The 54,641-nt window shown below is 58.5% G+C and carries 62 protein-coding genes (2 of these 62 only partly in view); 27 read left to right on the top strand and 35 right to left on the bottom strand.

Features of this window, described 5'->3' with window-relative positions:
• Together ACRZ96_RS01710 and ACRZ96_RS01705 are read left to right on the top strand one after the other, a co-directional pair.
• On the top strand, positions 1-735 hold the 3' portion of the coding sequence (locus tag ACRZ96_RS01710; RefSeq protein ID WP_480613397.1) for an MlaE family ABC transporter permease. It extends 48 nt beyond the left edge of the window; the window shows 735 of its 783 coding nt (coding positions 49-783); the start codon falls outside the window, past its left edge; the stop codon is at positions 733-735.
• Complete coding sequence (locus ACRZ96_RS01705) at positions 732-1,478, top strand: ABC transporter ATP-binding protein (RefSeq protein ID WP_480590171.1); 747 nt, start codon at positions 732-734, stop codon at positions 1,476-1,478. The genes ACRZ96_RS01710 and ACRZ96_RS01705 overlap by 4 nt, the downstream gene beginning before the upstream one ends.
• Here ACRZ96_RS01705 and ACRZ96_RS01700 read toward each other — a convergent pair.
• Complete coding sequence (locus ACRZ96_RS01700; protein WP_170470693.1) at positions 1,475-1,903, bottom strand: thioesterase family protein; 429 nt, start codon at positions 1,901-1,903, stop codon at positions 1,475-1,477. The genes ACRZ96_RS01705 and ACRZ96_RS01700 overlap by 4 nt on opposite strands.
• Before the next feature lie 103 nt (positions 1,904-2,006).
• On the opposite strand from ACRZ96_RS01700, the gene ACRZ96_RS01695 reads away from it, so the two are divergent.
• From ACRZ96_RS01695 to ACRZ96_RS01660, 8 genes are all read left to right on the top strand, one after another.
• Positions 2,007-2,459, top strand: a complete 453-nt coding sequence (locus ACRZ96_RS01695) for a paraquat-inducible protein A (RefSeq protein ID WP_170396825.1) — start codon at positions 2,007-2,009, stop codon at positions 2,457-2,459.
• Positions 2,460-2,607: 148 nt separating this feature from the next.
• Positions 2,608-3,384, top strand: a complete 777-nt coding sequence (locus ACRZ96_RS01690; protein ID WP_170421961.1) for a DNA repair protein — start codon at positions 2,608-2,610, stop codon at positions 3,382-3,384.
• 121 nt (positions 3,385-3,505) lie between these two features.
• Entirely contained in the window at positions 3,506-4,870 is a 1,365-nt protein-coding gene (radA, locus tag ACRZ96_RS01685; RefSeq protein WP_480771482.1) for a DNA repair protein RadA, read from the top strand.
• Between the two features lie 40 nt (positions 4,871-4,910).
• Positions 4,911-5,483 (top strand): CvpA family protein, encoded by a 573-nt coding sequence (locus ACRZ96_RS01680; RefSeq protein WP_170595435.1) that lies wholly within the window; start codon positions 4,911-4,913, stop codon positions 5,481-5,483.
• Positions 5,484-5,954: 471 nt separating this feature from the next.
• The gene (locus tag ACRZ96_RS01675) at positions 5,955-6,110 is read left to right on the top strand and encodes a hypothetical protein (protein WP_480771483.1); all 156 of its coding nucleotides are present in this window, start codon (positions 5,955-5,957) and stop codon (positions 6,108-6,110) included.
• Between the two features lie 16 nt (positions 6,111-6,126).
• Positions 6,127-7,647 (top strand): amidophosphoribosyltransferase, encoded by a 1,521-nt coding sequence (gene purF, locus ACRZ96_RS01670; protein WP_480814175.1) that lies wholly within the window; start codon positions 6,127-6,129, stop codon positions 7,645-7,647.
• Between the two features lie 238 nt (positions 7,648-7,885).
• On the top strand, positions 7,886-8,134 hold the full coding sequence (locus ACRZ96_RS01665) for a hypothetical protein (protein ID WP_170396813.1): 249 nt from the start codon (positions 7,886-7,888) through the stop codon (positions 8,132-8,134).
• Between the two features lie 42 nt (positions 8,135-8,176).
• Positions 8,177-8,821 (top strand): SDR family NAD(P)-dependent oxidoreductase, encoded by a 645-nt coding sequence (locus ACRZ96_RS01660; RefSeq protein WP_480704984.1) that lies wholly within the window; start codon positions 8,177-8,179, stop codon positions 8,819-8,821.
• A gap of 61 nt (positions 8,822-8,882) precedes the next feature.
• Here the strand turns inward: ACRZ96_RS01660 and ACRZ96_RS01655 are convergent, their stop codons facing one another.
• The 4 genes from ACRZ96_RS01655 to ACRZ96_RS01640 form a co-directional block, all read right to left on the bottom strand.
• The gene (locus ACRZ96_RS01655) at positions 8,883-9,725 is read right to left on the bottom strand and encodes an ATP-binding protein (RefSeq protein ID WP_170422448.1); all 843 of its coding nucleotides are present in this window, start codon (positions 9,723-9,725) and stop codon (positions 8,883-8,885) included.
• A 115-nt stretch (positions 9,726-9,840) separates the two neighbouring features.
• Positions 9,841-10,719, bottom strand: a complete 879-nt coding sequence (gene tatC, locus ACRZ96_RS01650) for a twin-arginine translocase subunit TatC (RefSeq protein WP_170396809.1) — start codon at positions 10,717-10,719, stop codon at positions 9,841-9,843.
• A complete protein-coding gene (gene tatB, locus ACRZ96_RS01645) occupies positions 10,716-11,174 on the bottom strand; it encodes a Sec-independent protein translocase protein TatB (protein ID WP_170396807.1) in 459 nt (152 codons plus the stop codon). Before tatB ends, tatC begins: the two co-directional genes overlap by 4 nt.
• Before the next feature lie 6 nt (positions 11,175-11,180).
• Positions 11,181-11,396 carry a twin-arginine translocase TatA/TatE family subunit gene (locus ACRZ96_RS01640; protein ID WP_010440381.1) on the bottom strand — a complete coding sequence of 72 codons (216 nt, stop codon included), beginning with the start codon at positions 11,394-11,396 and terminating at the stop codon, positions 11,181-11,183.
• Between the two features lie 218 nt (positions 11,397-11,614).
• Between ACRZ96_RS01640 and ACRZ96_RS01635 the strand changes: the two genes are divergently transcribed.
• Positions 11,615-11,920 (top strand): hypothetical protein, encoded by a 306-nt coding sequence (locus ACRZ96_RS01635; protein ID WP_170406158.1) that lies wholly within the window; start codon positions 11,615-11,617, stop codon positions 11,918-11,920.
• A gap of 21 nt (positions 11,921-11,941) precedes the next feature.
• Entirely contained in the window at positions 11,942-12,613 is a 672-nt protein-coding gene (locus tag ACRZ96_RS01630) for a helix-turn-helix transcriptional regulator (RefSeq protein WP_170509576.1), read from the top strand.
• Between the two features lie 63 nt (positions 12,614-12,676).
• On the opposite strand, the gene ACRZ96_RS01625 is transcribed toward ACRZ96_RS01630, so the two are convergent.
• From ACRZ96_RS01625 to ACRZ96_RS01590, 8 genes are all read right to left on the bottom strand, one after another.
• Entirely contained in the window at positions 12,677-13,840 is a 1,164-nt protein-coding gene (locus ACRZ96_RS01625) for a peptidoglycan DD-metalloendopeptidase family protein (RefSeq protein WP_170406164.1), read from the bottom strand.
• 58 nt (positions 13,841-13,898) lie between these two features.
• On the bottom strand, positions 13,899-14,549 hold the full coding sequence (locus tag ACRZ96_RS01620) for a protein-L-isoaspartate(D-aspartate) O-methyltransferase (protein ID WP_170509978.1): 651 nt from the start codon (positions 14,547-14,549) through the stop codon (positions 13,899-13,901).
• Positions 14,546-15,328, bottom strand: a complete 783-nt coding sequence (gene surE, locus ACRZ96_RS01615; RefSeq protein ID WP_170610958.1) for a 5'/3'-nucleotidase SurE — start codon at positions 15,326-15,328, stop codon at positions 14,546-14,548. Before surE ends, ACRZ96_RS01620 begins: the two co-directional genes overlap by 4 nt.
• Positions 15,329-15,446: 118 nt before the next feature.
• The gene (locus ACRZ96_RS01610; protein WP_170396795.1) at positions 15,447-16,532 is read right to left on the bottom strand and encodes an ABC transporter ATP-binding protein; all 1,086 of its coding nucleotides are present in this window, start codon (positions 16,530-16,532) and stop codon (positions 15,447-15,449) included.
• 80 nt (positions 16,533-16,612) lie between these two features.
• On the bottom strand, positions 16,613-17,659 hold the full coding sequence (locus tag ACRZ96_RS01605; protein ID WP_480704990.1) for a methyltransferase domain-containing protein: 1,047 nt from the start codon (positions 17,657-17,659) through the stop codon (positions 16,613-16,615).
• A gap of 96 nt (positions 17,660-17,755) precedes the next feature.
• Positions 17,756-18,868 (bottom strand): hypothetical protein, encoded by a 1,113-nt coding sequence (locus ACRZ96_RS01600; RefSeq protein ID WP_480814174.1) that lies wholly within the window; start codon positions 18,866-18,868, stop codon positions 17,756-17,758.
• Positions 18,869-18,870: 2 nt separating this feature from the next.
• Positions 18,871-19,650: an SDR family oxidoreductase gene (locus ACRZ96_RS01595; protein ID WP_170396789.1), complete on the bottom strand. Its 780-nt coding sequence runs from the start codon at positions 19,648-19,650 to the stop codon at positions 18,871-18,873.
• Between the two features lie 72 nt (positions 19,651-19,722).
• Entirely contained in the window at positions 19,723-20,085 is a 363-nt protein-coding gene (locus ACRZ96_RS01590; RefSeq protein ID WP_170396787.1) for a SnoaL-like domain-containing protein, read from the bottom strand.
• A gap of 108 nt (positions 20,086-20,193) precedes the next feature.
• On the opposite strand from ACRZ96_RS01590, the gene ACRZ96_RS01585 reads away from it, so the two are divergent.
• From ACRZ96_RS01585 to ACRZ96_RS01575, 3 genes are all read left to right on the top strand, one after another.
• Positions 20,194-21,798 (top strand): peptide chain release factor 3, encoded by a 1,605-nt coding sequence (locus tag ACRZ96_RS01585; protein ID WP_170396785.1) that lies wholly within the window; start codon positions 20,194-20,196, stop codon positions 21,796-21,798.
• 23 nt (positions 21,799-21,821) lie between these two features.
• Entirely contained in the window at positions 21,822-22,745 is a 924-nt protein-coding gene (locus ACRZ96_RS01580) for a glycosyltransferase family 2 protein (protein WP_480814173.1), read from the top strand.
• 183 nt (positions 22,746-22,928) lie between these two features.
• A complete protein-coding gene (locus ACRZ96_RS01575; RefSeq protein WP_170732369.1) occupies positions 22,929-24,281 on the top strand; it encodes a DEAD/DEAH box helicase in 1,353 nt (450 codons plus the stop codon).
• Here ACRZ96_RS01575 and ACRZ96_RS01570 read toward each other — a convergent pair.
• From ACRZ96_RS01570 to ACRZ96_RS01560, 3 genes are read right to left on the bottom strand one after another with little or no spacing between them, the layout of a single operon-like run.
• Positions 24,278-25,180 (bottom strand): EamA family transporter, encoded by a 903-nt coding sequence (locus ACRZ96_RS01570; RefSeq protein ID WP_480704995.1) that lies wholly within the window; start codon positions 25,178-25,180, stop codon positions 24,278-24,280. The genes ACRZ96_RS01575 and ACRZ96_RS01570 overlap by 4 nt on opposite strands.
• A 21-nt stretch (positions 25,181-25,201) precedes the next feature.
• On the bottom strand, positions 25,202-26,104 hold the full coding sequence (locus ACRZ96_RS01565; protein ID WP_480704997.1) for a fatty acid desaturase: 903 nt from the start codon (positions 26,102-26,104) through the stop codon (positions 25,202-25,204).
• Complete coding sequence (locus ACRZ96_RS01560; protein WP_039535902.1) at positions 26,097-26,300, bottom strand: DUF2061 domain-containing protein; 204 nt, start codon at positions 26,298-26,300, stop codon at positions 26,097-26,099. The genes ACRZ96_RS01565 and ACRZ96_RS01560 overlap by 8 nt, the downstream gene beginning before the upstream one ends.
• Positions 26,301-26,408: 108 nt before the next feature.
• Here ACRZ96_RS01560 and ACRZ96_RS01555 point away from each other — a divergent pair, with 108 nt between their 5' ends.
• Positions 26,409-27,275: a helix-turn-helix domain-containing protein gene (locus ACRZ96_RS01555; RefSeq protein ID WP_170396773.1), complete on the top strand. Its 867-nt coding sequence runs from the start codon at positions 26,409-26,411 to the stop codon at positions 27,273-27,275.
• Positions 27,276-27,351: 76 nt separating this feature from the next.
• Positions 27,352-27,534 (top strand): hypothetical protein, encoded by a 183-nt coding sequence (locus ACRZ96_RS01550; protein WP_480814172.1) that lies wholly within the window; start codon positions 27,352-27,354, stop codon positions 27,532-27,534.
• 1 nt (position 27,535) lies between these two features.
• Here ACRZ96_RS01550 and ACRZ96_RS01545 read toward each other — a convergent pair whose 3' ends face one another.
• From ACRZ96_RS01545 to bcoG, 3 genes are all read right to left on the bottom strand, one after another.
• Complete coding sequence (locus tag ACRZ96_RS01545; protein ID WP_170396769.1) at positions 27,536-28,297, bottom strand: SDR family oxidoreductase; 762 nt, start codon at positions 28,295-28,297, stop codon at positions 27,536-27,538.
• Positions 28,294-29,775 (bottom strand): carnitine 3-dehydrogenase, encoded by a 1,482-nt coding sequence (locus ACRZ96_RS01540; protein WP_480814171.1) that lies wholly within the window; start codon positions 29,773-29,775, stop codon positions 28,294-28,296. The genes ACRZ96_RS01545 and ACRZ96_RS01540 overlap by 4 nt, the downstream gene beginning before the upstream one ends.
• Positions 29,776-29,838: 63 nt before the next feature.
• Entirely contained in the window at positions 29,839-30,756 is a 918-nt protein-coding gene (gene bcoG, locus ACRZ96_RS01535; RefSeq protein WP_170800613.1) for a 3-dehydrocarnitine:acetyl-CoA trimethylamine transferase BcoG, read from the bottom strand.
• Between the two features lie 132 nt (positions 30,757-30,888).
• Here bcoG and ACRZ96_RS01530 point away from each other — a divergent pair, with 132 nt between their 5' ends.
• Entirely contained in the window at positions 30,889-31,875 is a 987-nt protein-coding gene (locus ACRZ96_RS01530) for a GlxA family transcriptional regulator (protein WP_480705003.1), read from the top strand.
• A gap of 75 nt (positions 31,876-31,950) precedes the next feature.
• On the opposite strand, the gene ACRZ96_RS01525 is transcribed toward ACRZ96_RS01530, so the two are convergent.
• From ACRZ96_RS01525 to ACRZ96_RS01515, 3 genes are read right to left on the bottom strand one after another with little or no spacing between them, the layout of a single operon-like run.
• A complete protein-coding gene (locus ACRZ96_RS01525) occupies positions 31,951-32,997 on the bottom strand; it encodes an aldo/keto reductase (protein WP_480436753.1) in 1,047 nt (348 codons plus the stop codon).
• A gap of 31 nt (positions 32,998-33,028) precedes the next feature.
• Positions 33,029-33,487 (bottom strand): DNA polymerase III subunit chi, encoded by a 459-nt coding sequence (locus ACRZ96_RS01520; protein WP_170567077.1) that lies wholly within the window; start codon positions 33,485-33,487, stop codon positions 33,029-33,031.
• Positions 33,488-33,491: 4 nt separating this feature from the next.
• Positions 33,492-34,958: a leucyl aminopeptidase gene (locus ACRZ96_RS01515; RefSeq protein ID WP_480771489.1), complete on the bottom strand. Its 1,467-nt coding sequence runs from the start codon at positions 34,956-34,958 to the stop codon at positions 33,492-33,494.
• 219 nt (positions 34,959-35,177) lie between these two features.
• On the opposite strand from ACRZ96_RS01515, the gene lptG reads away from it, so the two are divergent.
• The 5 genes from lptG (at position 35,178) to rsmA (ending at position 41,574) form a co-directional block, all read left to right on the top strand.
• Positions 35,178-36,278 carry an LPS export ABC transporter permease LptG gene (gene lptG / locus ACRZ96_RS01510; protein ID WP_170646596.1) on the top strand — a complete coding sequence of 367 codons (1,101 nt, stop codon included), beginning with the start codon at positions 35,178-35,180 and terminating at the stop codon, positions 36,276-36,278.
• On the top strand, positions 36,278-38,443 hold the full coding sequence (locus ACRZ96_RS01505) for an LPS assembly protein LptD (protein ID WP_170422029.1): 2,166 nt from the start codon (positions 36,278-36,280) through the stop codon (positions 38,441-38,443). Before lptG ends, ACRZ96_RS01505 begins: the two co-directional genes overlap by 1 nt.
• Positions 38,434-39,687: a peptidylprolyl isomerase gene (locus ACRZ96_RS01500; RefSeq protein WP_480814170.1), complete on the top strand. Its 1,254-nt coding sequence runs from the start codon at positions 38,434-38,436 to the stop codon at positions 39,685-39,687. Before ACRZ96_RS01505 ends, ACRZ96_RS01500 begins: the two co-directional genes overlap by 10 nt.
• Positions 39,684-40,649, top strand: coding sequence for a 4-hydroxythreonine-4-phosphate dehydrogenase PdxA (gene pdxA, locus ACRZ96_RS01495; protein WP_480814169.1), 966 nt, complete (start codon positions 39,684-39,686; stop codon positions 40,647-40,649). The genes ACRZ96_RS01500 and pdxA overlap by 4 nt, the downstream gene beginning before the upstream one ends.
• Positions 40,650-40,731: 82 nt before the next feature.
• A complete protein-coding gene (gene rsmA / locus ACRZ96_RS01490) occupies positions 40,732-41,574 on the top strand; it encodes a 16S rRNA (adenine(1518)-N(6)/adenine(1519)-N(6))-dimethyltransferase RsmA (RefSeq protein ID WP_480814168.1) in 843 nt (280 codons plus the stop codon).
• Between the two features lie 58 nt (positions 41,575-41,632).
• Here the strand turns inward: rsmA and ACRZ96_RS01485 are convergent, their stop codons facing one another.
• The 3 genes from ACRZ96_RS01485 to prfA form a co-directional block, all read right to left on the bottom strand.
• Positions 41,633-42,214, bottom strand: a complete 582-nt coding sequence (locus tag ACRZ96_RS01485; protein ID WP_170396747.1) for a DUF4167 domain-containing protein — start codon at positions 42,212-42,214, stop codon at positions 41,633-41,635.
• Positions 42,215-42,441: 227 nt separating this feature from the next.
• Positions 42,442-43,299 (bottom strand): peptide chain release factor N(5)-glutamine methyltransferase, encoded by an 858-nt coding sequence (prmC, locus tag ACRZ96_RS01480; RefSeq protein WP_480705012.1) that lies wholly within the window; start codon positions 43,297-43,299, stop codon positions 42,442-42,444.
• On the bottom strand, positions 43,296-44,351 hold the full coding sequence (prfA, locus tag ACRZ96_RS01475) for a peptide chain release factor 1 (RefSeq protein ID WP_170646597.1): 1,056 nt from the start codon (positions 44,349-44,351) through the stop codon (positions 43,296-43,298). Before prfA ends, prmC begins: the two co-directional genes overlap by 4 nt.
• A 62-nt stretch (positions 44,352-44,413) precedes the next feature.
• On the opposite strand from prfA, the gene ACRZ96_RS01470 reads away from it, so the two are divergent.
• Entirely contained in the window at positions 44,414-44,716 is a 303-nt protein-coding gene (locus ACRZ96_RS01470) for a hypothetical protein (protein WP_170406248.1), read from the top strand.
• Here ACRZ96_RS01470 and ACRZ96_RS01465 read toward each other — a convergent pair.
• From ACRZ96_RS01465 to ACRZ96_RS01450, 4 genes are read right to left on the bottom strand one after another with little or no spacing between them, the layout of a single operon-like run.
• Positions 44,642-45,055, bottom strand: a complete 414-nt coding sequence (locus ACRZ96_RS01465) for a DUF1499 domain-containing protein (RefSeq protein WP_480438606.1) — start codon at positions 45,053-45,055, stop codon at positions 44,642-44,644. The two genes, ACRZ96_RS01470 and ACRZ96_RS01465, sit on opposite strands and share 75 nt — an antisense overlap.
• 45 nt (positions 45,056-45,100) lie before the next feature.
• Positions 45,101-46,048, bottom strand: coding sequence for an agmatinase (speB, locus tag ACRZ96_RS01460; RefSeq protein WP_480705014.1), 948 nt, complete (start codon positions 46,046-46,048; stop codon positions 45,101-45,103).
• A 60-nt stretch (positions 46,049-46,108) separates the two neighbouring features.
• Positions 46,109-47,077, bottom strand: a complete 969-nt coding sequence (gene speB / locus ACRZ96_RS01455) for an agmatinase (protein ID WP_170509509.1) — start codon at positions 47,075-47,077, stop codon at positions 46,109-46,111.
• Between the two features lie 12 nt (positions 47,078-47,089).
• Positions 47,090-48,253 carry a M20 aminoacylase family protein gene (locus ACRZ96_RS01450; protein ID WP_480705016.1) on the bottom strand — a complete coding sequence of 388 codons (1,164 nt, stop codon included), beginning with the start codon at positions 48,251-48,253 and terminating at the stop codon, positions 47,090-47,092.
• A gap of 66 nt (positions 48,254-48,319) precedes the next feature.
• Between ACRZ96_RS01450 and mazG the strand changes: the two genes are divergently transcribed.
• The 3 genes from mazG to ACRZ96_RS01435 all read left to right on the top strand — a co-directional run bounded on the left by mazG (position 48,320) and on the right by ACRZ96_RS01435 (position 50,624).
• Positions 48,320-49,177 carry a nucleoside triphosphate pyrophosphohydrolase gene (gene mazG, locus ACRZ96_RS01445; protein WP_480771491.1) on the top strand — a complete coding sequence of 286 codons (858 nt, stop codon included), beginning with the start codon at positions 48,320-48,322 and terminating at the stop codon, positions 49,175-49,177.
• A 62-nt stretch (positions 49,178-49,239) separates the two neighbouring features.
• On the top strand, positions 49,240-50,178 hold the full coding sequence (locus ACRZ96_RS01440; RefSeq protein ID WP_480814167.1) for a nucleoside hydrolase: 939 nt from the start codon (positions 49,240-49,242) through the stop codon (positions 50,176-50,178).
• Positions 50,175-50,624 (top strand): GNAT family N-acetyltransferase, encoded by a 450-nt coding sequence (locus ACRZ96_RS01435; protein ID WP_170422057.1) that lies wholly within the window; start codon positions 50,175-50,177, stop codon positions 50,622-50,624. Before ACRZ96_RS01440 ends, ACRZ96_RS01435 begins: the two co-directional genes overlap by 4 nt.
• Here ACRZ96_RS01435 and ACRZ96_RS01430 read toward each other — a convergent pair.
• The 6 genes from ACRZ96_RS01430 to ACRZ96_RS01405 form a co-directional block, all read right to left on the bottom strand.
• Positions 50,621-50,788: a hypothetical protein gene (locus ACRZ96_RS01430; protein ID WP_170396730.1), complete on the bottom strand. Its 168-nt coding sequence runs from the start codon at positions 50,786-50,788 to the stop codon at positions 50,621-50,623. The two genes, ACRZ96_RS01435 and ACRZ96_RS01430, sit on opposite strands and share 4 nt — an antisense overlap.
• Before the next feature lie 102 nt (positions 50,789-50,890).
• Complete coding sequence (locus tag ACRZ96_RS01425; protein ID WP_170422059.1) at positions 50,891-51,208, bottom strand: hypothetical protein; 318 nt, start codon at positions 51,206-51,208, stop codon at positions 50,891-50,893.
• A gap of 122 nt (positions 51,209-51,330) precedes the next feature.
• Positions 51,331-52,608: a phosphopyruvate hydratase gene (gene eno, locus ACRZ96_RS01420; protein ID WP_170406273.1), complete on the bottom strand. Its 1,278-nt coding sequence runs from the start codon at positions 52,606-52,608 to the stop codon at positions 51,331-51,333.
• Between the two features lie 144 nt (positions 52,609-52,752).
• Positions 52,753-53,631: a DMT family transporter gene (locus ACRZ96_RS01415; RefSeq protein ID WP_170422062.1), complete on the bottom strand. Its 879-nt coding sequence runs from the start codon at positions 53,629-53,631 to the stop codon at positions 52,753-52,755.
• A 136-nt stretch (positions 53,632-53,767) separates the two neighbouring features.
• Positions 53,768-54,181 (bottom strand): Fur family transcriptional regulator, encoded by a 414-nt coding sequence (locus ACRZ96_RS01410; RefSeq protein WP_170396723.1) that lies wholly within the window; start codon positions 54,179-54,181, stop codon positions 53,768-53,770.
• A gap of 72 nt (positions 54,182-54,253) precedes the next feature.
• A protein-coding gene (locus ACRZ96_RS01405; RefSeq protein ID WP_170396721.1) for an endonuclease/exonuclease/phosphatase family protein crosses the window boundary here: on the bottom strand, positions 54,254-54,641 show its 3' portion. Its footprint extends 317 nt past the window's final position; only the last 388 of its 705 coding nucleotides appear in the window; its start codon lies beyond the right edge, outside the window; the stop codon is at positions 54,254-54,256.

Below are 54,641 nucleotides of genomic sequence, written 5' to 3'. Positions count from 1 at the left end.
ATGCTCGCCGCGTTTGGCCGCGTCGCGCTGTTCGCGCTCGACGCGGTTTCGCACATTTTTCGACCACCGTTTTATCCGCGCGAGTTCGGAATCGCCCTGCTGAATATCGGCTGGTTGTCCCTGCCCGTGGTCGGCCTGACCGCCATCTTCACCGGCGGCGCGTTGGCGCTGCAGATCTACGCAGGCGGCGCGCGTTTCAACGCCGAGGCCGTGGTGCCCCAGATCGTCGCCATAGGCATGGTGCGAGAGCTTGGCCCGGTGCTGGTCGGCCTGATGATCGCCGCCCGCGTGACGTCTTCGATCGCCGCCGAGATTGCGACGATGAAAGTGACCGAGCAGATCGACGCTCTGGTCACATTGTCCACCCATCCGATGAAATACCTCACCGCCCCACGCGTGCTGGCCGCCCTGATCACGGTTCCAGCGCTGGTCGGGGTCGGAGATATCATCGGCATCGCAGGCGGTTACACCGTCGCGACGCAAAATCTGGGCTTCAACCCGGCAGCCTATCTGAAAAACACCGTCGATTTCCTTGAAACCCGCGACATCGTCTCGTCACTGGTGAAAGGCGCCGCCTTCGGCGTTATCGCCGCCATCATGGGCTGCTACTACGGCATGTCCTCAGGCCGCGGTGCGCAGGGTGTGGGCCGGGCCACCAAAGGCTCGGTCGAGGCTGCAGCCGTGCTGATCCTCGCCGCCAATTTCGTTCTTACAGGGGTGTTCTTCTCGCTATGATCCGGATGGAGAACGTACATAAGGCCTTTGACGACAACCACGTCCTGCAAGGCATGAACCTTGATATTCCCCAGGGCACCTCGATGGTCATCATCGGCGGTTCTGGCACGGGTAAATCCGTGGCGTTGAAATGCATACTCGGCCTGATCAAGCCTGACAGCGGCATGATCTATGTCGACGGCAAGGACGCCCAGAAAGGTGACCGGGATGCGTTTCTGGCGCGTTTCGGCATGTTGTTTCAGGGCGCCGCGCTGTTTGACTCCCTGCCCGTCTGGCAAAACGTCGCCTTCCGCCTGCTGCGCGGTTCACTGAAGCGCCCGGCGGATGAGGCGCGCGAGATCGCCATCGAGAAACTGCGCCGTGTGGGCCTGAAATCCAACGTCGCCGATAGGTTCCCGGCCGAGCTGTCGGGCGGAATGCAAAAACGCGTCGGCCTCGCCCGCGCCATCGCCGCCGAGCCCGAGATCATCTTTTTCGATGAACCCACCACCGGCCTTGACCCGATCATGTCCGGCGTCATCAACGACCTGATCCGCGAAATCGTGACCGAGATGGGCGCCACCGCGATGACCATCACCCACGACATGAGCTCGGTCCGCGCCATTGCCGACAACGTGGCCATGCTGCACGGAGGCGTGATCCAGTGGACCGGCCCGGTCAGCCAGATGGACGCCTCGGGCGATCCCTATGTGGAGCAGTTCATCAGCGGGAGTGCAGAGGGGCCGATTGAGGCAGTGCGCTAATCTTTCTCACTCACTAGCCAGTTTTTCGCGCTTGCGACAACCTCATCTGGAAGCAATTCGGCTTTTCGAGATTCGAGATTCAACAAGACGCATTTGAACACTGTTGAGAATACAGTTTTTCTGTCAGCAGAGCGCAGCAATCTGTGTCGGAAGGTGACCGACTTCCCGCCTATCTCGAGTACCTCACTCTCCATCTGAATAGCCTCCCCCGCTCGAAGTTCGGCGAGGAAACTACTCTCCGCATGTACCACCGCAAACGATAGCTTCCGTCCCGAACGCATATCGTCTGCGTTCAATCCCATCTCCGATTGGATAGCAAACACCGAATCTGAGCAAGCCGCAAAGTACCGCGAGACATTCATATGCCCCAGAAAATCGCAATCCGAAGGATCAACAATTGACTTGAAAGCCACAAAAGCTGGCATCTGACGTCTCCCAATGACAAAAACGAGTTTGAATTCTTGAATTAAGCTAACACATAACTGAAACGCGTCGCCCGATAGGCGGCGGAACACCTAATAAGTACATATGACCCTCCGCCTCGCCACTCTCTCACTCCTGATCCTCTACCCCATCGCGTGGTTCGCCCCGCTGATGCGCGCAGGGCTCTTGCCGATCTTCGGTCTCAGCGAAATAAGCGTCATCACCGGGCTCCAGTCCTTGTGGAAGTCCGACATCTTCCTCGCGTTGATCGTTACCGTCTTCGCCCTCTTCGCGCCCTACGTCAAAACCATCGGGACCGCGCTGATCCAATGGAACCTGCTGGACCCGCGCGTCCAACCCGCGCTCAACATCCTCGGCAAGTTGGCGATGGCCGATATCTTCCTCATCGCGCTTTACATCACACTGGCCAAAGGCATCTCATACGCAACCATCGAAACCGCATGGGGTCTCTACCTGTTTACCGGCTGCATTCTGGCTTCACTTGCACTGGGCCATATTACAGAGATGACATTTGGATCACGAAAACCTCAGACCTAATTGATTGAAAACAGATTTCTGAGTATCATCTTAATATTTCGAGCAGTAAATTTTGTAGTTTATGGGTCCGTAGCGGATCACTTCGCGTCTGTTTAACCTTCCGCTTCGGCCCGGTTTTTGTACCGGTTGAAGAAGGAGAACGACGATCATGGCCGCCCTCCACACAATAACATTGCAATTTCAGAATACCTTATTAAGGCTCACTTTTTTCCTGATCTGCGCCGCAGCATTGTTCGCGGTGACGACCACCATTTTATCCGCGATTGGCATCCTGCCCTGGCTCTCGTTGCAGGCCGGTCTCAGCAACGGTGCAACGATTGACGCAGGCGTATATGTTCAGGCCGGATTGACCGCCCTGATCCTGATGCTGGTCTTCTATCTGCCATCGAACGCCCGCATGATGGCGCTTGAAAACACCCATCGTAAGTTCACAATGAATATGCAGGACGTGGCCGGGGCCTATCAGGTCGCCCATGCCGCCGACCGCAGCGGAGCCTTTGCGCTGGCCTCCGAATTCGACGCGGTGAAAGAGCGCATGGCCTTCCTGCGCGATCACCCCGATTTGCAGGGGCTCGAACCGCAGGTGCTGGAACTGGCTGCTCAGATGAGCCAGATCAGCCAGGAACTGGCCGAGACCTATGGGGACACAAAGGTCGAACGCGCCCGTGCCTTCCTGCGGCAACGTCAGGAAGAGGTCGAACAATTCCAGCAGCGCATCGAGGAAGCCCAAATCATCCAGCACGAGCTGCGCCAATGGACCCGAGACATCGAGATCGAGGAATCCATCGCCAAATCGCAACTCGCGCGCCTCAGGGATGAGCTGTTCGATCTGCTTCCGGAACTGTCGGCGCAATTGCAATCCCCCACGGACGATCAAACACCGGGCAGCGTGGTCGCGATGACCCCGCCGCGTGCCGCGGAATAGGCGCGTCTAGCGCCCGCAGCGGACGATGGCCCGAAGGGCCTGAGGACGTGGCGCGCCACCGGCGGTGAGGAAAGCCCGCAAGGGCTTGAAGAACCGCCCTTCCTCGGGCACCAAGGGCGACATGGCAAAGACACAATCCTTCACCTGCTCCGCCTGCGGTGCCTCACATACACGATGGTCAGGCCGCTGCGACGGCTGCGGCGAATGGAACACCATCGTTCAGGAAGCCCCGCTCTCGGCAGGACCAGTCAAGAAGTCGCTCGGGGGCAAGCGCGGTCAATCCATCGCACTCACCGACCTCTCGACCGAGGAAACACCCCCGCCCCGCACCCTCTGCGGTGTTGAAGAATTGGACCGTGTCCTCGGCGGCGGCCTTGTCCCTGCATCGGCGCTGCTGGTGGGCGGTGACCCCGGCATCGGCAAATCGACCCTTCTGCTTCAGGCTGCCGCACGTTTCGCGCGCAATGGAATCAAAACCATCTACGTCTCGGGCGAAGAGGCCAGCGCGCAGGTTAGGATGCGCGCGCGCCGCTTAGGTCTAGAAGAATCGCCGGTGCAATTGGCCGCTGAAACCAACCTTCGGGACATCCTCACGACGCTAGAGGCAGAAAAACCCGGCCTCGCCATCATCGACTCGATCCAGACGATGTGGGCCGACAATGTCGACAGCGCGCCGGGCTCGGTGTCGCAGGTGCGCGCCGCAGCGCATGAGCTGACGACATTTGCAAAACGCCACGGCGTATCGATCATCATGGTTGGCCACGTCACCAAAGAAGGCCAGATCGCTGGACCCCGTGTAGTCGAACATATGGTCGACACCGTGCTTTACTTCGAAGGCGAACGCGGGCACCAGTTCCGCATCCTGCGCGCCGTTAAGAACCGCTTTGGCCCAGCGGATGAGATTGGCGTCTTCGAAATGACCGGCAAAGGGCTGGCGCAAGTCACCAACCCCTCGGCCCTGTTCCTATCGGAACGCGGTAAGCCCAGCCCAGGTTCCGCCGTATTCGCAGGTATCGAAGGCACCCGCCCCGTGCTGGTCGAATTGCAAGCACTGGTGGCGCCGTCCCCCCATTCCCAGCCCCGCCGCACGGTTGTCGGATGGGATAGCGGGCGGCTCGCCATGATCCTTGCAGTGCTCGAAGCACGCTGCGGCATCCCCTTTGCCGGGCTCGATGTCTATCTAAACGTCGCCGGAGGGCTGAAAGTCAGCGAACCCGCCGCTGACCTCGCCGTTGCTGCTGCACTGCTTAGCGCTCGTGAAGACACCGCCCTGCCTGCCGATACGGTCGTTTTCGGAGAAATCTCGCTATCCGGGGCACTTAGACCAGCCCCGCAGACCGAAAACAGGTTGAAAGAAGCGCAAAAACTTGGTTTCACAGCGGCAATTGCTCCGGCAGGTGGCAAAACTGGCACTGTGGCAGGTCTGACACTCACCCGACCCTCTGATTTGGTGGGGTTTGTTGGCGAAACCTTCGGAGCAGGGTAAAGTCGCGCCTTGAGGGGCAGAAAACGAACAGGCGAGGGCCATGGAAGGTTTTACAATAATTGACGGGGTTGTGGCCCTGATCATCGTGCTGTCGGGCTTGCTAGCCTATTCGCGCGGTTTCATGCGCGAGGTTTTGGCCATCGCAGGTTGGGTCGCCGCGGCAGTTCTGGCATTCATCTTTGCCCCGCAGGCTGTGCCACTGGTCAAAGAAGTGCCAGTGGTCGGTGAATTCCTGCGCGACAGTTGTGAGCTTTCGGTGATTACCGGCTTTGCCGCCGTCTTCGCCATTGCACTGATCGTGGTCAGCATCTTCACGCCGCTATTCTCTTCACTGGTGCAGCGTTCTGCGCTTGGCGGCCTGGATCAGGCGCTTGGCTTCTTCTTTGGAATCGCACGCGGCATATTGCTGGTTGCGATTGCGTTCTTCGTCTACGACACCGTGATGACCGGTCAATCCTACACGATGGTCGATGAAAGCCGCTCGGCCAAGGTGTTCGAACAGTTCAGCAGCAGGATCGAGGAACAAAACCCCGAGGCGGCGTTGGGTTGGGTTACCGCCCAGTACGAAGAGCTGGTCGCAAGCTGCACCGCCGACAACGCCTCTGAGGGTTAATCAAACCAAATTCCAAAGAAAAGCCCGGTTTCAGCCGGGCTTTTTTGCGTTTGGTTCGGAAAAATCAGATAAACCCTTCGCCACCACAAATATTGCACCGGATGGTCTTCAGGCCAAAGCATCCGTCACATCGGCTTGAGATCGGCTTTCCATACTGGTCTCGGCTCTTGATCACTTCACCGGTTCCCTTGCAGATCTCGCAGGGTGCGCGCCCTGCCCCACGACATCGGTGGCAACGCCGCTTGACAGGTTTGTCCTTCGGTGTGTTTTGCTTGTGTTGCCACATGGCGTCTGCTCCACCAGGTATTGCCGGACTGCATGCAAAAAACCTTCGTAATGATATGACAGCATAGGTCTGTACATTTGTCATCCTAAACCCGCGGCGTGTACAATTCGCACCTGCGTCAAATCGCGAATGTGATCCTTTGATGACACACGCATCGTTTGGCATTATGTGGAGGCCATACCGACATGGAATCGGAGCTGCCGACCTTGCTGTATCTGTTTTCTTATGCGCTAGCCGCTTTCGTGCTTGTGCCTGAGTCCCGTGCAAACGGACCAAAACACACCATTCAGATACCCGTCCGCACCCGATCCGACCTGAACACCATCCTAAGCAAGTCATAGAAATTGGAGCCCGTGTATGTGTGGGATTTTGGGGATCGCAAGCCGGACACATGATGTCTTTGCGGAAATCTATGACGGCTTGCTGATGCTTCAGCACCGAGGTCAGGACGCCTCGGGGATCGTCACCTATAACGGCGAGTTCTTCCGTGAGAAGAAAGCAAATGGTCTCGTCAAAGACGTGTTCAATGCCAGTGACGCCGAAACCCTGTTGGGAAAGGTCGGCATGGGCCATGTCCGTTATCCAACCGCTGGCTCGCTCAGCGCGGCCGAGGCGCAACCATTTTTCGTGAACGCGCCTTATGGCATCTATCTGGTTCACAACGGCAACATCACCAATACCGAAGAACAGCGCGAAAAGGTTACCGCGAAATACAGCCGTCACCTGCGCACCACCTCGGATTCCGAGGTCCTTCTGAACGTACTGGCCGACAAGGTTGCGGATGCGATCAAGGTCAATGGTAATGCTGATCCGATCCGCAACCTGTTTGCCGGTGTCAAAATGACGATGGAGCGGGTTCAGGGGGCGTATTCGGTGATCTGCCTCGTCGCGGGCGTCGGGATGCTGGCCTTCCGCGATCCTTACGGCATCCGACCTTTGTCTGTTGCCAAGCGTGCTGCAACTGGTGACGGCGATGATTATGCCTTTGCTTCCGAAGATGTGGCATTTGGCATCAACGGTTTTGACAAGCTGCGCGACCTAGGTCCCGGCGAGGCGATCCTTATCGACCTCGACGGCAATATGCACGAGTTCCAGGCCGTTGAAGGTAATCTGACACCCTGCATCTTCGAGTATGTCTATCTAGCCCGACCGGATTCGCTGCTGGATGGGGTGTCGGTTTACAAAACCCAGATGCGAATGGGGCAGACGCTGGCCAAACAAATTCAGGACTCGGGACTTGAGATCGACCGGATCATCCCTGTGCCAGATAGCGCCCGCCCTGTCGCGCTTGAGGCCGCAAAGATCACAGGCATTCCCTATCGCGAGGGGCTTGTTAAGAACCGTTATGTTGGCCGCACCTTCATCATGCCAGGCCAGGAAGAACGGCAGAAATCCGTGCGTCGCAAACTGAACGCGGTGCCTTTGGAGTTTGACGGTCATAACGTACTGCTGATCGACGATTCGATCGTGCGCGGCAATACAATCAAAAAGATCGTCCAGATGTGCCGTGAGGCCGGGGCAAAAAAGGTCTATATCGCCAGCGCCTCGCCCCCGGTGAAATACCCCAATGTCTATGGCATCGATATGCCCACCCGACACGAGCTTGTCGCGAATGGCAAAGAGATCGAGGAGATTCGCGAAGAACTGGGTGCGGATGCGCTGTTCTACCAACATCTCGACGATCTGATCTGGGCTGCCAAGGAAGGCAACCCCGAGATCGAAGCTTTTGACTGTTCCTGCTTTGACGGCAACTACGTCACCGGCGTCGACGAGGAATATCTGGGCAGTCTGGAAAACAGCAGTCGGGTCAGCAAGAAGCGTGAAGATATGCAGGTGGTCGGCAGTTCGTGGAACGCGGCGAAACTTGCCTCGGGGTGATCGGGCGAATCGCTTTGTCCTGAGGCGTCGGCCTAGAGACTTGCGCTAGCCGCCATAGGTCAGAATCCGCCGACAACCTATTGCTGAACAGGCTGCATTTGCAAAGGGTTCGGTATGCGGCATACGAACCGCTCCGAACCGAGTGCTGCCGGCCTTTTGGTCCGGCAAATCCCGTGTTACCCGAATGCCGAAAACCACTCACAAAACGGGGTCCGGGCGCGCAGCTCGGCCACAGATCATGGCAAACGCAACGGTGAAAAGCGCCGCCACACAGGCGGGGGCGCTCAAGAAGAACGCGGTCTCGGTATTGGGCATTTTTGGACCCAAGGCGGACCTACAAGCCCTAGTCCGCATGTCGTCGGGGCGCATTAAGAAAGTGAAACCCGGCAGTCGTGTCGGCCCGGGTAAGGTGGTCGCCATTGATGAAAATGGCGTTGTGCTGCGACAAAGCGGCCAGAACCGCCGGATCGACATCCCCGGCAGCTGATCCTGACTTGACGCCCTGCGCGTGCAGGTTCAAACCCCCCTCATGACCGATCAGACCAAAATCGCCCTTATCACCGGGGCTTCTCGCGGGTTGGGCGCGGCGCTGGCCGAAGCGCTGGCCCCCGACTATCACATCGTCGCTGTCGCTCGCACTCAGGGCGGGCTGGAAGAGCTGGATGACCGCATCCAGGCAAAGGGTGGCTCGGCCACTTTGGCCCCCATGGACATCACCGATCCCAATGCGATGGCGACCCTGTGCCGGGGCATTCACGATCGCTGGGGCAAGATCGATTTGTGGTTGCATACTGCAATCCATACCTCAGCCCTGACGCCAATGCATTTCGTTGATCCGAAGGAATGGAACAAGGCAGTCAGCATCAATGCAAACGCCACCTCGGTTCTGATCCCGTATGTCTCGCCTTTGTTGGGCGAAACTGGCCATGCCGTGTTCTTCGATGACCCGAAGGCAGGCGAGAAGTTCTATGGCATCTACGGCGCCACCAAAGCGGCACAGATGGCGCTGGCTCGCAGTTGGGCGACCGAGACCGCACGGACGGGACCGCGCGTATCGATTGTTGAGCCTGCACCGATGCCGACCGCTGTCCGTGCACGTTTCCATCCCGGTGAGGATCGGGATGTATTAACCAGCACTGCGGATGAGGCGGCGCGGATTATAGCACTGTTGTGAGAATGGCCCTGACGGGCCATGCCTCCGGCGGAGGTATTTCTGGCCAGATGAAGCGGGCGGACTAACCGATATGGACGCCGTTTCGCCCGGCGAGGTCGACGAAGAATTGCCAGGCGACGCGGCCCGAGCGTGCCCCCCGGGTGGCTTGCCACTCGATGGCTTCCGCGCGCAGAGTTTTTGGATCAACCTTGACGCCATGAGCGGCGCAGTAACGATCGATCATCGCTAGGTATTCGTCCTGATCGCAGGGGTGGAACCCCAGCCACAGGCCGAAACGGTCAGAGAGTGAGACCTTCTCCTCGACCGCCTCGGACGGATTAATGGCGCTGGAGCGTTCGTTTTCGATCATGTCGCGCGGCATCAGGTGGCGGCGGTTTGATGTGGCGTAGAACACAACGTTTTCCGGGCGACCTTCGATACCGCCATCCAGCACGGCCTTGAGCGATTTGTAATGCTGGTCATCGTGGCTGAACGACAAATCATCGCAAAACAGGATGAACCTGTGCGGCGCGGCACGCAGGTGGTTCAGCAAACGCGCGACCGAGCCCATATCCTCGCGCTGCAATTCGACCAGTTTCAGGTCAGGATGCTCATCCTGCAACGTACCGTGCACCGCTTTGACGAGGCTGGATTTCCCCATTCCGCGCGCGCCCCACAAGAGCGCGTTATTAGCCTTGTAACCCGCAGCAAAGCGGCGCGTGTTGTCCAGCAACGTATCGCGGGAGCGGTTGATCCCCACCAATAGATCAAGGTCGACCCGATTGACCTGTGTGACGGGTTCCAGCCGGTCAGGCTCGACATGCCAGACGAAAGCCGGGGCCGCGTTGAAATCAGGTGTCGCCAGCGGCGCGGGCGCCATGCGTTCCAACGCGTCCGCAATGCGATTCAGGGCTTGGTCGTCCATCGGCTCCTCCGGGATGTTCTGGCGGAGTTCAACCATGTTCCGATCAACACAACAAGAGTAGCAATTGAAAAAGGCGCGCCTACCTTAGGCGCGCCTTTAAAGCTATTGGAACAGGTTACTTGTTCTCTTCGTAATCCTGCATCACGTCTGCGTCGGCTTCGGCCTCTTCATCGTCGTAGTATCCATCGGCGCGCAACTGTTCTTCGCGCTTCTTCTCGACACGGGCGACCAGGAATATTGAAATTTCATAGAGCCCGTAAACTACGACAAAGAGGATGATCTGGGTGATCACGTCCGGCGGTGTGACAATCGCAGCCAACACCAGAATGCCTACCACCGCATATTTACGCACTGCCCCCAGACCTTCGGCACTGACAAGTCCGGCCTTACCCATCAGTGTCAGTAATACGGGCAATTGAAAGCACAGGCCAAAGGCAACGATGAACTTGATGGTCAGGTTGAGATATTCCTGCGCCGAACCCTGAAACACCACGCTCAAAGGTGCGGTTGCGCCTTCTGCTACAGCTTCCCCTTCCGCTCCAAACTGCTGGAAACCGAGGAAGAAGTCATAGGCCAGTGGCGTGACCACATAAAAAGCGAAGCTTGCGCCCAGCAGGAACATGAAGGGAGAGGCCAGCATGAACGGCAGAAACGCGTTCTTTTCCGATTTATACAGGCCCGGCGCCACGAACCTCCACATCTGCATCCCGATATAGGGAAAGGCCAGAATGAACCCGCCCAGCAGCGAAACCTTGATCGCTACAAAGAACCCTTCCTGCGGCGATATGAAGATCAGCCCGCAATCCTGTCCACGCTCGGTCAGCACCTCACATAGCGGTTGCGTGAGGAAATTGAACAGTGGCGTGGCCACGGTGAAACAGATGATCATACCGATCAGAAACGCCACAACGCAGTGGATCAGCCGCGTACGTAGCTCGGCCAGGTGCTCGATCAGGGGTGCCGAGCTGTCCTCGATCTCGTCGGTCTTGGTCATGTCTTGCTTTCGGTTTTCAGCGCTGCTTCGGCCTCTTCCGCCTTGGCCAGCGCATCCGCGGCTTCCTTGGCCTTGCGTTCAGCGGCAGCGCGCGCCGTTGTGGCTTGGATCTTCTTGGCTTGCTCTGCTCGCTCGGTGGCCAGCTTGCCGGTCTCGCTGTCAGGGTCGAACTTGGTTGGGTCGATGGATTTGGCCACGTCGCGCGCGGCTTCGTTGATCCCGTCCATCGCTGTACTAACCGGGTTGGTCGCCGCGTTCAGGCCCTTCTTGATCTCATTGACGCCTGCTTCGTCCGCAGCCTCGTTCATTGCAGTGCTGAATTCGCGCGCCATGCCGCGCGCCTTTCCGACGAACCGTCCGACATTGCGGAACAGCACAGGCAGGTCCTTTGGCCCCACCACGATCAACGCGACGATGCCGATGACCAGAAGCTCGGTCCAGCCCAGATCAAACATCTAGGCTCAGACCTTGTCTTTGTCAGTCTCAGGCGTGACGTCTTTGGCCAGCTCGGACGCGTCTTGTTCCAGCTCTTCCGAACCTTCCTTGATGCCTTTTTTGAACGAGGTAATGCCTTTACCCACTTCACCCATCAGCGAGCTGATCTTGCCGCGTCCAAACAGGACGAGAACCACAACAGCAATCAACAGGATACCCGGAAGGCCAATATTGTTGAGCATGACTTGTCTCCTTCTACGTCGGCGCAGCGCGCCGTGAATATGTCTGGCCCCGTGTCTACGCCCGTACGGGCATCAGCAAAAGTGCGACAGATCAAATCCGCGCGCAAAATTGAACGGATCATGCGTTTTTTGCGGACTCGCATTTCTCAACTGACAGGTTTATGTCAGTTGATATCACCTAGAAGGACGATATCGAAACCTGGTCTACGGAGAACCACATGACCCATGTCGCAGAAATCGTCACCTTTACCCTTGCCGACGGCACAAAGCCCGAACAGTTCGTCAGGCTAAGCCAAGCCTCCGAAGCCTTCGTCCGCGCGGCTCCCGGCTTTACCCACCGCCAGCTAAGCCATGGCGAAGATGGCCGCTGGACCGACTATGTCGTCTGGACCGATATGAAATCCGCAAAGGACGCCGCTGCTGCATTCATGCAACAGGATTTTGCACCCGCTCTGATGGCGGCAATCAACCCCGACAGCGCCCAGATGCGTCACGAGACCGTGCTATGGAACATGACCGCCTAAGGGCGGCTCAGACGGCGTGTCATGCGCCGCACTGACCGCCTGTTCGACATCATACAGATCCTGCGCGATGGTAACTTGCACCGCGCGCAGGACATCGCGGACCGACTTGAGGTGTCGGTCCGTACGATCTATCGCGATATGGACACGTTGGTGGCCTCGGGCGTTCCTGTAGAAGGCGAACGCGGCGTAGGTTACATGGTGCGTGAACAGATCACGCTGCCCCCGCTAAACCTGACACCCGCCGAGCTTGAGGCTCTGAACCTCGGCATGGCGATCGTTGCCGAGGCCGCCGATCCCGATCTTAAATCCGCCGCGGAATCTCTGGCCGAGAAAATCGACGCCGTCTTGCCCACGCAGGTCATTGCCGAGGCCGACAGCTGGAAATTCGCGGTCTATCCCTTCGCTGATGTCGTACGCGGAATGGCACATATGGCCCCGATCCGCGCCGCGATCAAATCGCGCCAGAAATTGCAGCTCAGCTACCGTCGCATTGACGGCGCGCTGACCGAACGCACCATCCGACCGCTACATATGGAATACTGGGGCCGTGTCTGGACACTGACCGCCTGGTGCGAACTGCGCGATGACTTCCGGGTCTTCCGCATCGACCTGATAGAAAACGTCACGCCTCTGCCGGAACTCTTTATCGACGAACCAGGTAAACGGCTCAGCGACTACGATCCCAATGCGTGATCCGTCCTTCATCTGGCCCCAAATACCTCCGCCGGAGGCATGGCCCGGAACGGGCCATTTCGGTCACTTCAGGTAAGGCTCGGGATCAACCGACTCGAACCCTTTGCGCACTTCGAAGTGCACATATGCATTGTCGCCCCCGCGAAGCGAGGCGATCTTTTGTCCCCGTCGCACCCGATCACCTTTCTTGATGGTGATATTGTCGACATTGGCATAAACAGTCAGCAAGTCATTGTTGTGTTTCACAACGATGATCGGAACCTGATCCGCATCCGCGGTGATCGCGGCGACCGTGCCTGCCTCGGCCGCACTGACCGACGCGCCTGGCGCTGCGGCGATATCTATCCCCTCATTCTTACCCTTCTTGTAGGTCCGAATGATGGTGCCGCTCACCGGGCTTGCCAGCGCCGAGCTTCCCGAATTGGTCGGGGCCTCGGCTGTGATATCCGGCGCAGGCGTTGCCGCGGCAACTTTCTCATCCGGCAATGGCTGCGTCGCGCTCGGCGGCGTAGGAGTTGGTGAGCCTTCCCCCGGTTGGGTTACCGCAGTTGCCGTGGCGGCCGGCGCTGCTGCCCGAGGTGCCGGTTGATTCTTGACCGGGATCAACAGGTACTGGTCTTCGCGCACCATAAAGTCTGGTCCCAAACCGTTCCATTCTGCCAGAGACTCCACAGGCACCTGATAGAGGCGCGAAATTGTATAGGCTGTCTCACCCCGCTTGACCTTGTGCCGGATCGGCTCAGGCCCCGTAGCAACCGGTGCCGGAGCCGCAGCAGGTTGCGCGGGCTCCAATGTCGATGTCTGTACAGATCCTGTGTCCGGTGCCTCGTCAATCGCGGTTCCGGCAATGGTCGCAATATCAACATTGCTCGTCCCACCGACCGAGCGCGGCAAGGCCAGAACTTCACCGTCACGCAGGCTGTCATTTGGCTGCAATCCGTTAAACCGGGCCAATTCGGCCACCGGCATGCCGATCCGGGTGGCGACATCGCCAACTGTATCCCCACGGCGGGCTACCGCGACCTGATAGTTCGGATAGGTGATCACGCCACGCGCATCCGGCGTCGGGCGGTTGGCGGTCGCTGCAAGGGCGGCATCTGCAGTGGAGAACCCGCCGACATTGCCGCGAAGGTCATAGTCATATGGCCCTTCACACCCGGCCAGAATTGCCAGCGCGGCAACACCTGTCGCATAGCGGCGCATTGCTGATTTGGAAACTGCTCTCATTTTACTGTCCTCAACACCTGCCCCTGTTCTCCGGGGTTCTGGCGCCTCTAATATACCTTTACGCTCCGTCTTTTCCCAGCCCCTCAAGCAAGGGCACAAAACGGACCGGCAACAATTCGTCATAGTCCAGACCGGTTTCAGTGCGCGTGACCCGGATTAGGGTCTGCACCGCGTCCGACTGGCCCACGGGTAACACCATGATACCGCCGATTTTCAACTGCGCCAAGAGCGGCCCCGGAGGATCTTCGGCGGCCGCGGTCACAATGATACGGTCAAACGGGGCCTGTTCGGACAGGCCAAACGATCCATCCGACAGCATCGCGGTCACATTCGTCAGCCCCAGCTCACGGAACAGTTCTCCCGTTTCGCGCACCAGCCTCTTGTGCCGCTCAACCGTGTAGACCCGGCGCGCCAGCTTGGACAGGATCGCCGCCTGATAGCCCGAGCCGGTGCCGACCTCTAGAACCGTATCACGCGGACGCACCTGCAGCGCCTGCGTCATCAGCCCCACAACCGAAGGCTGGCTGATGGTCTGGCCACAGGCAATAGGCAGTGGAGTGTCCTCATAGGCCCGGTCCGCGAACAGGCCTTTGACAAACTGCCCCCGGTCAACCTGTTCCATCGCCGCCAGCACACGTGCATCCGTCACCCCGCGCGAGCGCAAGGCAAACAGGAACTGCATTATGGTTTCTGCGCTTGGTCCAGTCATTCGATGACCTTTAGCGCCTCGAGCGTGTCATATGCTGTCAGATCAGCGCGCATCGGAGTGACCGAGATATATCCTTCCAGATTGACCGCCGCATCCGTGCCCGGAGCAGTCGGGTTATGTTGATACCCGCCCTTAATCCAAAGGAACCGGCGACCCGAGGGCGAGCTGTGCGGCTCGACAGAGAAATGTGTATCGCGTCGGTACCCCTGCGGGGCCACGCGCGTACCCAGCACCTCACCTGCGGGAACCGGAGGGAAATTCACATTATAGAACAGACGATAGTCGCCCTGCTGCTCGGGTGTCGCATCAAGAATGCGGCGCACCAGATCGGCCCCAAATTTGGCAGCCGCCTCAAACGGATCGTCCAGCCCCAGATTGCGCGGCCCGAAATACTGAGACAAGGCAATCGCGGGCACACCCTGCAACGCCGCCTCCATCGCGCCGCCGATAGTACCCGAATACAGCGTGTTCTCAGCCGAATTGTTGCCCCGGTTCACCCCTGACAACACCAGATCGGGCGGCGCGTCCTTCATAACGTCGTGCAAACCGGCCAACACGCAATCCGCCGGAGACCCTTCGGCGGCATAGCGACGCTCGCCCAGTTTGGCGACCATCATCGGGTGGGTATAGCTGATGCAATGGCCCACGCCCGACTGTTCAAATGCAGGCGCGACGACCCAGACCTCGCCATCGGGACCGGCCAGTTCAGCCGCGATCGCTTCAAGTACAATCAGTCCCGGCGCATTGATGCCGTCATCATTGGTCAGAAGAATTCGCATGCCCGGTCCACCCCTCGTTTTGCCCTTGATAGACCCGCCTCAGCGCTGCGACAAGCAATGCACATGCGCAATCTGAGGCTTTCACGCACCACTTGGATGAAAATGCAGGATTTGAGCGTCAGGCCGGGAATACAAAACACCGGTCGCGGCGAATGGTCAGCCACATGACACGGCCCTCTTTGGGCACAAAGACGTTCGGGACCGTCGCCTTCAGGATCGAGCCATCATAGTCCATGCGAAACTCGACAAGGCTTTCATTTCCCAAAAACCGAGCACGCTCAACCACGCCTCGGGCGGCAATGCCGTCTGTCGGCGTCGGCGCAGGCCCTTTGCCATTGCGGTCGAAGTCCAGCTTGACGTGCTGGGGTCGAAACACGATTTCAACATCGGTCGCGTCCGGCACACCGGGCGCAAGAAAACGGCCAAACGGAGTATGCGCCAACGCACCATTAACTTGAGCCTTCAACACATTGATATCACTAAAAAACGAAACTGCTGCCTTGTCTGCAGGCCGGGTATAGACATTGTATGGCGCCCCCTGCTGCACAATCTTGCCGCGCCGCATCAGCGCGATTTCATCAGCCATTCGCATCGCCTCGTCCGGCTCATGCGTGACCAACAGAACAGCAGCGTCCTCTTCTTTGAGGACTGCGAGCGTTTCGTCCCGAATGCCGTCGCGCAGACGGTTATCGAGGCCCGAGAACGGCTCATCCATCAGCATGATCCGCGGACGTGGGGCCAAAGCACGGGCCAGAGCAACCCGCTGCTGCTCACCCCCAGATAACTGATGCGGAAATCCATCGATGAACCGCATCAGATCGACCTTGGTCAGCAGTTCCTCGACCCGCGCGCGTTTCTGCTCTTTGCTGCCTTTCAGGCCGAACGCGACGTTATCCGCTACGCTGAGATGTGGAAACAGCGCAAAATCCTGAAACATCAGCCCAATCTCGCGCCGTTCGGGCGGTACGCGGAATACCGTGTCACAGATCAGCTTGCCATCGACGTAAATCTCGCCCGAGGTCTGCATTTCGACCCCCGCGATCATCCGCAATGTGGTCGACTTTCCGCAGCCCGAAGGCCCCAGCAGGCAAGTCACCTGCCCCGCGTGTACGGTCAACGATACATCATCCACGACCGTCCGCCCGCCAAAGCGCGCAATCAGATTGCGGATTTCCAATCGAGGAGGAGTTGTCGTCACTGTCACCGATGGACCCCATTGCCTTTCCCGATCAAATCCATCGGGCTTAGGCGGGGATAACAACCCCGCCCATCAGGCGCAAGGGATCAGCAGCACCCGGTCGAGGCAGCTTCGCCCTGTACAACAAACGGGCTATCCCCGCCGCAGCCTTCGAAAATCCCGTAATGTGTCGAGAAATCGCCGATAAACTCGAAATGTCGTTCAAAACGGGTGTCTTGCAGCATCATCCACGTGTTGCCACAGACCGGGAATACTTTGCCGGCCTCGATCGTATGGTGGTCATCCAGCACAAATTCATGCGGCGCATGCGGCACTGTGCCCTTGTAGATCACAGCCTGACCGTAATCCTCGCATGCAGGTTCCAACTCCGGCAGCTTGAACAGACGGTAGGTGGCCGAAATAAAGCTCAGCGGTGCGATCCGTTCTTCCAGAATTGGGTTCTCGATGGTCAAAGGCCGATGCGTCACCCGACGGGGATCGCCAAATCCGGCAGCACGCGACATCGACAGAAAATCGTTCCAATAGAGCGCACCCGACAGGCATTCGCCATACAGGATCTCATCCTCGGCCATCGCCTTGGGCACCCGGCGGTCGGCATAGACGTCCGAGAAATACATCTCGCCACCCTCTTTCAGCAGCCGATGCGCACCGCGCAGCACAGCAGCCTTGTCGGTCGCCAGATTGATCACGCAGTTTGAGACGATGATATCGAACGATCCCGGTTCGAGGTCCAGCTCATCCAGCTTTTCGATATAGCCGTGGTGAAACTCGACATTGCTGGCCGAATGTCCGAATGCCATCGCGTGATAGTCCTTATGCGCACGCGCCACGTCGAGCTGCTCAGGCGTCATGTCAACGCCGACGACACGGCCCTTTTCACCGACCATCGCGGATAAAGCATACACATCGCGCCCCGCACCACAGCCCAGATCCAGGATACGCATTCCCTCCAGATCCAACGGAGCAATCAGCCCGCATCCATAGTAACGTGTCAGCACATCATCATGAATTTGCGACAGAATTTTCTTGAAGTGATCCGGCATATCATCCGGAGTACAGCAGGCATTTGTTTGCAAATCCGCGCTGCCTTGCAACACCTCACCATAGTAGTTCTGCACAGCCTCGTGCTTCATCGGGGCAATCCTTTTGTCACTGGTCTTTTGCAGCTAGTGCAGCAATCCACACCACGCAATCCACCAGCGCCCGATCTGACGAAACCGTGACTGGGCTCAGGCGAGCAGGTCGAAATCGACGCCTGCGTGCACGCGGCCGTTCACTTGAATCTCCAACCGATGCGGCCCAGGAACCAACTTGAATGTTGTTGCATTGCCCTTCAGCTTGTGCCGCTTTCTAAGTGTCAACTGACCACCTGTAAGCTCGGCCTGTTTCAACTTGTGAACCTTGGGTGAGATCTTTCCGCCAGGTCGTTGGAAATGAACGATATAGTCGACCAAGACTGGCTGATCTTCTGCGCCGCTTAGGCGGGTTTCAAACTCCAGCGCTTCACCAATCCGGGCCGGACCGTTTACCTGAATCTCAACCGCAATATCTGCATCGGGATCGTATCCAAGCACCTTCATCGCCTTGGGATGCCCAGATTTCACAAGGCCTCGTAATGCATGAGATGTCATCCAGTTCAGTTCATCCTTGTCCTGCCGCCCTGCCTTGCCCCAATCCCGCAGACGTTCCAGCACCAGATCGGGGTCTTTCTTGGTGATATCATTCAGATGATTGGCGACCGAGCGCGTCACATAGCGCGTCCGATCCCCGTGCAACCGGTCCAATAACGGCAATGGGTCTGACATTGCCAAGCCAACGGCCTGCCCCCACGGTAAACGCGGCCGCGTGCCCTCGCTGACCAGACGACGCACGTGATAGCTGGGATGGGTGCACCAGCCCTGCATCCGCGCCATGACCAGTTCGGAGTGGTGATTGAGGAACGGGCGGATCGCCCATTCCATCGAAAATCTCTGGGTCAGCTCTTCGAATACATCCAGCGCCAAAGCGGGATGATCCAGGCCGATTGCACAAACCCAATCACCCAAGGGCGCAAAGATGAAGTCTCCGAAGTCGTCATCACTTTTGGCGGGGTCCAGCGGAGGCGGCAGCGCCCGCAGAATGACCGGTGCCACTGCCGGCAAATCGCCGGGCACCGATTCTTGCAGACACTCTGCAATCCACGCCATACGCTCTTTCAGTTCAAGCTCGGGCAAACGCGACATCACTTTCGCCGCGAATGCTTCTTCCTTGAAATCGGAATCAGCATTGGCGAACAAGCCCGCAAGAAAGCTTACCTTTTCCGCGTTGAACAACTGATCTTTCAGAGAAAAGTTCTGTGCCATACCTACATCGTCAGATTGGTGCCACCACCGTCCAGCAAAATGTTCTGCCCGACAATGAACCCGGCGTGTTGCGAGCATAGAAACGCGCAGGTCGCCCCAAACTCTTCCCTCGTGCCATAGCGTCTCGCTGGGATGGTTGCAGCGCGTTCAGCCCGTGCCTCGGCCATCGAAATACCTTTCTGCTCTGACACCCCGCCATCCAGCGCGTTCGCGCGGTCGGTGGCGTGGATACCTGGCAGCAGATTATTGATCGTCACGCCATGTGGTGCCACCTGGCGCGATGTGCCCGCAACATAGCCGGTTAATCCAGTTCGCGCCGCATTCGACAGGCCCAGCACCGCAATCGGCGCGCGTACCGACTGCGAGGTGATATTCACCACGCGACCCCAGCCCTTATCCATCATTCCCGGTAGCAGAGCCTTCATGAAAGCTATGGGTGTCAGCATATTGGCATCCAGCGCTTTGATGAAATCATCACGCTCCCAGTCCGACCACATGCCGGGCGGAGGGCCACCCGCGTTTGTGACAAGGATATCAGCACCCTGCGCAGCACTTATCACCTCGGCCTGACCCTCTGGTGTGGTAACATCACAAGCCACTGTCTGCACGGCAACGCCATATGAGGATCGCAAACGCGTGGCTTCAGCCTCCAACGTTTCGGCTCCGCGCGCGTTCATCACAAGATCAACGCCGGCTTCGGCCAACGCCTCGGCACAGCCCAATCCCAAGCCTTTGCTGCTGGCACAAACCAGCGCACGTTTTCCGCGAATTCCCAAGTCCATTCTGGCCCTCCCTATCTTCGGCACACATCTAACATCGGCCCTGCAAAGAAGACCAGAATGGGATCTTGCGGATTAATAAAAGAACTCTTCACGCACGATCTTGCCATCGGCGACGTGATAGACACCGACCTCACGCATATCAAAGCTCTCACCGGTTTCTTTCACCTTGCCCTGCACTTCAAAGATCACGGCAAAGCGGTCGTCACCATGCGGGTACGGGCCACTGACGGACGCGCCCGATACTTCATGAGCGCCTTCCCACCATTCGTGCTTGCCACGAATGGCTTCCAATCCGTGCGTCTCGCGCCCCATGCCCGCAAAATCCTGTCCCTCAACAGAAACAGCATCCGAGGCATAAAGCTTCTCGAGGTTTTCCTTGGCCCGGTTCTCGCGGCATCCAGCAACCAGTTCGTCTGCGATTTCTTTCAAATTCATTGGTCCACTCCATTTTTGTTCACTATATGTTCTTATTGCCACAGCCACATGATTCGAACCACCCCCTTTGTCTTGCCTCAGTTGGATTCCCCGCCTATACGCGCGCTTATGCTTGATACTTCGAACCAACCCACCCTGCCGCCCGAGATCGCTCGTCGCCGGACCTTCGCTATCATCTCGCACCCGGATGCGGGCAAGACGACGCTAACGGAAAAGTTTCTGCTGTACGGCGGCGCGATCCAGATGGCTGGACAGGTACGGGCCAAGGGTGAGGCACGGCGGACGCGGTCGGACTTTATGCAGATGGAGAAAGATCGTGGTATTTCGGTCTCAGCCTCGGCCATGTCGTTCGACTATGGGAACTTCCGGTTCAATCTGGTGGACACACCCGGCCACTCGGATTTCTCCGAAGACACCTATCGCACCCTGACGGCCGTAGACGCCGCCGTCATGGTCATTGACGGTGCGAAAGGTGTGGAAAGCCAGACGCAGAAACTGTTCGAGGTCTGCCGCCTGCGCGATCTGCCGATCCTGACCTTCTGTAACAAGATGGACCGCGAAAGCCGGGATACGTTCGAGATCATCGACGAAATTCAGGAAATGCTGGCGATCGACGTCACGCCAGCCGCGTGGCCTATCGGTGTGGGTCGCGATTTCATCGGCTGCTACGACATGCTGCGCGACCGGCTTGAGCTGATGGACCGCGCCGACCGCAACAAGGTGGCCGAAAGCATCCAAATCAATGGTCTGGATGACCCTAAGCTGGCCGAGCATGTGCCCGCTGAATTGCTCGACAAGCTGCTGGAAGAGGTTGAGATGGCACGCGAATTGCTGCCCAAGCTCGACCCTCAGGCGGTGCTTGAGGGGCACATGACCCCGATCTGGTTTGGTTCGGCCATCAACTCGTTTGGCGTCAAGGAACTGATGGAGGGTATCGGCGCCTATGGTCCGCAGCCGCAGGTTCAGTCCGCTGAGCCCCGTCAGATCGCGCCCGATGAAAAGAAGGTCGCCGGTTTCGTGTTCAAGGTGCAGGCCAATATGGACCCCAAACACCGCGACCGGGTGGCCTTTGTCCGAATGGCCTCGGGCCATTTCAAACGTGGCATGAAGCTAACGCATGTGCGATCGAAGAAACCGATGGCAATATCAAACCCTGTGCTGTTCCTCGCCTCTGACCGGGAACTGGCCGAGGAAGCCTGGGCCGGAGACATCATCGGCATTCCCAACCACGGTCAGTTGCGCATCGGCGACACGCTGACCGAAGGTGAGGCGATCCGGGTAACCGGCATCCCCTCCTTCGCACCGGAATTGCTGCAAACGGTGCGCGCGGGTGACCCATTGAAGGCCAAGCATCTGGAAAAGGCCCTGATGCAGTTCGCCGAGGAAGGTGCCGCGAAGGTATTCAAACCTTCGATTGGGTCGGGCTTCATCGTCGGAGTCGTCGGTGCGCTGCAATTCGAGGTGCTCGCCAGCCGGATTGAGATGGAATACGGCCTGCCTGTGCGGTTTGAGGCGTCTCAGTTCACCTCGGCCCGTTGGGTCAGTGGCAACAAGGTTGAGATCGACAAATTCGTCAACGCCAACAAGCAGCATATTGCCCATGATCACGATGGAGATATCGTCTATCTGACGCGGCTGCAGTGGGACATCGACCGGGTCGTCCGCGATTATCCCGAGCTGAGCCTGACCGCGACGAAGGAAATGATGACCTGACGGACTCTCAGCGCAATCCAGAAGTGTCCACATGGGGGATTGTGTCCACGATCCGCGCCCCGCGTGAGGATATTTTGCGCTTTGCCGCCCACCACCTCGATATCGGCGCGGACCGGATTCACATCTTTCTGGACGAGCCGGTCCAGGGGGACATCTCAGCCCTGCGCGACCATCCCCGGATCCGGGTGCGTACCTGCGATGCGGCGTTCTGGAAGCGCCGCAGGCGTGAGAGGCCGGACAAACATCAGGTTCGCCAATCCTCGAATGCGAATTTGATCTACAACAGGACTGATCTGGACTGGGTCGCACATATCGATGTCGATGAGTTTTTGTGGCCAATGTCCCCGATCCCCGACCTGCTGCGCGACATTCCCGATGACATCCCCGCCGTCCGCGTCCGCCCGATTGAGGCGCTGGCGGGTGGCCAGGACCTCTACAAAGCGTTCATTCCCGAAGGTCAGAATCGACAAGCGCTGGTCGAAGCGCTCTATCCCAATTTCGGCACTTACGTTCTGGCTGGTTTCATGAGCCACATTCAGGGCAAACTGTTCGTACGCGGCGGTTTGAAAAAACTGAGCGACCGTATCCACAACCTCTATCAGCACGGTGAGTTTCTGCCAGTCAGAACCGAGCTTCCTCAGATCGATCTGTGTCATCGCCACGCCCCGGATTGGGAGCATTGGCTGGCGCATTATCGTTTCCGCCTCGAACGCGGCTCGTACCAGGCCAGCCCGGATCGCCCGCGAAAGATCGGTGCGCTAGACAGGTACGAATTGATCACCCTTCTGGAAACCGAATACGGGCTCGATGGCCTGCGGGAATTTTACGATGAAATCAGCGCTGCTGACCCGGAAGTGCTGGAACGGCTTGAGGATAACGACATGATCCGTCACCGGCCGCTTGATCTGGACCAAAAAGTCGCGAAACACTTTCCCGGAACCATCTGAATTGTTGCGGAAATCCTTGTTACCGGCAGATTTGCCACGGATTAAACCGACTTCATTTGACCCTGCCCCACGTTTTTGTTATGCCCGCGCCACAGCCGAAACGCGCATGGGGCGCATGGCCATCCGGGCCCGGCATTTTCAGACGCGCGGGCCAGGTCTAGTGTCCGCTTGAACCGGACATACATGACAAAGTTTAACGAACTGAACCTGAACCCGAAGGTCCTCAAAGCAGTTGAGGAAGCCGGATACGAAACTCCGACCCCGATCCAGGAAGGCGCAATTCCAGCCGCGCTGGAAGGGCGCGATGTTCTGGGGATCGCCCAAACCGGCACCGGCAAAACTGCCAGCTTCACCCTGCCGATGATCACATTGCTGGCCCGTGGGCGCGCCCGCGCACGCATGCCACGCTCGCTGGTCTTGTGCCCGACGCGGGAACTGGCAGCGCAGGTGGCCGAGAATTTCGACACCTACGCCAAGCACCTCAAGCTGACCAAAGCACTGTTGATCGGCGGCGTTTCCTTCAAGGAACAGGATGCTCTGATTGACCGCGGTGTTGACGTGCTGATTGCCACTCCGGGCCGTCTGCTGGATCATTTCGAACGCGGGAAGCTTCTTCTGACAGGCGTTCAGATCATGGTGGTGGACGAAGCTGACCGGATGCTCGACATGGGCTTCATTCCTGATATCGAGCGCATCTTCTCGCTGACGCCATTCACCCGCCAGACGCTGTTCTTCTCAGCCACCATGGCGCCCGAGATCGAACGGATCACCGATACTTTCCTGTCGGCCCCCACCCGGGTCGAAGTTGCGCGTCAGGCCACCGCTTCGGAAACCATCGAACAAGGCGTAGTGATGTTCAAAGGTGGTCGCCGGGATCGTGAGGCCAGCCAGAAACGCAAGACCCTGCGCGCATTGATCGATGCCGAGGGCGACAAATGCACCAACGCGATCATCTTCTGCAACCGCAAGACCGATGTAGATATCTGCGCCAAGTCGCTGAAGAAATACGGCTATAACGCCGCCGCGATCCATGGCGATCTGGATCAGTCGCAGCGGATGAAAACACTGGACGGATTCCGCGATGGATCACTGCGGCTGCTGGTGGCTTCGGACGTTGCTGCGCGGGGTCTGGATATCCCCTCGGTCAGCCACGTGTTCAACTTCGATGTTCCCGGCCATGCCGAAGATTATGTCCACCGCATCGGCCGCACGGGCCGTGCCGGGCGCGAAGGCAAGGCAATCACGATCTGCTCGGGCCGCGATGAAAAGGCGCTGGCCGCGATCGAGAGCCTGATCCAGAAGGACATTCCGCGCATCGACAATCCGGTCAAGGCCGATGAGCCCAAGCCCGAGGCGCCAAAGCCAGAGAAGAAGGCCAAAGCGTCGGACAACAAAAAGAGCGAGAGCCGCAAAGAGCGAGAGCCCAAAACCCGTGGTCGTGGGCGTCGCGACGATGGCGGGCCAGCAGTTGTAGGCATGGGGGATCACCTCCCCAGCTTTATCGCTCTCAGCTTTGATGAGCGTCGCGCTGGCTAGATTGTCAGCACAAGCGCCAATATCGACAAGCCAAGCAACGTCATCCCGGCGATCTCGCGACGGGTGATGGTTTCACGGAAAAACAGCAGCGATGCGATCAGGCTGAGGATCAGTTCGATCTGACCCAAGGCCTTTACATAGGCTGCGTTCTGCAACGTGAAGGCGAAGAACCAGCAAAACGAACCACAGAGGCTGGTCAGGCCGACAAAAACACCGGTCCGGCGAGTCTCCCACACCGCGCGCAGCTCGGCCCTGTCTCGCCAAAGCAGCCACAGCCACATACTGAGAAATTGGAACGTTACCACGACGGCCAGCGTCACAAGTGCTCGGAACCACGCATCGATGTCGCCCAATTGCAAAGAGGCACCGCGATAGCTGACCGAGGAGAATGCGAATAACACGCCTGACCCCAGTCCAAGACGCGAGGCTTTGTTTGTCAGATGTTGCCACCAAGCGCCGCTGCCTCCGGGCGTTTTTGACAACAACAGGACGGCCAGCAACCCAAGCAGTATTGCCCCCAGCGCCCCGGTAGAGACCTGATCGCCGAGGACAAGGAACCCCACAATAGCGGTTTGAATCACCTCAGTTTTCTTAAACGTAATCCCTACCGCAAAGTTGCGCTGCTTGAACAATGCCACAACGCAGATCGTGGCCAATATCTGTGTGGTCCCGCCGATGACAGCAAATATCCAGAACTTCGCCGTCAGCGCTGGCAGTTCGTACCCCGTCGCGGCCAAAGCAATGAAAAGCCCCAGCAAGGCCAATGGCATGGAATAGGCGAATCGTGCAAATGTCGCCCCGGCAGCCGAAAGCTTCACGCTGCTCAGGGATTTCTGCAGCATGAACCGCACCGTCTGGAACGATGCGGCCGCGATGGTGACGGGAATCCATAAACTCATGGCTTCCCTTCTGTCGTTAAATCAAGGCTTTGGCCAGAGCGGATGCGCCACCGGATCCTTGGCGCGCCAGAAGTACTCTCGGAATATCTGCCCGTACGAACGGTAGACATAAGCCTCGTTACAGGCCAAGTATCTTTCCTTGCCCGTGCGGTAGAGTGCAGGCAATCGGTACCAAGGTGCTGATGGGTTCATATGATGAACGACGTGCAAGTTATTGTTCAAAAACAGAAATGCAAGGATGCCACGGTCTTCTACGATCACTGTGCGCGCGCGCGATTTCTCATGCGCGCGGTGTTCCAGGAATGTGCGGATCTTGACCAGTCCCAGCCCGATATATGCTGAAAGGGCGAAGGCCCAGATCGGCATTTGCGAAAGCGCGACGATCCAAAGAGTCGCGACAACGCCTGGCATATGCAGCGCCCATGCCAACAAAATCGCCCGATCTCCGCGAAGTGCACCACGCAGTTCATCCCGCAAGAACGCAACCTGCCCGATCGCAGGCCCCAGAACCATCCGCCCCAGCAAAGTATTGTTCACTTGATACATCCGTCTTTGCCATCGAGCCAGAGACGCCCAGACCTGCGGGTCGAGATAGTTGGTCTCAGGGTCATCATAGGGATCGGTTAGGTTCGCGTCACAGTGATGCGCCAGATGCAGGTCCCGAAACCGATTGTAAGGAATGAACAAAGTCAGCGGCAGCGCCATCAGTGCCTCATTCAGCCATTTCTGGCGAAAGGGGTGCCCGTGCAGCGCCTCATGCGTCAGCGAGGAATGCAGAGCGGCTACCAGCCCCATGAAGAGGATCGCCAGCCACAATAATATGCCTGCCAGCCAGAAAATCGCAGCAAGCCAAGCGGAATAACACGCGATAATTAGGGCAAATGTCGCCCATTCGGGCGATTTGGGTGTGACCGGCTCAGCCATTGCGGCCCCACGAAATTCCGGCCCAGATACGCTCGTAAATCACATACATGGTCAAACCAATGGCCGTATTGACCAGTGCAACCATCCCTCCAAGTGCTGCTGAACCCGTGGCGATCAAACCAACCAGCGTCATCATCGCCAGCCCCATCGCATTCCACACCAGCGCCTTCACGACCGACCTGCGTCGCGTTTCCATTCCAGACCCCATTCTTATTTTTGTAACACCAGCGTTACAGACAGAGCCAAGGGTCGTGAATTCTGAATATGATTAACAATTCTCACCAAAGGTGATATTAATCATCACATGATTGATAAAATCGACAAACGGGATCGCGCCCTGCATTTTCGCCAGCGCCTGGCCCGAGCGATGCAAGAGCGCAATGTCAGCCAAAGCGCCCTGGCACGCAGCATCGGGGTTGACCGATCTACCGTTTCGCAATTGCTGACCGGGGCGGGGGCACGCCTTCCGAATGCTCATGTCGTCGGCAGCTGCGCCTCGGCGCTTGGGGTTTCCGCCGATTGGCTTCTTGGGCTTTCCAACCGACCCGAAAGCGCGGCAGAACTATTGGCCAGTTCCCTCACCCTAACCGAGGCCGCCCGGGCATTGGTTGATGAGCGCATTTTTGAATGGCATCAAGAGGCCGCCGGCTACAAGATACGCTACGTTCCGGCTACCCTGCCCGACATGCTCAAGACCCGCGCCGTGCTTGAATGGGAATACGCTCCGCATCTCGGCCGTACTGCAGATCAAGCCATTGGCGCCTCGGCAGACCGGCTGGCATGGATGCGCAGCGCCCAGTCCGATTATGAGATTGCCATGCCGTTGTACGAGCTTCACAGCTTTGCCTATGCCACCGGTTACTACGAGGGACTACCGCTTCAGGTCCGGTTGGATCAGATCGATCACCTGCTGTCGGTGTGTGAGCAGCTTTATCCACGTCTGCGCATCTATCTATTTGATGCAAAACGTCTTTACTCTGCCCCCGTCACGATATTCGGCCCACTTCTATGCGTGTTCTATGCCGGAAGCCACTACATGGCTTTCCGAGACCGCGACCGGATTGAGGTCTTTACGCTCCATTTCGACCGGCTGGTTCGAGAGGCGGATATGACCGCGCGTGATTTCCCGGACCATCTGCAGCAATTGCGCTCAGAAATCTCTCAGACATGACCTGGGCTGAAAGCTGTAGTATAGTCACTTGGCGCGAAACTACAGACATTCCGATCTGAGATGGAGGATGACGGGAATGGACGCACTCAAAACCGCTGAATACGCACGTGCCCTTTATACGGCCCATGGCGATCGGGCCGAAGCCGAAGCTGCGCAGAAAATGCGCGAATGCGAAGCCGCCGGAAACCAGCAGGAGGCGCAGGACTGGCAAGCCGTCCGCAACGCCATCCGCCAGATTCGGGGGCCAAATCAGAGCTGATTCACAGTTTCGGGTCAGGATTGACCGTATGACCATCCACCGCGATTACCTGACCCGACACCAGCCTCGCTGCATCTGAAGCTAGGAATACAGCCATGTTCGCAATGTCCTGCGCCTCTACAAAGCGGCCCATGGACGTGCCCGAGGCATAGCCGTCGTAAACCTGATCCCGGGTCATGCCCTTGGCATCGGCCTCGCGCTGCAGCACGCCCTCCATTCGTGGACCTTCGACCGAACCCGGGCAGATCACATTGCAGCGGATTCCGTGCGGCCCAAGCTCCATCGCCAGCGTTTTGCCTAATCCCACCATGCCCCACTTGGCCGCCGCATACGGCGCGCGGTTGGGGTATCCGTACTGGCCTGCAGTCGATGAAGTAATCAAGATCGCGCCGCTGCGTTGCTGTTTCATCAGAGGTGCGGCGTATTTAGAGCACAAAAATGACCCCTCTAGATTGATGGAAAGGCATGACCTCCAATCCGTCAAGGAAACGTCCTCAACTGCTGCGGTGGGACCCGCTATCCCCGCATTCGCACAGAGCACATCAAGCCCGTCCCATTCGGTCTCAAGGTCGGTAAACGCAGCCGCGACAGCATCCTCATCCGACACATCAAGCTGGCTTTGCTTCCAATGCGCCGGGCAATCCGCCAACGCATCCGCATCAACATCCGCAACCCAGACCTGAGCCCCGGCAGCATCAAACGCTTCAGCCATGGCCCTGCCGACGCCAGAGGCGCCTGCGGTAATCAAGACCCGGCTGCTCATGCGGGCTTGCGGATCGCCGCGCCCGCGCCTTCGGGATAAGGCAACCCGGCCTGCGCCTCGGCAACCCGTGCCATCGCGGCCTCGATCTCGGGTGAAGGTGGGCTGGGGCGTCGGGTCTCAAGGCTGACATGCAGAAGAAAGCTTTCGCCTGTGGCCAACAGCGTTTCACCCTCGTACATGCTGTGGAAGACATGCAGCTTCTTGCCCTGCCCTAACAGCATCTGCGTACGGCATTCGATCCGCGACCCCGCATGGGTCTCCTGCATGTAACGGATGTGATTTTCGGCAGTGAAATAGCTGCCGCCTGTCGCGATATACTCCATATCGCAGCCAATGATTTCCATGAAACGATCCGTGGCCGCTGCAAAGGCCTCCAGATATTTAGCTTCATTCATGTGGCCATTGTAGTCGGTCCAATCCAGCGGAACGGCGCGCGACAGCGTGAGGATCGGCTGGCTCAGATCCGCCTCGTCCAGCGTCGGCAGCGCTCCTGGCTTCAAGGCCGCATCATGCTGGTTCAATACCGCCCCTGCACCATAGTTCTGGGCCTTCAGCGCCCGCATCATACCAACGAGGTTATTGTCCCGGATACGCTCCAACTCGCGGATCGAGTACTTGCCAGACTGCGCATCCGACTGATCCGCAATCATGTCGACCAACTCATCGGTGAACTCAGGCACATCCATCAGTTTGGTCCAGGGCCATTTCAGCGCCGGGCCGAACTGAGCCATGAAATGCCGCATCCCGGCCTCTCCACCGGCCACGCGATAGGTTTCGAACAGTCCCATCTGGGCCCAACGGATACCAAAACCCATGCGGATGGATTCATCGATCTCTTCGGTCGTTGCGATGCCGTCTTTCACCAGCCAAAGCGCCTCGCGCCACACCGCCTCGAGGAACCGGTCAGCAATATGCGCGTCGATTTCCTTCTTGATGTGCAGCGGGAAGAACCCCACCGAGGTCAAAAGATCTTTGGCCCGCGCGATCAAGTCAGGTGAATTCTTGTCGGTCGGAACCAGTTCGATCAGTGGTAACAGGTAGACCGGGTTAAACGGGTGGGTCACCACGATCTGCTCGGGTCGCAACGCGCCTTCCTGTAACTCCGAGGGCTTGAACCCGCTGGTCGAGGACCCGATGATTGCATCTGGATCACAAGCCCCCTGCAAGCTCTTGTAAACCTTCAGCTTCAGATCAAGCCTTTCCGGTACGCTCTCCTGAATCCAGATCGCACCCTGAACTGCCTCACCGAGATCGTCATGAAAGCTCAGCGTCCCTTCGGGCGGCAGAAGTACATCGCTCAACCCCGGCAAAGAACGACGCGCGTTATCTAACACCTCACCGATCTTCCTCTCGGCTTCAGGGTCGGGATCGTATACCCGAACATCCCATCCGTTCAGCAGAAACCGGGCAGCCCACCCGCCACCAATCACTCCGCCTCCGATGATTGCTGCTGTTTTTGCTTGCTGTTCTTTGCCCACGATCCGCCTCTTCATCTGGCCAAAAATATCTCGGGGGTTTGGGGGCTGGCCCCCAATCCGCGACTACTTCGCAACCGGAGCCCGCTTAGTAAGCCCCAGCTTCTCACGTACTTCCTGCGGCCCGATCACCCGCGCGCCCATGTTTTCGATGATGCTGCCTGCACGCTCGACCAACTGCCAGTTTTCGGCCAGAACACCCTTTTCCAGCCACAGGTTGTCCTCCAGCCCGACGCGTACATTACCGCCCGCCAAAACCGAGGCCGCGACATACGCCATCTCATTGCGCCCCAGCGAAAACGCGCTGAACGTCCAGTCATCCGGCACATTGTTCACCATCGCCATAAAGGTGTTGAGATCATCCGGAGCCCCCCACGGCACCCCCATACATAGCTGGACCAGAGCGTTCGGTTCCAGAACACCCTCTTTCACCAGCTGCTTGGCGAACCACAGATGGCCGGTGTCGAAGGCCTCGATCTCGGGCTTCACACCCAGATCGGTCATCATCTGCCCCATCGCCCGCAAGGCGCCGGGCGTATTGGTCATCACATAGTCGGCCTCGGCAAAGTTCATCGTGCCACAATCCAGAGTACAGATTTCAGGCAAGCACTCCGCTACATGTGCAACACGTTCAGTGGCACCAACCAGATCTGTTCCAACCTCAGCCAGCGGCAGAGGGTTCTCGACACCTCCAAACACCATATCTCCGCCCATGCCCGCCGTCAGGTTCAGAACCGCGTCTACTTCGGCATCGCGAATGCGGTCCGTGACTTCACGGTACAGCGCCAGATCGCGTGAAGGCGCACCGGTCTCGGGGTCGCGCACATGGCAGTGCACCACGGCCGCACCGGCTTTCGCTGCAGCAATTGCACTATCGGCAATCTGCTTCGGCGAACGCGGCACATGTGGGCTGCGATCCTGTGTCCCGCCCGAGCCGGTGACGGCACAGGTGATAAAGACTTCGCGGTTCATTTCCAAAGGCATGGCGTTATCCCCAGCTTATACCCGGTTTTACCGTGGGTTTTCCCCAGGCTTCTCCCCGGATTCCGATTTGCGTCAACGCCAACTCTGACGCAGCCTTGAGGGAACCACTTAGCAAAATGCGAATCAGACTTGATGAAATCCGCAAAAAACATACTGCAGCCCGAACATCGCGCCCTGAAAACGGCGGTGCTGGTGCTGGACGAATGCAACACACTCAGCTTCGCGGCCGCCGTCGATCCGATGCGTGCTGCCAACCGACTAGCGGATCGGCCCGCTTTTGATTGGGACTACGTCACGGCAACCGCAGAACCCGCGTTGCTGACCAGCGCTCTGAATGTGCAGGGCATTCCCCTGGCCCGGTTGCAGGGCTGCGATCTGTTGATCGTAGTTGCCGGATTCCAATTGGCCCGTCATGCGACGCCCAGCCTGCTCGCCGGGCTCCGCAGGATCGCGGCCACCGGTGCAACAATCGCCGGGATAGATGGCGGCCCCTGGTTACTGGCTGAGGCTGGATTGCTCGACGGTCACGCGGCGACGACCCATTGGGAGGATTTGGAGAACTTCGCTGCGCGCTTTCCCAATGTCGATGTGCGCCCTGACCGATTTACCGTCTCCGATACACGCCTAACCTCCGGCGGCGCCGTCCCGGCGATCGATATGATGCTCCATATTATTGCTGCACGTCATGGCGCGGGCTTTGCCGCCCGCGTGTCCGGGCTATTCCTCTATGAAGGTACGTCTCAGCCCTCAAAACCACAAAGCCGCACCGGTGCGCCGCACCGTCACACCGCGCTCACTGCCAAAGCCAACTCATTGATGGAATCCTCACTGGACGACCCCCTGTCCCTTGCGCACATCGCCGATAGACTCGGCACTAGTACGCGCACCCTGCAGCAGCAGTTCCGCCTGCGCCTGAATACAACTCCACAGGATCATTACCTGCAACTCAGACTGGCCGAGGCCCGCCGTCTGGTTACCGATACCGACCTGCCGCTGATGGACGTGGCGCTGGCCACCGGCTTCGCCTCGCAATCCAGCTTCGCCCGCGCGTTCCGAACCGCCCACGGCCTCACGGCTCGCGACCTCAGGCAAGACCGTACGCAACCAACCCATCACTGACACGATCCAACTTCATCTGGCATAAAATACCTCGGGGGAGTCGCCAAAGGCGACGGGGGCAGAGCCCCCATCCCTTCAATATGGCATCGGAAACGCCCGATGCGCCGCACTGATCTCGGCCATCACTTCGGACGACAGCTTCAAATCCTTACCCGCCAGAATATGTTCTAGCTGCGCTACATTTGTCGCGCCAAAGATGGTTGAGGCCATGAACGGACGGCTGCAACACCACGCCAGTGACATGTGGATCGGGTCCAGCCCATGCCGCGCGGCGACATCCAGATAAGCCGCCACTGCATCAAAAACGCGATCTGTTTTGCGCCCGCCCATATTCGGCACCAGCGCCATGCGTGATCCTTCTGGAACAGCACCACCTTGATATTTCCCAGTCAGGAAACCTGCCGCCAACGGTGAGAATGATAGTAACCCGACATCTTCCAGAAGACACAATTCAGCCAGGTCGGTATCGAATAACCGGCAGAGCAAAGAATATTCGTTCTGGATCGACGCGACCCGAGGTCCACTAACCTCATCCGATGCCCGCAACCACTGAGCGGTACCCCAAGCGCTTTCATTCGACAGACCAAAGGCGCGGATATTGCCCTTGTCCACCTGCGCCTGCAGAGCGATCAGGCTTTCGCGCATCTCGTCCATAATCTCGTCCCGGTTGTGACCCGAGGGTGCATAGTCCCAGTTCTGTCGGAACATGTAGCTGCCACGATTTGGCCAGTGGAACTGATAGAGATCTATACAGTCAGTCTGTAGACGACGCAGTGAACCCTCTATCGCCTCAGGTATGGTCTCTTTCGAGATTGGGGCGCCATTGCGCGCATGCACGAACCCTTCACCAGAGTGTTTCGTGGCCAGCACATAGTCCCCGCGCCGCGAAGGATTGGCGGCATTCCAATTGCCAAGAATCTCTTCGGTCCGCCCGACCGTCTCTGCCGAGATCGGGTTCACCGGATACATCTCAGCCGCGTCGACAAAGTTGATCCCACCCGCAAGCGCCATGTCCATCTGGCGGTGCGCCTCAGTTTCCGAGGTCTGAGTACCAAAGGTCATTGTCCCAAGACATAAATCCGACACCATGATCCCGGTGCGGCCCAAAGGCTTCATATCCATTTGAAATCTCCTAAAATATATTTGTGGCCGATCAAGCCTCGGCCTTTTTCTCCCATCGTCCGGATTCCTCGGACCAATACTGTGCCGAACACCCCGCCCCGGTCAGAGCCTTCCACTGCCCGCGCGCATGTTGAACCGCCTCCGGATCATTCCCGTCGAACAGAATGCAGACACGCTCCATGGTCGAAACTTCCTCCGCCTCAACCGTTGCCCCATCGACAGCCATTACACAGGTCGCGCCATTTGCTGCCCCTTGGCCGGTCGTCAGCAGAACGGGCTGTGCCGCGTCGTGCGGGCCACCTTCGCGGCCATGCGGCAGGAACCCGTCCTCAGGTCCCAGCCACAACTTCTCATCCAGCCAGTCCATCCGCGCAGGGTCGACACCCCGCACGGCAATCCGCCATCCGGCCTGCCGTGCCTTGTCGAGCAGCACAGGCAATGTGTGCTCCAACGGCTGACGGGTCAGGTGGTAGAAATAGACGGCACCCATGCGCTTACTCGAAATTGTCCTGCACGAACCGGCTTAGCGCGCGGACGCCCCAGCCCGTGGCCCCTTTCGGCGCATAAGAGGTCTCGGAAGAGACAGAGGCCACACCTGCGATATCCAAGTGAATCCACGGCGTCTCTTCCTTGACGAAACGCTGCAGGAACTGCGCTGCGGTGATCGAACCTGCGGGCCGCCCGCCCACGTTCTTCATATCCGCAATGCGCGATTTAAGTTGTTTGTCGTAGCCTTCACCCAAGGGCAGCCGCCATGCGCCCTCGTCCTCGGCCTTGGCCGACTTCAGGAAGGCGTCGCAGAAGGTGTCATTGTTTGAAAACACACCGGCATTCTCATGCCCAAGACCAATGATGACCGCGCCCGTCAGTGTGGCCAGATCGATCATGCCCACCGGCTGGAACCGATCCTGCGCGTACCACATGACGTCACACAGAACCAAACGACCCTCGGCATCGGTGTTGATGATCTCGACAGTGTCGCCTTTCATCGAAGTGACCACATCGCCCGGGCGAGAGGCATTGCCCGAGGGCATGTTTTCGACCAACCCGACCAGCCCCACGACATTGGCTTTGGCGTTGCGCTTGGCCAACGCTCGCATGGTTCCGGCAACAACACCCGCGCCGCCCATGTCCATGGTCATGTCTTCCATGCCTCCGGCCGGCTTAAGCGAGATACCGCCGGTATCGAACACGACGCCCTTACCGACCAAGGCCAGCGGCGCGTCATCCTTGTCGCCGCCGTCCCATTGCATCACCACAACTTTTGAGGGGCTGACCGAGCCCTGCCCGACGCTCAGCAGCGTACACATGCCCAGTTCGGCCAGCTTGTCCTCTTCCAGAACCTCGACCTTCAGGCCCAGCGATTCCATCTCGACCAATCTGTCCGCGAACTCAGTTGTCGTCAGCACATTCGCGGGTTCATTTGTCAGATCTCGTGTCATGCGCACACCGTCTGCGACGGCATAGAGCGGCGCAAAGTCAGCTTCGGTCTCCTCCGGCTTGGAGTGACCGATGGTGATCTCACCCGCCGGGTCTGAGTCCTTGGATTTGTGGACATCGAAATCGTAGGCACGCAGTACCATGCCCAAGGCTACCTCTTCGATACGCGCGTGATTGGCGGCCATGACCAGCACGGGTTTGCCCGCTACAGCTTTCGCCAGATTGGCCCCGGCCTTGCGTGCCTCGTCAGAGTCGGGGCGACGCGGCAACACCAGAATATCCAGCGCCTCGGCCACCATTCCGGCAGGCCAGGCCAGCGAAATAACATTACCCGATTTGACCTTGCTGAACCGCTCGCTTTCGACCAGCCGCGCAACCGCGCCTTTGGTCAGGCGATTGGCTCGACGCGCGGCGGGGCTCATCTTGCCATCGGCGGGAATGAGAATGGCCACGCGCCCTTCGGTTTGCGCTATCGCATCAAGGTCAAAGGGGGTGAATCGGACGGGCACAAGACTGCTCATATCATTCTCCTGAAAAATGCGTTGCCCAAGACCTAGCCCGCGCAGCCACCGTTGACCAGATAGCAGTTTTCCCCGCCGGGCAATTGCATTATGGTCGCGCGAAAATAACGGCAGGCTCGGGGGAGAGAACGTGACACCAATCGGCAGTTACAGGCCGTCGCGCATGATTCCATGCCCGATTGTGATTCTTGGATGCCGGGGTCTGACGGGGATGCCCACGTGATCCTCGACCGCTATTTTGCCCGCCGCTTTATTCAAAGCTTTCTTGTTATCGGCGGTATTTTTCTGACCTTGATGATCCTGATCGATCTGATCGAACAGGTGCGGCGGTTCGATGGTGTTGACCTATCCTTTGGCCAGTTGCTGCAACTGACGTTGCTGAACACACCGGCCGCGATCAGCGAGATGTTACCCCTGCTGATGATCCTGGCCACCATCGCGCTGTTTGTCGGCCTCGCCCGCAGCTCCGAACTGGTGGTGACCCGCGCAATCGGGCGATCCGGTATCCGAGCCCTGCTAGCGCCCGTGTTGCTTGCGCTGACCATCGGCGCACTTGCTGTGACTTTGCTGAATCCCATCGCGGCCGCGACGTCGGAAGAGTTCCAACGTTTGTCCGATGGCTATCGCAACCAGGGTGGTTCAGCCCTGTCCATCAGCCGCGAGGGGTTGTGGTTGCGCCAGAGCTCAGCCAACGGTCAGTCGGTGATTCACGCAACCGGCACTGTCAATGGCGACCGGTTCGCCCTGCGGAACGTGACCATCACAACGTTCTCATCCGACGGCAAGCCGAACCAGCAAATCTCGGCCCAGAAAGCTGATCTGGAGGATGGATTCTGGACCTTGCATCAGGCCAAAATCTGGCCCATTCAGGACGACCTCAATCCCGAAGCAAATGCCACCAGCCATGAGATCCTGAACCTACCCACAACGCTGACCAGAGACCGGATTCTGGACACTCTCGGGCAAAAGGATTCAGTTTCGGTCTATGATCTGCCGCAGTTGATTCGTGATCTGGGCGAGGCGGGATTTTCAACCAAGCAATATGAGGTCTGGCTGCAAGTACAACTTGCGCGACCCCTGTTTCTGGTTTCGATGGTTCTGATCGGGGCCGCCTTCACAATGCGCCATGTCCGGTTCGGCGGCACCGGAGTTGCCGTGCTGACCGCTGTATTGCTGGGGTTCGGTATCTACTTCATCCGGAATTTCGCCCAAATTCTTGGCGAAAACGGGCAATTACCTATTCTGGTCTCGGCCTGGGCCCCACCCTTTGCGGGCATTCTACTGTCTCTGGGCCTGTTGCTCCATGCGGAGGATGGCTGATGCGCTCCGTCCTGTCTTTGTTGCTGTCGAGCGCACTGATCCTCTCGCTGCCAGCAGCAGTTGCCGCACAGTCCGAACCAGAAGGTGCCGCCAGCGAGGCTGACGCGACTGAACAGAATCAACCCGCCCTACTGGTGGCCGATGAGATATTCATTACCCCGGATCGCAAACTGGTCGCAGAGGGGAATGTCGAGGCCTTCCAAGGCGACGTCAAACTGACAGCGCAAAGCGTCACCTATGATCGCGAAACCGGCGAGTTGACCCTGACCGGCCCAATCCGGATCGATCAGGGCGGAAACAGCACATTGCTGGCCGATTCCGCGCAGTTGGACAGCGGGATACAAAATGGCCTTTTGATGGGTGCGCGCATGGTCTTTGACCAGCAAGTGCAGATCGCCTCAGTCCAGGCCACCCGTGCGGCAGGTCGCTACACGCAATTCAGCAAGGTCGCCGCAACCTCATGTCATGTCTGCGCGAATGGCAGACCCCCGATCTGGCAAATTCGCGCCCGTAAAGTGACCCATGACCAGCTTGAACGGCAGCTCTATTTCGAAGGCGCACAGTTCCGAATACTTGATGTCCCGGTCTTCTACTTTCCCACGCTGCGCCTACCCGACCCGACACTTGAGCGGGCGACCGGCTTTCTCGTGCCGTCGATCCGCACCACTTCGCAACTGGGCACTGGCGTTCAGGTGCCGTATTTCTTCAAGATCGGAGATCACAAGGACCTGACTCTGACGCCGTATCTGTCGTCCAAGACCCGCACACTTGGGTTTCGTTACCGACAGGCATTCAAACGCGGGCGCATTCGGCTGCGGGGCTCTTATACACGCGACGACCTGCAGCCCGGTCAGGATCGGGGGTATTTCTTCGCCGATGGCCGGTTCGGTCTTGGAAATGACTACCGGCTGACATTCGACATCAAAACAACTTCGGATGACTCGTATCTGGCAGATTACGGCTTGCCCGATTTTGACCGCCTTCGTAGCGAAATTGCACTTGAGCGGATCAAGCGTGATACGGCGTTCAGAACCAGCTTCATCCACTACAAGTCCCTTCGGGATAGCGAAAATCAGGATGAAATCCCATCGCGTGTCTTCGACATCAACTATCGAAAGCGACTCTTCCCCAGCACCTTAGGAGGTGAAGTTGAACTAAGCCTCGATGGTCACACCCACACGCGAACCAGTGACGAAGATATTATTGGTCGCGACGTCGCCAGGGCAACATTCGATGCGGAATGGCTGCGCAACTGGACCTTTGCGACCGGATTACGTGCAGAAGCATTGGTGGGCGCGTCAGTGGATACGTTCAATATCCGCAATGACAGCGAGTTTCCGAACAATGTAACCCGCTCGACCCCGCGTGCAGCTTTTACCCTGCGCTACCCCATGCTGCGCCGCGAGCAGTCCGGTGCAACACAAATCCTTGAGCCAATCGCGCAAATTGGTTGGACGCATGTTTCGAACAATGACGTTCCCAACGATGAAAGTACCTTTCAGGAACTCGATCAGGGCAATCTTTTGTCCCTTTCGCGCTTTCCGGCCCCCGACCGCCGCGAAGACGGTGCAACAGCCGTTGTGGGCCTGAACTGGTCTCGGTACAACGCTGACGGCTGGCGGGCGCTGGCGACAATCGGACAGGTCTTCCGGTCCGATGCGGATCCGGATTTCACGCTCACATCGGGGCTGCAGGGTACCAAGTCCGACATTCTGCTTGCCGGGCAATTGAATAACGGCAAGGGGCTGACATTGGCCGCGCGTGGGCTTTTAAACAGCGATTTCAGTTTTACCAAAGCTGAAATTCGTGCAGGCTGGTCTAGTGGAGATACGGCAATCTCCGGCGGTTACATCTGGCTCGAACCTGATCCTGCTGAAGCGAATAATGATGAAATCTCGGAATTACGGGTGAGCGGTCGCTACCGCGTAGATCAGAATTGGTTGACCCGAGCCAACGCACGCTATGATTTCAGCGAATCTGAACCACTCCGCCTTGGGTTCGGCGTGACCTACGAAAATGAGTGTGTGCAGGTAAATGTGAACGTCAACAGACGCTTTACCTCCACATCAAGTATTGAGCCTTCGACCGAATTCGGCTTTACCGTTGCCCTGACAGGGTATTCCGTCGAAGGCGATGGACAGAAGTTTAAGAGAAGATGCAGTTGATCTCAGGTTTCACAAAATCTCTCCGCTCTGGCTGCCGTAGATCGGTGCTGCCGGTGCTGGCTGCCGCGCTTGTTGCAATGGCCACACCACAGGTTCAGGCTCAAAGCCTGTTCTCGCCTGCAATCCGGGTCAATCAGGACATTGTCACCTGGTATGAACTTCAACAACGTCAGCAGTTTCTCGAATTGCTCGGCGTTCCGGGCAGTTCCGAGCGCGAAGTCCGCGAAGCCCTGATCGAGGATCGTCTGCGCAAACAGGCGATGCGCGATGCCGGCATCGAAGCCGCGCCCGAAGATATCCAGACCGGGATTGATGAATTCGCCTCGCGCGGCAACCTCAGCAGCGAAGAGTTTCTGCAGCTGCTCAACAATGCGGGCGTATCAAAGGAAACCGTCCGGGATTTTGTCGCCGATCAACTGTCCTGGCGCGACTTTGTCAGTACCCGCTTTCTGTCGCAGGCTCGTCCCTCGGAAGATGAGATCAACCGTGCACTGGGTCAGGGTGGCGGCGGCGGCCTGCAGGTTCTGTTGTCCGAAATTATCATTCCGGTAACACCGCAGACCCTGGCGCAGGCTGAAGCCCTGGCCGATGAAATCTCACAACTTCCCGATCAAGACAGCTTTTCTTCGGCTGCTACGCAATACTCTGCCGCTGCCACACGCGAGAATGGCGGGCGACTGGATTGGCTGTCGCTCAACAACCTGCCTCCGGCCCTGCAACCCGTCATTCTGGGCTTGAAAAACGGTGAGATCACCGACCCACTGTCGCTCCCGAACGCCGTGGCTCTGTTCCAGATGCGCGGCATCCGCGAAGTTGCCGCGGGTGCCCCAACCTATTCCGAGATCGACTACGCGATCTACTACCTTCCCGGTGGCCGCAGCACCGAAACGCTTGCGAAAGCCGAAAAGCTCAAGGAAGAGATCGACACTTGCGATGACCTCTACGGCATCGCCAAAGATCAATCGCCCGACGTGCTGGAACGCCTTACCCAAAGCCCCTCGGCGATTCCACGCGACGTAGCGCTTGAGCTGGCCAAGCTTGATCCAAATGAGGCATCGGCCACGCTGACGCGCAACAACGGGCAGACGCTGATGTTCCTGATGCTGTGCAATCGCACCCGCAACCTGGGCGAAGACACCACCCGTGTGGACGTGGCAAACGCACTGACCCAGCAGCGGTTGCAGGCCCTTGCAAACAGCCTGCTGGAACAGCTGAGGGCCGACGCTGTCATCATCGAACAATGATCGCCCCAATCGCGCTAAGCTGTGGTGAGCCCGCCGGGATCGGACCCGAAATCGCAGCCAAAGCTTGGGCAGCCCTGCGCGATACCTGTCCGTTCTTCTACATCGGCGACGCATCACATTTGCCCGATGGAACACCCATTACCCGGATCGCCGACCCGTCTGAGGCGACACCGGCCAGCGCCTCGGCTCTGCCGGTGCTGCATTTCGACTTTCCTGCCCCGAACACGCCCGGCCACCCCGATCCAGCAAACGCACTTTCGGTCATCGATTCTATTGAAAAGGGTGTTGAGCTGGTGAGTTCCGGCGCAGCCTCTGCACTTTGTACCGCCCCGATCCACAAAAAGGCGCTGATCGACGGTGCGGGTTTTGCCTTCCCCGGCCATACCGAATTTCTTGCGGCGTTGGCAGGCCGGTCGCGCGTGGTAATGATGCTGGCCAGCGAACAGCTCCGCGTGGTTCCTGCCACCATCCACATCCCGCTCTCCCAGGTCCCAAGCGCACTCACCCCAGAAGTGCTGCAAGAAACCATCGAGATCACCGCCCAAGGTCTGCGCACCCAATTCGGTATCCACCATCCTCGCATCGCCATCGCGGGGCTGAACCCCCACGCTGGCGAAGGCGGGAAAATGGGTACGGAAGAGCTTGACTGGATCGCGCCACTGATCGCAGACCTCGATCCAATCGACTACGCAGTGACGGGCCCGCACCCCGCCGATACCATGTTCCACGCCGCTGCGCGCTCCCGCTATGATGCCGCGATTGCAATGTATCACGACCAGGCCCTGATCCCGATCAAGACACTGGATTTCGACCGCGGTGTGAACGTAACCTTGGGCCTGCCCTTCGTCCGGACCTCGCCGGATCACGGCACCGCTCTGGATATCGCGGGCCAAAGCAGCGCGAACCCCAACAGCCTGATCGAGGCCCTGAAGCTCGCCCAGCGAATGGCGCAGTCCCGCTAATGCTTCATCTGGCCCCAAATACCTCCGCCGGAGGCAAAAAAATCTCTGGCGCTCTCCCCGCAACCCGCGCGACGGTAAAGTCATGAGCGCCATCGACTCCCTCCCCCCGCTGCGCGAGGTTATCGCAACTCACCAGCTTTCGGCCCGCAAGTCGCTGGGCCAGAACTTCCTGCTCGACCTCAACTTGACCGCCAAGATCGCGCGGCAGGCGGGTGATCTGACTCAATGCGATGTCCTTGAAATCGGCCCAGGCCCCGGAGGTCTGACTCGCGGGCTTCTGTCCGAAGGCGCGCGCAAGGTTGTGGCCGTGGAAAAGGACACCCGCTGCATCGCCGCCCTGAACGACATCGCCATCGCCTATCCGGGCCAGCTGGAAGTGATCAACGGCGACGCGCTGGAAATCGAGCCGCTGGCCCATCTGACGCCTCCGATCCGGGTGGCCGCCAACCTGCCCTACAATGTCGGGACCGAGCTTCTGGTCCGCTGGCTCACCCCGCCCGAATGGCCGCCCTTCTGGCAGAGCCTGACCCTTATGTTTCAACGTGAAGTGGCCGAGCGGATCGTCGCCCAACCCGGCAGCAAGGCCTATGGCCGCCTCGCCATACTTGCCCAATGGCGGGCCGAAGCGCGCATTGCAATGTCCCTGCCACCCGGAGCCTTCACTCCACCGCCCAAGGTCTCAAGCGCCGTGGTTCACCTGACTGCCCTGCCCGAACCCCGCTATCCCGCTGACGCCGCAACCCTGTCGCGCGTGGTTGCCACAGCCTTCAATCAGCGCCGCAAAATGCTGCGGGCCTCACTGAAAGGGGCAGCGCCAGATATCGAGGACCGCCTGATCGCAGCCGGTATCAAACCCACCGACCGTGCCGAGCAGATCCCGCTCGAAGCCTTCTGCGCGCTCGCGCGCGAAATTCGCAAACCCTGAACGAAAAAACCCCAGGCCTTTGCCCGGGGTTTTCATTCAATTCATGATCAAAAAGCGCTTATTCAGCTGCCTCGGGTGCGTCGCCCTTGTCAGCGGGTGCATCCTCAGCCGCAGGGGTGGCAGCCTTTGGCTTCCGGGTGCGCGGGCGGCGCGGCTTTTCCTTACGCTCGGTCGCTTCGGGTTGCTCGGCATCCTTGCTTTCCGGCGTCTCGACCAGCCCTGTATCGGGCGCAGCCGCCTCATTCCCGAAATCCACAACGTCCGGCTGCGGAGCCTCGGCCGGATCGGCCTGACGGGCTGCTTCGCGTTCCTGACGCTCGGCGCGTTCACGATCACGCTCAGCCTGTCGTTCGCGGTTCTGGCGCTCTTGTTCTTCGCGGCGCGCTTCGATCTCGCGCTGCGCTTCGCTTAGCATGCGCAGATAGTGCTCGGCGTGTTGCTGAAAGTTCTCAGCCGCCACGCGGTCATTCGACAACTGGGCGTCGCGCGCCAATTGGTTGTATTTGTCAATGATCTGCTGCGGTGTGCCACGCACCTTGCCTTCGGGGCCCGAGCTGTCAAAAACCCGGTTTACGACGTTTCCGCCAGAAGGACGATTGCGGTTGTTCTTGGCCCGCGAGCGGGATTTGGAAGATCTCATCTTACTTTACGTCAGCCTTATCAATTCACTGTCGATCAACCCGTATCTAACGCTGCTCAGTGGCTTGTGCCGTTACGCGCTATCGACTTTTTGGGCTTGGCGTCAGGGGTGCGCTGAAACAGCGTCAACCTCGCCGACTAATCCTGAGTAAACATGTCCTGAGCGTTCAGACAAGGGGATTCTCGAAAATGTCGCAGCTTTTTTACATCAATCGGCATTTTTCGGCCTCAGTTTCGCTTAGAAGGCGGCATTCTGGCCCCCACAACACGATCACGCCCGTCCAGATCTGGGATCACCTTTACGCCGGTCAAACCAGCGGCATCAAAAAGGGCAGAAACATAAGCGCCCTGTGTCGGGCCAATTTCAACCAGGATACGCCCGCCGGGCATCAGATAATCCGGGGCCGACGCCGCAATACGGCGATAGGCATCCAAACCGTCGCCCTCATCCGTCAGCGCCATGCGCGGCTCATGTTCGCGCACTTCAGGGGAAAGCGCATGCATCTCGTCCGCTGAAATATAGGGCGGATTCGAAACAATCAGATCGAACTGACCCTCAATGTTTTCGAACCAGTCAGATTGCCGAATCTCGGCGCGCGCCTGTACCTTATGCTGAACCGCATTGGCGCTGGCCTGCAGACAGGCAGCTTCGCTGAGGTCGGCGCCGACGCCCGAGGCACTCGCCCGCTCGGCCAGCAAGGTGATCAGGATACAGCCCGAGCCCACACCCAAATCGAGTACATGGTCAAACGGCTCACTCAGCGCCGCCTCGATCAAAGCCTCGGTTTCGGGGCGTGGATCAAGCACATCGCGGCTGACCCGGAACCGGCGGCCATAGAATTCCCGCTCGCCCAACAGATGCGACACCGGCACACGGATGGCCCGCAGCGAAATTAGCTGGTCATAGCGTTCCGCAATATCGACAGGCAGTTCTTCGGGCGCGATCAGAGTCACCCGGCTGGCCTCGATCCGCGCCGCATGCGCCAGCAGCACCCGCGCATCCCGCGCTGGATCAGGCACACCGGCTGCGCGCAAACGTGCGGTTGCAGCGACCATGGCCTGCGCGGCTGTCAGCGCCGCAATCATTGCGCCATTTCGGCCAGAAGCCGAGCCTGATCATCTGCGGTCAGCGCGTCGATCACCTCATCAAGATCGCCCTGCATCACCTGATCCAGCTTATAAAGCGTCAGGTTGATGCGGTGATCCGTCATGCGGCCTTGCGGGAAGTTATACGTCCTAATCCGTTCCGACCGGTCACCTGAACCGACCTGACTGGCGCGATCCGCCGAGCGTTCGCTGTCGATCCGCTGCCGTTCAAGATCATAAAGGCGCGTTTTCAGCACCTGCATCGCTATCTCACGGTTTCGGTGCTGGGATTTCTCGGAACTGGTCACCACGATACCGCTGGGCAAGTGGGTAATCCGCACAGCAGAATCCGTCGTGTTCACGTGCTGCCCCCCAGCGCCCGAGCTGCGCATCGTGTCAATACGGATGTCATTGGCATCGATCTGAATGTCCACATCCTCGGCCTCTGGCAAAACCGCCACCGTCGCCGCCGAGGTATGAATGCGCCCACCGCTTTCGGTTTCGGGCACGCGTTGCACGCGATGCACGCCGGATTCGTACTTCATCCGCGCAAAGACATTGTCGCCCTTGATATGTGCCACCACCTCTTTGACCCCACCAAGATCAGACGCTTGTTCCTCGATGATCTCGAACTGCCAGCCCCGCGCTTCGGCATAGCGTTGATACATGCGCAACAGGTCTCCGGCGAACAGCGCGGCCTCATCCCCGCCGGTGCCGGGGCGAATTTCCAGCATTGCCGGGCGCGCATCAGCCGCATCTTTGGGCAACAGCGCCAGCTGCAAGGCATGCTCCGCCTCGGGGATACGCGCCTGCAGTTCTGGAATTTCCTCTTCGGCTAGCTCTTTCATGTCCGGGTCGGACAGCATTGCCTCGGCCTCGGCCAGATCTGAAACCAGCTGACGCCACGCCATGATCTGATCGACCACCGGCTTGAGGTCGGAATATTCCTTTGCCAAAACTGCAATATCCCCGCCCGAGGCACCATCCGCCATGGCCGCTTCGAGGTATTGGAATCGCTGAGTTATCTGTTCAAGGCGTTCTTCGGGGATCATCCGCGCGGTGTCTATCATCCAGAGGCTTTGGTCAAGGCCCTGCCTTGTGCTAGGCTTGGGCCATGAAGCGACTGATCTTAGCCCTGACACTCATTGCGACGCCCGGAATGGCCGATGTTGTTGGCCCCGGAGGCAAGGTGCAAGATTGCTATTGCACCGACAAATCCGGCACCCGCATCGAGTTGGGAGAGATGATATGCCTGCAGGTCGACGGCCGCATGTTCATGGCCCAATGCCAGATGTCGCTGAACGTGCCCATGTGGCGCGAGGTGCAAGAGGGCTGTTTGTCGTCAGGGTTGCAGCAAAGCAAGCCATTGGGTGACCCGGTCCCGATTAACGCCGAAATCTTTCCGGCCAAATCTTAATCTGGCATAGATACGCAGCGTATCACCGTCTTGCTGCACGGTGGTGTAGTCGGGAAACCCGAATACCTTGGTACGGGTGATATAGGTGATCATGCCCTCTTCTAGAGATCCGGCCAGAACACTGGTGCGTGGTGTTGCGCGCGCAATTTTATCGAGACGCGCCAGCCCATCAGGACCGGTTTCGACGACTCGAACGACACCACCCTTCAGGTCTCGTTCCGCGTCTTCAGGGGCCACATGCCAGCGCACAGGATCTGAAGGCGCAAGTCTGATATAGGCACCCATTGCAAGGCCCACCGCAATCAACAGCCACAGCACCATTTTCATCTGCCCATTCATTCCCGCTATGCCCTGCTTACTCGGTCAGAGGATGGCGTCGCACCCCTATCGTGACGTCACTCCGGGCAGAATGCACAGCATCTCGAACAGTAGATTGGCTGCGGTCAGTGCCGTATTGCCCGACGGATCATAGGGTGGAGATACTTCGACCAGATCGCAGCCCACCACGTTCATGCCCGCCAGCGCATGGATCAACTGCAGCGCCTGCGGAGTGGTCAGACCTGCGATCTCGGGCGTGCCTGTTCCGGGTGCATAGGCCGGATCGAGGCTGTCGATATCGTAGGTGATATAGACCGGGTGATCGTCAACAGTTTTACGGATCAAAGAGCCGATTTCGGTCAGGTTCTGTTGCCACAGCTCCCACGCCGGGTACTGACGGAACCCCCAACCCTGTGCCTCGGTAAAGTCGCTGGCGGCGTAACCCGAGCCTCGAATGCCGATCTGAAAGGTCTTGTCAGGGACAATCAGCCCTTCCTCATAGGCGCGCCGGAAGACAGTGCCGTGGGTTTCCATTTCACCGAACATCTCATCATTCACGTCAGCATGAGCGTCCACGTGCACCAGAGCCACAGGCCCGTGCTTGGCTGCCATCGCCCGCAGGATCGGCAAAGTGATCGAGTGATCCCCACCTATCGCCACTGGTACAACACCTTGCGCCAAAATGCCGTCATAGCTTTCCTTGATGATCCTAAGACTATCGGCGAGCGAGAAAGTGTTGATCGCCAGATCGCCGATATCTGCGATCTGCAAATGGTCGAACGGTGCCGCGCCATTGGACATGTTATAGGGCCGGATCATCGCACTTTCACTGCGAATCTGCTTGGGTCCGAACCGTGTGCCCGACCGCCACGAAGTGCCGATATCCATCGGAACCCCGAGGATCGCCACATCCAGCCCGTCCAGCGACGACGCCTGTGGCAACCGCATAAACGTGTTCGGCCCCGAAAACCGTGCCAGATCATTGCCGCCAATCGGTTGGTTGTATTGGGTCATGTGATGTCTCCGATCCGGTGCCTTAACCAAGCAGATACCGGGATTATGCCTAACCAAAGGTTAAGGCTTCACCAGCTTGTTCCACCCCAAAAGGCAAATGATCTGTGTTGCCACATGAGCCCCCGCAATCGCCGTCGCACCAGAGGTATCGTATGGCGGAGATACCTCAACCACATCGCCGCCCTTGATGTTGATCCCGGCAATGTCGCGCAGGATGATTTGCGCCTGGATGGAGCTCAGCCCACCCCAGACCGGCGTACCAGTACCGGGCGCAAAAGCAGGGTCCAGACCGTCGATGTCGAAGCTCAGGTACACGGGGCTGTCGCCCAGAATACCCCTGATCTTCTGCGCCACCGCGGCTGGGCCGGATTCGTAAACCTCGCGCGCGTCGATGATGTTGACGCCCAACGTGTCTTCGTTGGTGGTGCGAATGCCCACCTGAACCGAGCGTTTCGGATCAACCAACCCCGATTTTACCGCCTTGTAGAACATCGTTCCGTGGTCCACGCGGGACATGTCGTCATCTGCCCAGGTGTCGGTATGCGCATCGAATTGCAGCAGTGACATTGGCCCATATTTCTCGGCATAGGCCTTAAGGATCGGGAAGCTGATATAGTGATCCCCTCCCAGCGTGACCGAAGCCACATCCGCCGCCAAAATGGTACGGATATGATCGGTCAGCGTGTCGGGAAAGGCCGGGATATTGGCATAGTCATAGGCCATATCTCCATAATCCACGATCGCCAACTCGCTGAGCGCGTCAAAGGGCCAGCCATAGGGTGCATCCGGGGATTGCAACGCGCTCGCCTCACGGATTGCGCGCGGCCCCAGACGGGTTCCGGGGCGATTTGTCACCGCCTGATCGAAAGGCACGCCGGTTACCGCGATATCCGCACCCGTCAGGTCTTTGGTATAAAGCCGCCGCAGGAATGAAGTCGCGCCGCCAAAGGTGTTTTCATAGGACAGCCCCTTAAGATCGGGGTTGGTGAATGCCTCATCCACCTGGTTCTTTGCATCTTCCAGTGCCATGTCTTTTCCCTGTCAGCCCAACGGCTGTGCCTTTTCGACGATCCGTGCGAAGAAGGACGCTCCGATCGGCGCGACGTCGTCATTGAAGTTGTATTTCGGATGGTGCAGCCCCGCGCCATCTCCTTGCCCCATGAACAAGTAAGCACCAGGTCGGGCCTGCAGCATGTAGGAAAAATCTTCTGCCCCCATCTCACGCCCAGCATCATCTTTCACGCGTTCCGTGCCGGATACATCCCGCGCCACTTCAGCCGCGAATGCCGCCTTGTCGGCGTCATTGATGGTGGCAGGATAACCCTCCTGATAGTCCAGCTTGGCCTCAACACCGTACGAGGCCGCCTGCCCTGCCACGATCTGCGCCATTCTCTCTTTGACCATCCTTTGCACGGCCGGATCAAAGGTGCGAACGGTGCCGTTCAGATAAGCGGTGTCAGGGATCACGTTATTCACTGTTCCGGTGTGTATCTGCGTCACCGACACCACCAGATCGTCCAGCGCATAGTGGTTGCGGCTGACGATGGTTTGGATCGCCTGCGCCATTCCGCAAGCCGCCATCACCGGGTCGCGCGTCTCATGCGGCATGGCCCCGTGGCCGCCCACGCCCTGAATATGGATCTCAAACGTATCTACTGCGGCCATCAGCGGCCCCGGCGTGGTTTCGAACAGCCCCTCGGGCCGACCCGGAGTGTTATGGATGCCGTAAACCTCAGAGATATTGAACCGATCCATGATGCCTTCTTCAACCATCACGCCCGCGCCGCCGCCCTCTTCCTCGGCAGGCTGAAAGATCAGCGCAACGCGGCCCGCGAAATTCCGCGTTTCGGCCAGATAGCGCGCAGCACCCAGCAGCATGGTTGTGTGCCCGTCATGACCGCAGGCATGCATCTTACCGGGGTTCTTCGAGGCGTAATCCACGCCCGTTTCCTCGGTAATCGGCAATGCATCCATGTCAGCGCGCAGACCAATAGTCGGTCCCTCGCCCTGCCCGTTGATGATCGCGACCATGCCGGTTTTGGCGATTCCCTCATGCAGTTCATCCACCCCAAACTCGCGCAGACGCTCGGCCACAAAGGCGGCGGTCTCATAGCATTCGAACTCCAATTCGGGGATGGTGTGAAGGTGCTGGCGCCACTTGGTCATATCAGCGGCGTAATCGGCAATTCGGTTGACGACGGGCATCTGGGGTGGACTCCTGATCCTGACTGCGGGATGGATGCATCTGACACCGGAACGAAAGGGTTCGCAATGGCCGAAAATCCTCTGATCCACAACACGGACGCAGGTATCGAGCGTTTGCTGGAAATCATGCGCCGCCTGCGCGACCCTCAATCCGGTTGCCCGTGGGATATCGAACAGGATTTTTCGACCATCGCGCCCTATACGATCGAAGAAGCCTATGAAGTCGCCGATGCCATCGAACGCGAGGCTTATGACGAATTGAAGGGAGAGCTGGGCGACCTGCTGTTCCAATCCGTCTTCCACGCGCAAATGGCTGAAGAGGCTGGGCATTTTACCTTTCAGGACGTGGTGCGCACCATGTCGGACAAGATGGTTACCCGTCACCCACATGTTTTCGGTGATGAGTCCCGAGACAAGTCGGCGGATCAACAGACAAAGGACTGGGAAACCATCAAAGCCGCCGAACGTGCGGGCAAAGAACAAAAAGGTGCACTAGACGGTGTCGCCGCGAACCTGCCCGCCCTGCTACGCGCACATAAGCTGCAGAAACGTGCCGCGCGCGTAGGGTTCGACTGGCCCGACGCCAGCCATGTGCTGGCCAAAATCACCGAGGAAGCCGCTGAGCTGGAAGAGGCGCGCGACAGCATGGATGCCGACGCGCTCGAGGATGAATTCGGCGATCTGCTGTTCGTGATTGTCAACCTCGGCCGCCACCTAGGCATCGAACCCGAGGCCGCCTTGCGCCGCACAAACGCCAAGTTTACTCGCCGTTTTGAGAAGGTCGAAGCCCGGCTGGCCGAACGCGGAAAAACGCCCACCCAAAGTGATCTGGCCGAAATGGACGCGCTGTGGGACGAGGTGAAAATCGAGGAACACCGCGCCAACGGCAAACTCCCGCCGGTGGATGCCGCACGCGAGGCCTGAAACCGCTGGACAAGCCCCGCGACACTTGCGAGTGTCCGCCCTTCACGGCCCCGGAGACCACAATGCCCCGCAAGATCATAATCGACACCGATCCCGGACAGGACGACGCCGTTGCTATCCTGCTGGCGCTTGCCAGCCCCGAAGAGATCGAGGTTCTGGGTATCACAGCCGTCGCTGGAAACGTGCCTTTGGAGCTGACCGCCAAAAACGCCCGCATCGTGTGCGAGTTGGCAGGTCACACCGATATCCCCGTCTACGCCGGATGCGATCGCCCCCTGAAACGCCCGCTCGTCACCGCCGAGCATGTGCATGGCAAAACAGGGCTCGACGGCCCTGTTTTGCCAGATCCTGAAATGCCTCTGGCCGAAGGTCACGCGGTCGATTTTATCATCGATACCCTACGCGCGCATGAGCCCGGCACAGTGACGCTCTGCCCTCTGGGGCCGCTGACGAACATCGCCACAGCGTTCCAGAAAGCGCCCGACATCATCAACCGGGTGCAGGAAATCGTGCTGATGGGTGGTGCGTATTTTGAGGTTGGAAACATCACACCAGCAGCTGAATTCAACATTTATGTCGACCCGGAAGCCGCTGATATTGTGTTTAAATCCGGCATTCATGTCGTCGTAATGCCATTGGATGTCACCCACGACGCGCTGGTCACGCCCCATCGCAACGATGCATTCCGGGCATTGGACAGCAAGGTTGGTCATGCGGTCGCAGAAATGACCGATTTCTTCGAACGTTTCGACAAGGAAAAATACGGATCGGAGGGCGCACCGCTGCACGACCCCTGCGTCACCGCCTATCTGATCCGACCCGAGTTGTTCTCGGGCCGCCACATCAATGTTGAGATCGAAACCCAATCAGAATTGACGTTGGGCATGACAGTGGCCGACTGGTGGCGGGTCACTGATCGCGCACCAAACGCCATGTTCATGGGTGACGTGGATGCCCAAGGTTTCTTCGACCTGCTCACAGAAAGACTTGCCCGCCTATGACCGCCGCACTCCGCCTTGCCCGCCCCGACGATCTGGACCGACTGATGGCGCTGGTCGCAGCGTTTCACTCGGAATCCGGCATCGCGCAGGATGACGAGAAACGTCGCAACGCGCTGGCCCCTCTGCTGGATGGAATACCCCATGGGTGCATATATCTGATCGGTCCGGGCCGCGCGCCGCTGGGCTATGTCATCCTCACCTTCGGCTGGTCGGTCGAGTTTGGTGGCATGGATGCCTTTGTAGATGAGATTTACATCCGCCCCGCCGTCCGCGGACGCGGTATCGCCACCGAAGTGCTGCATGATCTCCCCAAGGCGCTGGCCGAGGCCGGTCTGACCGCCCTGCATCTTGAGGTCGACCGGACCAACGAAACCGCGCAGAAACTATATCTGCGGTCAGGTTTTAAACCGCGCGATCGCTACATGCTGATGAGCAAATCGCTTTAGCGCGATTCCCCCCGGAAGATTACCGCCGGATTTGCCATTTCCTGCACCGGATCATCCTGCGAAACCTGCATCCCTGTGATCGGATAGGTCCCAGGCTCTGAACATGCGGCCAGCATCCCCGCGCAAAGCATTGAAATTACGAGAAAGACCTTTGAAGCAGACATATCGTCCCCCTTTCTGCAATGCTTGCAGACTATCGGGAGTCACAGCGCCGCAATAGGAACAAGTTCACACATAACGACATTTATGTTTGTTTAGCTTAACGATCAGCGGCAGTTCTTATTGAACGTCTGCTCCATGGTCTTGAACTGCCGGGGCACGCGTTTGGGTTTGGGCAGCGCATTCAACTGTTCAGTTATGTTCTCACCTGTGTACCAGGACTCGAACAATAATTCTTTGATGTCATCGTCCAAAACCGTGTTGGCGACGTTATAGGTGCACAGGCATTCCTCCATCGTGACCTGCCCGCTGGGATCGCCTTCCACCATTTTCTGGCACACTGCCTGAGGCGGACGATCAGCCCCTGCAAGCTGAGGCAGGATCAATAGCGCCCCAGCGCCAACGATGCGTTTGAATGTTGTCATAAATCGCCCTCTCCCATGTTGGCCTTCGATGCCCAGCTTAGACGGATCGGTAATGACTCAAAGAAAAAAATGGCCCCGGCGTTCTACCGGGGCCTGATCTGGTTTTACCAAGTACGCCAAACTCAGCGCTTCAGGATCGACGCGCCGGCGTATTCTGCGACCTCACCCAGCGATTCCTCGATGCGGATCAGCTGGTTGTATTTGGCCAACCGGTCCGACCGCGCCAACGAGCCGGTTTTGATCTGCCCGCAGTTGGTCGCCACAGCCAAATCGGCAATGGTGGCATCTTCGGTCTCGCCCGAGCGATGCGACATCACGTTGGTATACCGTGCACGGTGGGCCATATCGACGGCGCGCAGGGTTTCAGTCAGTGATCCAATCTGGTTCACCTTAACCAGCATCGAGTTGGCACAGCCACGATCGATTCCCTCGGCCAGACGCTCTGGGTTGGTTACGAACAGGTCGTCGCCGACCAGTTGTACTTCGTTGCCGATGGCATCAGTCAGCGCTTTCCAGCCATCCCAATCGTCCTCGGACATACCGTCTTCGATCGAGATAATTGGGTAATCTTTGACCAAGGTCGCCAGATACTCAGCGTTTTCCTCTGAGGTCAGCGAGATGTTTTCACCCGACAGAACATATTTTCCGTCGCGGTAGTATTCCGTGGCGGCGCAGTCCAGCGCCAGATGGATCTCCTCGCCGGGTTTGTAGCCCGCTTTTTCGACCGCCTGCAGGATGAAATCCAGTGCCTCACGGGTCGAAGCGATGTTAGGGGCAAAACCACCTTCGTCCCCCACTCCGGTGGCCAGTCCGGCAGCCGACAGTTCGCGCTTGAGCGTATGGAACACCTCCGACCCCATGCGCACGGCTTCGCGGATATTCGCGGCCGAGGTCGGCATGATCATGAATTCCTGAATGTCGATCGGATTATCGGCGTGCTCACCCCCGTTGATGATGTTCATCATCGGAACCGGAAGAACGCGCGCCGAAGTACCGCCAACATAGCGATACAGAGGCTGCGTGGTGAAATCCGCCGCCGCCTTGGCCGTCGCCAGCGAGACACCCAGGATAGCGTTCGCGCCCAGACGGCCCTTGTTCTCGGTCCCGTCGAGTTCGATCATCGCCTGATCGATGGCCACCTGCTCGGTCGCGTCAAAGCCCACCAGTTCTTCGGCGATCTCACCGTTAACGGCAGCAACCGCTTCCAGCACGCCCTTGCCCATGTAACGAGATTTGTCACCATCGCGCTTTTCCACCGCCTCGTAGGCGCCGGTCGACGCCCCTGAAGGCACAGCGGCGCGGCCCATGGTGCCGTCTTCCAGAATCACGTCCACTTCGACCGTCGGGTTGCCCCGGCTGTCCAGTATTTCGCGTGCGTGGATGTCGATGATCGTGCTCATGATACGGGTCCCAATGATGCCAACGGTTGCATGCCTCATACCAGCACGCGGCGAAAAGTAAACCGTTTCCGTTATCGCTAACACTTATATTTTTCAGCCTTTAGGGCTAACAGTTTGCTGTTTGCGCCAACAGGTCGCGGGCGCTTAGGCCACTGCCAATGCCCGCGCCAGCTGGCGTTCTCGAATGAAAGTATACAGACCTGATCCGATAATCAGACCGGCACCGGCCAACGTCATGCTGTCGGGGCGTTCGCCAAACATCAGCATCCCGGCCGTGATCGAGAACACCAACCGAGTATACCGAAATGGCGTCAGCGCTGAAGCTTCGCCAATCCGCATAGCGGTTACGATACCGTAATAGCCCAATACGCCGAACCCAATGGCACCCAGATAAGGCCCGATCTGCGCAGCTTGCAGCGGCACAACGGGCTGTGCTGTGAACACCATAAGGGCCGCGCCAGCCAGCGCCACTCCGATATAGGCCTGCAATGCGACGACCGACGAGGCCACGCGAACATCCAACCTGCGTGTGATCAGATCACGTGCCGCGATCGCAACGACCGATACCAAAACAAACAATGATTCCGGCTGGAATCCCTCGAACCCGGGGCGGATGATCATCAAGACGCCGACAAAGCCGATCCCGATGGCGCTCCAACGGCGCCAACCGACCTGCTCACCCAGAAACAGTGCTGCCCCCATCGTGACGAATAGTGGCATCGCCTGAAAAACCGCCGCCACAGTCGACAGATCAACAAGTGACAGCGCGGTCACGAAGCTGAGTGCACCAAAGGCTTCGGTCCCGGCACGGATCAGCGGCAAAGGTTGCCACGCGACCGGGTCGAAGATGCGTTTGCGTGTTGCCATAGACATAAGCGTGAACACAGCCCCGCAGATCAGACCCAATGCGATCATGATCTGCCCGGTCGACACACTGACCGAGAGATGCTTGATGAACATGTCCTCAAGCGCGAAGGCCGCCATCGAGCCGATGATCAGCAAAATGCCGTTTACGTTGTTCATGCGCGTTTCCATTGGAACAGGCCGCTGACAGGCGGACCTTCCCGGCAGCAAAACCGCAACCTTTGCGACGTCGCAAGCAGTATTACGACATGTTCGATGAAATCGCGTTCACCGACCGATCGATTTTCGTGATGTGTCAGTCTTTTTCTAACGGTACGCCGTACAATTCAAGGCGATGGCCTTTCAGCCTGTAGCCAAGCTTGGCCGCAATCTTTTCTTGCAGCGCTTCTATCTCAGGGTCGACAAACTCGATCACCTCGCCTGACTGCATGTCGATCAGGTGGTCGTGGTGATCACGCTCTGCATCTTCGTATCGCGCGCGCCCGTCGCCGAACTCCAGCCGCTCAAGTATCCCGGCCTCTTCGAACAACTTCACGGTACGATAGACTGTCGCGATCGAAATTCCCGCATCTTCGGCTGAAGCACGGGCATAAAGCTCTTCTACATCCGGGTGATCTTCGCTTTGCTGCAAGACCTGTGCAATGGTCCGCCGCTGGCCGGTCATGCGCAGGCCCTTGGCTTCGCAACGGGCGATAATCGTGTCGGACATGGTGACCCCCGGGACTGTTCGGTGTTCTGTCTTAATATGTCTACGCGCCCTGCGCCACAGACGATTTTGCGGTCAGGCGATGCGCCGCAGATCGGCCCAGACCGGCAAATGATCCGAGGCGATATGCGCAGGCCGCGCATCATGCACCCCGTGCAGTGCAGCCTCAAGCCCCTGACCCACCGCGATTCTGTCCAGCGCCCCCAATGGCTGCGCGGCCGGGAAGCTTGGAACCGGAGGAAGAAACCGCATGTCCGGGGCCAAATGATCAAGAACCGGCTGGCGTGACCATTCGTTGAAATCCCCGGCCCAGACGGTGGGCATGTGTTCCAGATCAGAATCACATCGACGGATATGACTGATCTGTTGGCGTCGCGACGCCGGCAAAAGCCCAAGATGCATCCCCATCACCCGCAAAGGCCCGATCTGCGTATCAAACTCGACCCGCACGGCGCCGCGGGGC

The organism is Ruegeria sp. CF1 (genome assembly GCF_056537445.1).
Note: the sequence above shows the minus strand (reverse complement) of the source record. Positions and strands in the feature narration are given on the sequence as shown.

Excerpts from the sequence above, each read along its gene's own strand:
- speB (WP_170509509.1), bottom strand. The coding sequence starts at position 47,077 with ATGGCACTGGAAGATGCAAAGAACCAGGTGGATGAGGCATTCACCAAC.
- ACRZ96_RS01470 (WP_170406248.1), top strand. The coding sequence starts at position 44,414 with ATGAAGCGACTGATCTTAGCCCTGACACTCATTGCGACGCCCGGAATG.
- tatC (WP_170396809.1), bottom strand. The coding sequence starts at position 10,719 with ATGACCAAGACCGACGAGATCGAGGACAGCTCGGCACCCCTGATCGAG.
- ACRZ96_RS01695 (WP_170396825.1), top strand. The coding sequence starts at position 2,007 with ATGACCCTCCGCCTCGCCACTCTCTCACTCCTGATCCTCTACCCCATC.
- ACRZ96_RS01440 (WP_480814167.1), top strand. The coding sequence starts at position 49,240 with ATGCCCCGCAAGATCATAATCGACACCGATCCCGGACAGGACGACGCC.
- rsmA (WP_480814168.1), top strand. The coding sequence starts at position 40,732 with ATGAGCGCCATCGACTCCCTCCCCCCGCTGCGCGAGGTTATCGCAACT.
- ACRZ96_RS01500 (WP_480814170.1), top strand. The coding sequence starts at position 38,434 with ATGCAGTTGATCTCAGGTTTCACAAAATCTCTCCGCTCTGGCTGCCGT.
- prmC (WP_480705012.1), bottom strand. The coding sequence starts at position 43,299 with ATGATTGCGGCGCTGACAGCCGCGCAGGCCATGGTCGCTGCAACCGCA.
- ACRZ96_RS01425 (WP_170422059.1), bottom strand. The coding sequence starts at position 51,208 with ATGACAACATTCAAACGCATCGTTGGCGCTGGGGCGCTATTGATCCTG.
- ACRZ96_RS01415 (WP_170422062.1), bottom strand. The coding sequence starts at position 53,631 with ATGAACAACGTAAACGGCATTTTGCTGATCATCGGCTCGATGGCGGCC.
- ACRZ96_RS01505 (WP_170422029.1), top strand. The coding sequence starts at position 36,278 with ATGCGCTCCGTCCTGTCTTTGTTGCTGTCGAGCGCACTGATCCTCTCG.
- ACRZ96_RS01675 (WP_480771483.1), top strand. The coding sequence starts at position 5,955 with ATGGAATCGGAGCTGCCGACCTTGCTGTATCTGTTTTCTTATGCGCTA.
- ACRZ96_RS01585 (WP_170396785.1), top strand. The coding sequence starts at position 20,194 with ATGCTTGATACTTCGAACCAACCCACCCTGCCGCCCGAGATCGCTCGT.
- ACRZ96_RS01465 (WP_480438606.1), bottom strand. The coding sequence starts at position 45,055 with ATGAATGGGCAGATGAAAATGGTGCTGTGGCTGTTGATTGCGGTGGGC.
- surE (WP_170610958.1), bottom strand. The coding sequence starts at position 15,328 with ATGCGAATTCTTCTGACCAATGATGACGGCATCAATGCGCCGGGACTG.
- pdxA (WP_480814169.1), top strand. The coding sequence starts at position 39,684 with ATGATCGCCCCAATCGCGCTAAGCTGTGGTGAGCCCGCCGGGATCGGA.
- ACRZ96_RS01560 (WP_039535902.1), bottom strand. The coding sequence starts at position 26,300 with ATGGAAACGCGACGCAGGTCGGTCGTGAAGGCGCTGGTGTGGAATGCG.
- tatB (WP_170396807.1), bottom strand. The coding sequence starts at position 11,174 with ATGTTTGATCTGGGCTGGACCGAGCTTCTGGTCATCGGCATCGTCGCG.
- ACRZ96_RS01660 (WP_480704984.1), top strand. The coding sequence starts at position 8,177 with ATGACCGATCAGACCAAAATCGCCCTTATCACCGGGGCTTCTCGCGGG.
- ACRZ96_RS01410 (WP_170396723.1), bottom strand. The coding sequence starts at position 54,181 with ATGTCCGACACGATTATCGCCCGTTGCGAAGCCAAGGGCCTGCGCATG.
- ACRZ96_RS01630 (WP_170509576.1), top strand. The coding sequence starts at position 11,942 with ATGCGCCGCACTGACCGCCTGTTCGACATCATACAGATCCTGCGCGAT.
- ACRZ96_RS01545 (WP_170396769.1), bottom strand. The coding sequence starts at position 28,297 with ATGAGCAGCCGGGTCTTGATTACCGCAGGCGCCTCTGGCGTCGGCAGG.
- ACRZ96_RS01550 (WP_480814172.1), top strand. The coding sequence starts at position 27,352 with ATGGACGCACTCAAAACCGCTGAATACGCACGTGCCCTTTATACGGCC.
- purF (WP_480814175.1), top strand. The coding sequence starts at position 6,127 with ATGTGTGGGATTTTGGGGATCGCAAGCCGGACACATGATGTCTTTGCG.
- prfA (WP_170646597.1), bottom strand. The coding sequence starts at position 44,351 with ATGATCCCCGAAGAACGCCTTGAACAGATAACTCAGCGATTCCAATAC.
- ACRZ96_RS01600 (WP_480814174.1), bottom strand. The coding sequence starts at position 18,868 with ATGGCACAGAACTTTTCTCTGAAAGATCAGTTGTTCAACGCGGAAAAG.
- ACRZ96_RS01700 (WP_170470693.1), bottom strand. The coding sequence starts at position 1,903 with ATGCCAGCTTTTGTGGCTTTCAAGTCAATTGTTGATCCTTCGGATTGC.
- ACRZ96_RS01435 (WP_170422057.1), top strand. The coding sequence starts at position 50,175 with ATGACCGCCGCACTCCGCCTTGCCCGCCCCGACGATCTGGACCGACTG.
- ACRZ96_RS01625 (WP_170406164.1), bottom strand. The coding sequence starts at position 13,840 with ATGAGAGCAGTTTCCAAATCAGCAATGCGCCGCTATGCGACAGGTGTT.
- ACRZ96_RS01430 (WP_170396730.1), bottom strand. The coding sequence starts at position 50,788 with ATGTCTGCTTCAAAGGTCTTTCTCGTAATTTCAATGCTTTGCGCGGGG.
- ACRZ96_RS01620 (WP_170509978.1), bottom strand. The coding sequence starts at position 14,549 with ATGACTGGACCAAGCGCAGAAACCATAATGCAGTTCCTGTTTGCCTTG.
- ACRZ96_RS01570 (WP_480704995.1), bottom strand. The coding sequence starts at position 25,180 with ATGAGTTTATGGATTCCCGTCACCATCGCGGCCGCATCGTTCCAGACG.
- ACRZ96_RS01590 (WP_170396787.1), bottom strand. The coding sequence starts at position 20,085 with ATGAATTTGAAAGAAATCGCAGACGAACTGGTTGCTGGATGCCGCGAG.
- ACRZ96_RS01520 (WP_170567077.1), bottom strand. The coding sequence starts at position 33,487 with ATGGGTGCCGTCTATTTCTACCACCTGACCCGTCAGCCGTTGGAGCAC.
- ACRZ96_RS01655 (WP_170422448.1), bottom strand. The coding sequence starts at position 9,725 with ATGGACGACCAAGCCCTGAATCGCATTGCGGACGCGTTGGAACGCATG.
- ACRZ96_RS01515 (WP_480771489.1), bottom strand. The coding sequence starts at position 34,958 with ATGAGCAGTCTTGTGCCCGTCCGATTCACCCCCTTTGACCTTGATGCG.
- ACRZ96_RS01450 (WP_480705016.1), bottom strand. The coding sequence starts at position 48,253 with ATGCCCGTCGTCAACCGAATTGCCGATTACGCCGCTGATATGACCAAG.
- ACRZ96_RS01665 (WP_170396813.1), top strand. The coding sequence starts at position 7,886 with ATGGCAAACGCAACGGTGAAAAGCGCCGCCACACAGGCGGGGGCGCTC.
- ACRZ96_RS01635 (WP_170406158.1), top strand. The coding sequence starts at position 11,615 with ATGACCCATGTCGCAGAAATCGTCACCTTTACCCTTGCCGACGGCACA.
- radA (WP_480771482.1), top strand. The coding sequence starts at position 3,506 with ATGGCAAAGACACAATCCTTCACCTGCTCCGCCTGCGGTGCCTCACAT.
- speB (WP_480705014.1), bottom strand. The coding sequence starts at position 46,048 with ATGACCCAATACAACCAACCGATTGGCGGCAATGATCTGGCACGGTTT.
- ACRZ96_RS01680 (WP_170595435.1), top strand. The coding sequence starts at position 4,911 with ATGGAAGGTTTTACAATAATTGACGGGGTTGTGGCCCTGATCATCGTG.
- ACRZ96_RS01605 (WP_480704990.1), bottom strand. The coding sequence starts at position 17,659 with ATGAAGCACGAGGCTGTGCAGAACTACTATGGTGAGGTGTTGCAAGGC.
- ACRZ96_RS01640 (WP_010440381.1), bottom strand. The coding sequence starts at position 11,396 with ATGCTCAACAATATTGGCCTTCCGGGTATCCTGTTGATTGCTGTTGTG.
- mazG (WP_480771491.1), top strand. The coding sequence starts at position 48,320 with ATGGCCGAAAATCCTCTGATCCACAACACGGACGCAGGTATCGAGCGT.
- eno (WP_170406273.1), bottom strand. The coding sequence starts at position 52,608 with ATGAGCACGATCATCGACATCCACGCACGCGAAATACTGGACAGCCGG.
- ACRZ96_RS01485 (WP_170396747.1), bottom strand. The coding sequence starts at position 42,214 with ATGAGATCTTCCAAATCCCGCTCGCGGGCCAAGAACAACCGCAATCGT.
- bcoG (WP_170800613.1), bottom strand. The coding sequence starts at position 30,756 with ATGCCTTTGGAAATGAACCGCGAAGTCTTTATCACCTGTGCCGTCACC.
- ACRZ96_RS01595 (WP_170396789.1), bottom strand. The coding sequence starts at position 19,650 with ATGGACTTGGGAATTCGCGGAAAACGTGCGCTGGTTTGTGCCAGCAGC.
- ACRZ96_RS01525 (WP_480436753.1), bottom strand. The coding sequence starts at position 32,997 with ATGGATATGAAGCCTTTGGGCCGCACCGGGATCATGGTGTCGGATTTA.
- ACRZ96_RS01705 (WP_480590171.1), top strand. The coding sequence starts at position 732 with ATGATCCGGATGGAGAACGTACATAAGGCCTTTGACGACAACCACGTC.
- ACRZ96_RS01690 (WP_170421961.1), top strand. The coding sequence starts at position 2,608 with ATGGCCGCCCTCCACACAATAACATTGCAATTTCAGAATACCTTATTA.
- ACRZ96_RS01555 (WP_170396773.1), top strand. The coding sequence starts at position 26,409 with ATGATTGATAAAATCGACAAACGGGATCGCGCCCTGCATTTTCGCCAG.
- ACRZ96_RS01530 (WP_480705003.1), top strand. The coding sequence starts at position 30,889 with ATGAAATCCGCAAAAAACATACTGCAGCCCGAACATCGCGCCCTGAAA.
- ACRZ96_RS01575 (WP_170732369.1), top strand. The coding sequence starts at position 22,929 with ATGACAAAGTTTAACGAACTGAACCTGAACCCGAAGGTCCTCAAAGCA.
- ACRZ96_RS01565 (WP_480704997.1), bottom strand. The coding sequence starts at position 26,104 with ATGGCTGAGCCGGTCACACCCAAATCGCCCGAATGGGCGACATTTGCC.